Raw genomic sequence first — 56,458 nt, forward strand, 5'->3', positions numbered from 1 at the left:
CCAGCCCACCGCGCCCGCGCTGAAGCCGGCCACGTCGGTCAGGATCGGCGCGAGAAAGGTGAAGGGAATGAACGAGCCGCCGTAGCCGATGGCCGTCTTGGCATACACGAGCAGCAGGCGCGGCTCGGCCAGCACCTTGGCCTGCTGCGCCAGCGAGGCCGGCGCCGTGTGGCGGATGTCGCTGGGCACGAAGATCCAGCTGCCCACGAAGGCGATCACGCCGAGCGCCGACACCGCGAGGAAGGTTTCACGCCAGCCGAAGTGCTGCCCGATGAAGGTGCCCAGCGGCACGCCCGTGACCAGCGCCACCGTGAGGCCCGTGAACATGATCGCGATCGCGCTGGCCGCCTTTTCCTTGGGCACCAGGCCGGTGGCGATGGTCGAGCCGATCGAGAAGAACACCCCGTGCGCCAGCCCCGTGAGGATGCGCGCGGCCACCAGCGTTTCGTAGCTCGGCGCCTTCCAGGCCAGCAGGTTGCCGACCGTGAACAGCGCCATCAGGCCCAGCAGCAGCGCCTTGCGCGGCAGCTTGCCCGTGAGCGCGGTGAGCACCGGCGCGCCGATGGCCACGCCCAGTGCATAGAGGCTGACCAGCAGGCCGGCGGAGGGAAGGCCGATGCCTAGATCGGCGGCGACGGTGGGGATGAGGCCAACGATGACGAACTCTGTGGTTCCGATGGCGAAAGCGCTGAGGGTTAGCGCTAGTAGGGCGATGGGCATGGGGCACTCCTTCTGGGATGTGAAGGAGTGTCTCGCGGCTATCTTTGCGGATAAATGGGGTTTAAGGCAGAAGATAGTTGCCTGTGGGTCAATTATTTGTGCGGATATCTCTTGTGCTCATCCGAGAAAAAGGGCGCTACTGAAATTCGGTGCAGATAGATACACTGCCCGGGTCGTGCCAAGTGGCGCGGCCGGGTTTGGAAGCCTGATGAACCTCTGCGCAACTAGGAGTCCATCACATGGCTGAATCCGTTTGCGCTTCCGCGCAATCTTCCGATCCCTCGACGTTTATTCGTCTCATGTCGCTCGACCTGAGCACCCTCGCACTCCAAACCTGCGACGACGCCGATCACCTCAACGAAGTCCTGCGCGCCTACACCGCGCTGGAAAAGCTGGTAGCACCTGCCGGCCTCCAGGATTGCGAAACCCTGGCCCCCACCCGCACCGAGCTCAGCGCCTTGCTGTATCTGCTCAACCAGGCCCTGATGTGCCGCATCGACACGATCCACGCCGCGGCCCTCACGCTGCGCGAGGCGATCGAAGACGCGAGCCAGCCCCCGACCCCGGCCATCGCCGCGCCATGAAAAAAGCCGCCGGCAGAACCGGCGGCTTTCACCAATAGATCAATCGGCGCGGCGCCAACTCAAGCCGCCATCGGCTCCGGCAACACCGAAGTCAACGCGAAGTCGATCAGCCGCAGCCAGGTTTCCTCCAGCCCCATGATGTTGTGGTGGTCGGAGTTCGCCACGGTCTTCACGCTCACGGGCGTGGGCCAGGCGTCGATGAGCTTCTGCGAGCGTTCGTGCAGCACGACGTCGTCGCGCTCGGCCAGCAGCACCTGGGTCTTGGCGGCGACCTCCTTGCTGTGCTCGATCGAATTGAAGCGATGGCGCAGCAGCAGCGACAGCGGCACGAGCGGAAAGCGCTTCTTCGCGACTTCGAGCATGGAGTCGTAGGGCGTCACGAGCTGCAGGCTCTCGAAGGGCTGGCGCGCCGACAGCTGGATGGCGACGCCGGTGCCGAGGCTGCGGCCGACGACGTGCAATCGCGCCTGCGGGAAGGCGCGGCGCAGGTGCCGCGCGAACTGCTCGGCGTCGGCCACGGAGGCGACCTCCGACGGGCTGCCCTGCGAATCGGCCACGCCGCGGTAGTTGATGGCGGCCATGCCGAAGCCCTCGGGCAGCCAGTGCAGGGCCTGGGCGGTCACGCGCACGTCCTCGCCGCGGCCGGCCAGGTAGAGGAAGAGGTCCTGCACGGCGGCCTCGCCCTGCGGGTGATAGACGTAGCCGCGCACCATGCCGCCGGGCACGGGGTGCGAGTAGGTGGAGAAGTCTTCCGACAGATGCACCACGGGCCGCTTGCGGGCATTGAAGAGGATGTGGCCCTGGCGCGTGGCCAGCAGGGTCCAGTAGGCGGCGAGGCTGCCGATGACGGCGGCCGAGGTCGACAGGGCGAAGCGGGCGATTCTTGCGTTGGTGTTGTATGAGGGCAAAGGGGCTCCCGAGAAAAAGGCCGGCGTTGTGTGACGCGGGCGGGAAGGCGATAGTTTCGCCGCGTTGGGAAGACAGCGCGTAGCGCGGTGTATGACGGTGTTCGCCGATGTACGGCGAGGTTGGCTGCGCGATGTGGAACACGGCGCCGCGCGACGCCGGTTTTTGTCGGCTTGCGCTGACGCCGGGCGCCAGGGCGCTGCAGATAATCCGGCCCCATGACGACCCTTGCCCTCGACTGCTTCTACAGCCTTTCCTCGCCCTGGGCCTACCTCGGTGGCCCGCAGTTGCAGGACATCGTGCGCCGCCACCACGTGCGGCTGGCGCTCAAGCCCTACGACTTCCAGGCGGTGGTGCCGCAGACCGGCGGCATTCCGCTGAAGACGCGGCCTGAGCCGCGCCGCACGTACCACGCGCTCGAACTGGCGCGCTGGCGCGACTACCTCGGCATGCCGCTGAACCTGGAGCCGGCGCACTACCCGAAGGGCGCGCCCAGCGACCCGAACTGGAACAAGTACGCGGGCTGGATGGTGATCGCGGCGCAGCTGCAGGGGCTCGATGCGCTGCAGCTCTCGCATGCGCTGCTGCGCGCGCTGTGGGCCGAGGAGCGCGACACGTCGGAGGCGGCGGTGCGCATCGCTGTGGCCGACGAGAACGGCTACGACGGCGCGACCCTGCAGGCGATGGAGCAGTCGGCCGAGGTGCTGGCCGTGTACCGCGCCAACAGCGCGGAGGCGGTGGAGCTCGGCGTGTTCGGGGCGCCGACCTTCATCCTCGGCGACGAGCGCTTCTGGGGACAGGACCGGCTGGGCTTTCTCGACCGGGCGCTCGACAAGCTGCGCGCGGCGGGCTGAGGCCCCCGGGCAAGGCGGGCAGGGCTCAGGCCGCGAGCCGCAGCCAGATCCACGCCTCGGGCGCCTCGTCGAGCAGGCGGCTGGCCTTCCAGATGTTGCGCCCGCGCAGGTTGGAACCGCACTCGAGGCCGAGCTGGCCGCCCTCGGGCGCGAAGAACTCCAGCAGGTTCGAGCTGCACCAGTCGATGCGCAACTGCAGGGTGTGCGAGCCGGCCTCGACCTCGGTCTCGAAGCGGCCGCCGTTGCCGATGGTGCCAGCCTCCTCGCCGTCGATCAGCACCTTGTACTTGCGCGTGAAATCCATGAAGCCGCTGTCGCGGCGCAGCACGATCCGTGTCCTCATGGTGCCGATCCTCGCTTGAAACCGTTCGCGCGCGAAGGCCGCTCATGCCGCATGCATGTCGGCCATCGGCTCATTGCACCCACATCGAGCGCGGCAGCAGCGCCGGCACCAGCGCCCGGTTGAGCCGCTCACGCCACCAGCGCAGCGCCTGGCCCTTCGCGCCGGTCTTCCACGCGAGCCAGAAGGCCTCGGGCGGACGCGGCTCCTCGGTAGGCAGTTCGACCAGGGTGCCGCGCGCGAGCTCGAGCGCGATGCAGGCGCGCGGCAGGTAGCCGTGGCCCAGCCCTTCGAGCTGGCAGGCGATCTTGGCGACCATCGAGGGCACGGTGATGCGCGGCTGCCCGGCCAGCAGGCCGACGGTGCGGTCCGACAGGGTGCGCGCGCTGTCGCCCACCACGATGGCGTTGTGCTCGAGCAGGTCGCCGCGCTGCAGCGCTCGGCCGATGCGCGTGAGCGGATGGGTGGGCGCGACGCAGAAGGCGAACTCGAGGCTGCCGACCTGCGTGGCCTGGTAGCCGCCGCCGGCCGGGCCTTCGCCCGCGGCGATGACGATGTCGGCGCGGCCTTCGCGCAGCGCCTCCCAGGTGCCGGTGAGGGCCTCGCAGCCGATGCGCAGCCGGGTGCCGCAGCGCAGGTCCTCGAAGGCGCGCACGTCGCCGATCAGCGCCTGGGTGGGAATCAGCGAGTCGTGCACCAGCCGCAACTCGGACTCGAAGCCGGTGGCGATCTGGCGCATGCGTGATTCGAGGTCGCTCGCGGCGCTCAGCAGCCAGCGGCCTTCCTTGAGCATTTCCTCGCCCGCGGCGGTGAGGGTGACGCGCGGGCCGTTGCGCTCGAACAGCAGCATGCCGAGCTGCTCCTCGAGCTTGCCCACGGCGTACGAGATGGTCGAGGGCACCTTGTTCAGGCGCGTGGCGGCGGCCGCGAAGGAGCCGTGGCGCGCGATGGCGTCGACGACCTCGATGGCTTCCAGGCTGAGCTTGAGCACGGGGCGGTTTCCTGTGGATGAGTACGAAGGTTGAACGATCGAAATAGATGATCGAAAACTTCGATCATAGAAGCTGAAAAGTTTCGCCGATGACCGGGTTTCGGCCCGCGATGATTGATCCATGCCTAGGGGATGATCCCCGAAAGCGATTGTGAATCACATCGATCAAAAACGTCATCGAAAGGTCATCAACCATGTTGGAACTTCGCGCCGCCGCCGACCGTGGAACCGCCAATTTCGGCTGGCTCCAGTCGCGCCACACCTTCTCCTTCGGCCACTACCACGACGCGCAACAGCAGGGCTTCTCCGACCTGCTGGTGATCAACGACGACCGCGTGACGCCGGGCCGCGGCTTCGGCACCCATCCGCACCGCGACATGGAGATCTTTTCGTACGTGCTCGAAGGCGCGCTCGAACACAAGGACTCGATGGGCACGGGCTCGGTGATTCACCCGGGCGACGTGCAGATGATGAGCGCCGGCACCGGCGTGCGGCACAGCGAGTTCAACGCCTCGGCCGTGGACCCGGTGCATTTCCTGCAGATCTGGATCGTGCCCGGTGCGCGCGGCGTGGCGCCGCGCTACCAGCAGGTGCACTTCGACGCCGAGCAAAAGCGCGGCCGGCTGCGGCTGATCATTTCGCCCGACGGCGACCAGGGCTCGCTCGCGGTGCACCAGGACGCCCGCGTCTACGCCGGCCTGTTCGACGGCGCCGAGACCGCCTCGCTGCAACTGGCCGCCGACCGCTATGCCTATGTGCACGTGGCCCGCGGCAGCGTGGAAGTCAACGGCCAGCGCATGGCCGAGGGCGACGGCGCCCGCATCCGCCTCGCGCAGCAGCTCGACTTTGCCAACGGCGACGACGCCGAGGTGCTGGTGTTCGACCTGCGGCCGAACGAGCTGCCGGCGCTCTGATTTCGTTTCTCCCCCTCTGTCTTTTTTTCAACCTCGTTTTTCAGGAGTCTTCCCATGTCCATCAAAGCCACCCCCACCGCCGGCGCCACCCTGCTGACCCCCACCGACCACACGCTGGTGATGATCGACTTCCAGTCGCAGATGGCCTTCGCCACGCACTCGATCGACGCGGTGAACCTGCGCAACAACGCCGCGCTGGTGGCGCAGGCGGCGGCAGGCTTCGGCGTGTCGACCATCCTCACGACCGTGGCCGAGAAGAGCTTCTCGGGCCCGATGTTCGACGAGATCACGGCCGCCTTCCCCGAGCAGAAGATGCTGGACCGCACCTCGATGAACACCTGGGAGGACGCGGCCGTGATCGAGCGCGTGAATGAGATCGGCAAGCCGCGCATCGTGCTCGCGGGCCTGTGGACCAGCGTGTGCATCGTGGGCCCGGCGCTGTCGGCGCTGGACCAGGGCTTCGAGGTCTACGTGATCGCCGATGCCTGCGGCGACGTGTCGGCCGAGGCGCACGAGCGCGCGATGCAGCGCATGGTGCAGGCCGGCGCGCGGCCGATGACCTCGCTGCAGTACCTGCTCGAGCTGCAGCGCGACTGGGCGCGCAGCGACACCTACGAACTCACGACCGGCATCGCGAAGAAGGTGGGCGGCGCCTACGGCATCGGCATCAACTACGCCAAGAGCATGTTCGGCGCCCACGAAGGCTGAGCCCCGGCAACGAACGGAACAACGAACAGAGAGCGCCGGCCATGAAGCCCTATGTCGTCTCCCTTGCGCTGGGCCTGCTGGTCGGCGTGATCTACGCGCTGTTCCAGGTGCGCTCGCCGGCGCCGCCGGTGATCGCGCTGGTCGGCCTGCTCGGCATCCTGCTCGGCGAGCAGCTCCCGCCGCTGGTGCGGCAGGTGTTCGAGCGGCCCGCGGCCACCTCGTGGCTGCATCACCAGGTCAAGCCGCATGTGTTCGGCGAACTGCCGAAGTGCGTGCAGCCCGAAGCGGCGAAGACCGCCGCCCACTCGTCCGACAGGAGCGATGCATGAGCACCCCCGACCCGCAACGCCGCCAGCTCCTGGGCGCCCTCGGCGCCTTCGCCGCCACCTCCCTCGCATCCACCCCGACCATGGCCAACACCCAGACCCCCGACCTCATCCTGCGCAACGGCCGCTTCACCACGCTGGACCGCGCCAACCCCACGGCCGATGCCGTGGCCATCAAGGACGGCCGCTACACCCGCGTGGGCCGCGCCGAAGACGTGCTGCCGCTGGCCGGCCCGAGCACCCGCGTGATCGACCTGCAGGGCCAGCGCGTGCTGCCGGGGCTGATCGACAACCACCTGCACATCATCCGCGGCGGCCTCAACTACAACATGGAGCTGCGCTGGGACGGCGTGAGGAGCCTGGCCGACGCGATGGGCATGCTCAAGCGCCAGGTGGCGATCACGCCGGCGCCGCAATGGGTGCGCGTGGTGGGCGGCTTCACCGAGCACCAGTTCGTGGAGAAGCGGCTGCCGACCATCGCCGAACTCAACGCGGTGGCGCCCGACACGCCGGTGTTCATCCTGCACCTGTACGACCGCGCGCTGCTCAACGGCGCCGCGCTGCGCGCCGTCGGCTACACCAGGGACACGCCGGCGCCGCACGGCGGCGAGATCGTGCGCGATGCCGCGGGCAACCCGACCGGCCTGCTGCTGGCCAAGCCCAATGCCGCGATCCTCTACGCGACGCTGGCCAAGGGGCCGAAGCTGCCCTTCGACTACCAGCTCAATTCCACGCGCCACTTCATGCGCGAGCTCAACCGCCTGGGCGTGACCGGCGCGCTCGACGCGGGCGGCGGCTTCCAGAACTATCCCGACGACTACGCCGTGATCCAGAAGCTGGCCGACGACGGGCAGCTCACGATCCGCCTGGCCTACAACCTGTTCACGCAGAAGGCCAAGGAGGAGAAGGCCGACTTCCTGAACTGGACCCGCACCTCGAAATACAAGCAGGGCGACGACTACTTCCGCCACAACGGCGCGGGCGAGATGCTGGTGTTCTCGGCCGCCGACTTCGAGGACTTCCGCGAGCCGCGGCCCGAGATGGGCCCCGAGATGGAAGGCGAGCTCGAGGAGGTGGTGCGCATCCTGGCGCAGAACCGCTGGCCCTGGCGCATGCACGCGACCTACGACGAGACCATCAGCCGCTCGCTCGACGTGTTCGAGAAGGTGAACAAGGACACGCCGCTGGCCGGCCTGAACTGGTTCTTCGACCATGCCGAGACGATCTCCGAGGAATCGATGGACCGCATCGCCGCGCTCGGCGGTGGCGTGGCGGTGCAGCACCGCATGGCCTACCAGGGCGAGTACTTCGTCGAGCGCTACGGCGCGGGCGCGGCCGAGGCCACGCCGCCGGTCAAGAAGATGCTGGAGCGCGGGCTCAAGGTCTCGGCCGGCACCGACGCGACGCGCGTGGCCTCGTACAACCCGTGGGTGTCGCTGTCGTGGCTGGTCACGGGCAAGACGGTGGGCGGCATGCAGCTCTACCCGCAGCGCAACTGCCTCGACCGCGAGGGCGCGCTGCGCATGTGGACCGAGAACGTCACCTGGTTCTCGAACGAGGAGGGCAAGAAGGGCCGCATCCAGGCCGGCCAGCTGGCCGACCTGGTAGTGCCCGACCGCGACTACTTCGGCTGCGCCGAATCGGAGATCGCCGACATCACGGCGCTGCTGACGATGGTGGGCGGCAAGGTGGTCTATGGCGCCGGGCGCTTCGCGTCGCTCGACGAGGGCGCGCCGCCGCCCGCGATGCCCGACTGGTCGCCGGCGCGTACCTTCGGCGGTTATGCCGGCTGGGCCGACACCCAGGGCGTGCACGGTGCCGAGGGCGCGCCGATGCAGAAGGTCATGCGCAACGCGGCGGCATCCTGCGGCTGCGCGAACAATTGCAACGTGCATGGTCACAGCCACGCGACGGCCTGGAGCAGCAAGCTGCCGATCGCCGACCTCAAGAGCTTCTGGGGCGCGTTGGGCTGCGCCTGCTGGGCGGTGTGATGGCGATGCGCTGGACCACTTCTTCGGCCGTGCGCTGGATCGCCTTGCTGCTGTTGTGCGCGGCCTACCTGCAGGGCGGGCTCAACAAGGCGATGGACTTCGACGCGGCGATCGCCGAGATGAACCACTTCGGCCTGTCGCCGGCCGGCCCGCTGGCCGCGGCGGTGATCGTGCTCGAGCTCGGCGCCGCGGCGCTGATCCTCGCGGGCTTCTGGCGCTGGCTCGGCGCGCTCGCGCTGGCGGGCTTCACGCTGATGGCGACCTTCGTCGCGCTGCGTTTCTGGGAGATGCCGCTGGGGCATGAGCGCTTCATGGCCGCCAACTCCTTCTTCGAACACCTGGGACTGGTCGGCGGCTTCGTGCTCGTGGCCTGGCTCGACCTCAAGGAACGCCGCGATGACTGAAGCCCTCAAGACCGCCAAGCCCGGCGCCTTCGCCCCGCTGCGCCAGCCGGTGTTCGCGGTGCTGTGGGCCGCCACGGTGCTCGGCAACATCGGCAGCTTCATGCGCGACGTGGCGAGCTCGTGGCTGGTGACCGACCTCTCGGCTAGCCCGACCGCGGTGGCGCTGATCCAGACCGCGGCCACCTTGCCGGTGTTCCTGCTGGCGATCCCGGCCGGCGTGCTGTCGGACATCCTCGACCGGCGCCGCTTCCTGATCTTCGTGCAGCTGGTGCTGGCGGCGGTCAGCGGCACGCTGCTGGTGCTCTCGCACACCGGCGCGCTCACGGTCGAGTACCTGATCGCGCTGACCTTCGTGGGCGGCATCGGCGCGGCGCTGATGGGGCCGACCTGGCAGTCGATCGTGCCCGAGCTGGTGCCGCGTTCGGACCTCAAGGGCGCGGTGGCGCTGAACTCGCTGGGCATCAACATCGCGCGCTCGATCGGCCCGGCCGCGGGCGGGCTGATCCTCGCGAGCTTCGGCGCGGCCGTGACCTACGGCGTGGACGTGCTGAGCTACGTGTTCGTGATCGCGGCGCTCCTGTGGTGGAAGCGGCCGGCGGCCGTCGACAGCGGGCTGTCGGAGAACTTCCTCGGTGCCTTCCGCGCCGGCCTGCGCTACACGCGCTCCAGCAAGGAGCTGCACGTGGTGCTGCTGCGCGCGGCGGTGTTCTTCCTGTTCGCGAGCTCGGTGTGGGCGTTGCTGCCGCTGGTGGCGCGCCAGATGCTCGGCGGCAGCGCCGGCTTCTACGGCGTGCTGCTGGGCGCGGTGGGCGCGGGCGCCATCGGCGGCGCGCTGCTGATGCCGCGGATGCGCGAGCGGCTCGATGCCGACGGCATGCTGCTGCTGGCCTCGGTGCTGACGGCAGCGGTGATGGGCGCGCTGGTGCTGGCGCCGCCCCAGTGGCTGGCCGTGGCGCTGCTGCTGGTGCTGGGCCTGGGCTGGATCGTGGCGCTGACCACGCTCAACGGCGTGGCGCAGTCGATCCTGCCGAACTGGGTGCGCGGACGCGGCCTGGCGGTCTACCTCACGGTGTTCAACGGCGCGATGGCCGCGGGCAGCCTGGGCTGGGGCCTGGTGGCGCAGCAGATCGGCGTGCCGTTCACGCTGGTGGCGGGCGCCGTGGGGCTGGTGGTGGCGGGGTTGATCTTCCACCGCGTGAAGCTGCCCGCGGGCGAAGCCGACCTGCAGGCCTCGAACCACTGGCCCGAACCGCTGGTGGCCGAGCCCGTGGCGCACGACCGCGGGCCCGTGATGATCCAGGTCGAGTACCGCATCCGCAAGGACGACCGGCCCGCCTTCATGGCCGCGATGAAGCGCCTGTCGCTCGAACGCCGCCGCGACGGCGCCTATGCCTGGGGCCTGCACGAGCACACGGCCGACCCGGAACGGATCATGGAATGGTTCCTCGTCGAGTCGTGGGCCGAGCACCTGCGCCAGCACCACCGCGTGTCGCAGGCCGATGCGGACCTGCAGGGCGAGGCGCTGCGCTTCCATGCGGGGCCGGGCAAGCCGGAGGTGCATCACTTCCTGTCGCTCTGAGCCTTCCTTCTTTCCCCTTCCGTTTCTTTCAACCCCTCACCAAGGAAAAACCATGACCACACTGACCCTTCGCGACGGCACCGAGCTCTACTACAAGGACTGGGGCAGCGGCCAGCCGATCCTGTTCAGCCACGGCTGGCCCCTGAGCGCCGACATGTGGGACAGCCAGATGCAGTTCTTCGCCGAACGCGGCTACCGCGCCATCGCCTTCGACCGCCGCGGCTTCGGCCGCTCGAGCCAGCCCTGGACCGGCTTCGACTACGACACCTTCGCCGACGACATCGCCGAGCTGATCGAGAAGCTCGACCTGAAGAACGTGGTGCTCGCGGGCTTCTCGATGGGCGGCGGCGACGTCACGCGCTACATCGCGCGCCACGGCTCGGCGCGGGTGGCGAAGCTGGCGCTGATCAGCGCGGTCACGCCGCTGTTCATGAAGACGGCCGACCATCCGGTGGGCCCCGAGAAGTCGCTGTTCGACGGCATCCGCTCCGGACTCGCGGCCGACCGGGCGCAGTTCCTCGACGACTTCAGCACCATCTTCTACGGCACCAACCGGCCGGGCGCGGCGGTGTCGCAGGGCGTGTTCAAGCAGACGCTGCAGATTGCGCTGCAGGCCTCGCTGAAGGCGACGATCGACTGCGTGACCGCGTTCTCCGAGACCGACTTCCGCCCCGACATGGCGAAGATCGACGTGCCCACGCTGGTGATCCACGGCGACGACGACCAGGTCGTTCCCTTCGAGGCCACGGGCAAGCTGGCGCACGAGCTGATCGCGGGCAGCCGGCTCGAGGTGTACGCGGGCGCGCCGCATGCGACCTGCACCACGCACCGCGACCGTGTGAACGCGGACCTGCTGGGCTTCGTGCAGGGCTGAGCGGGGGGCGGCCGGGCGCGGCGGCGGCGCCCGGCCGTTTTTCCTTTGGGCCCGCTGGCGCCAGGGCCGGTGCCGCTGGCGATAATCCGTCGATGCGAATCCGCTTTACCAAGATGCAGGGGGCCGGCAACGATTTCGTCGTGCTCGACGAAACCCGCGGCACGCTGGGCCTCACCCCCGCGCAGTACCGCTTCCTGGCCGACCGCCACTTCGGCGTCGGCGCCGACCAGATCCTCACGGTGCGGCCCGCGCGCGCCGCGGGCACCGACTTCCAGTACGTGATCCACAACGCCGACGGCGGCGAGGTCGAGCAGTGCGGCAATGGCGCGCGCTGCTTCATGCGCTTCGTGCGCGAGCACGGCCTGACCGACAAGGACACGGTGCGCGTCGAAACCCTGGCCGGCGTGATCGAGCCGCGCATGGGCGACGACGGCCGCGTGACGGTCGACATGGGCGCGCCGATCTTCGAACCCGAGCGCGTGCCCTTCGACACCGCCGGGCTCGACCCGCAGCCCGAGGGCGGCTGGCACACCTGGCACCTGGCGCTGGGCACGCAGGCCGAGAGCGCTATCGTTTCGGTAGCGGTGCTGTCGATGGGCAACCCGCACGCGGTGCAGCTCGTCGACGACGTCGAGACCGCGCCCGTGGCCGAGCAGGGGCCGCAGATCGAGCACCATCCGCGCTTTCCGCAGCGCGTGAACGCCGGTTTCCTGCAGGTGGTCGACCGCACGCAGGTGAAGCTGCGCGTGTTCGAGCGCGGCGCGGGCGAAACCCTGGCCTGCGGCACCGGTGCCTGCGCGGCGGTGGTGGCGGGCATCCGCCTCGGGCTGCTGGACCGCCGGGTCGACGTGCGGACGCACGGCGGCATTCTCACCATCGAATGGCAGGGCGAGGGCCGGCCGGTGCTGATGACGGGCCCGGCCACCACGGTGTTCGAGGGCGACATCGAGGTGCCGGACCTGCCATGACCTCCTTCACGAACAACCAAGACGCGAACGCCATGAACCCGATCACCGAAGACGACATCGCGAACTACCTGGCGAACACGCCCGACTTCTTCGAGCGCCATGCCCAGCTGCTGGCGCAGGTGCAGCTCACCAGCCCGCACGGCAACCGCGCCGTGAGCCTGCAGGAGCGCCAGGCCGAGATGCTGCGCGAGAAGATCAAGGCGCTCGAGCACCGCGTGATGGACATGGTGCGCCACGGCACCGAGAACGTGGTGATCGCCGACCGGCTGCAGCGCTGGACCGCCGGCCTGCTGACCACGCGCGACCCGCGCAGCCTGCCCTACCGCATCGCGGTCGACCTGCAGTCGCTGTTCCTGGTGCCGCAGACGGCCATCAAGGTCTGGGACTGCGGCACCGAATACCTCAACGAGGCCTATGCGCAGTGGGTCAGCGACGACGTGAAGGCGCTCGCGACCTCGCTGACCGCGCCGTACTGCGGCCTGAACGCGGGCTTCGAGGCGGCCAACTGGCTGCCCGAGCCCAATGCCGCGGCCTCGATCTCGCTGATTCCGCTGCGCGCCGAGCCCAATGCCCCGGCCTTCGGCCTGCTGGTGCTGGCCTCGCCCGACGCGCAGCGCTTCAACGCCGAGATGGGCACCGACTTCCTCGAGCGCATCGCCGAACTGGCCTCGGGCGCGCTGTCGCGGCTGCGGCCTTGATCCATCCCGTCGCGGCGCTGGGGCGCCTGTGGCGCCGGGTGCCGCGCGTGCTGCGGATCGCGGCCTGGACGGTGTTCGGCGTCGGCGTGGTGGTCTATGCGGCCGCCTGGACCGTGGTGTGGCAGGGCGCGCGCGAGGCGCTCGCCAACCCGCCGCAGCGCGCGGCCGACGCCGCGCTGGTGCTCGGCAACCGCGCCTACCTGCGCGGCAAGCCCAATCCCTGCCTGACCGGGCGCGTCGACGAGGGCGTGGCCCTGGCGCGCGCCGGGCTGGCGCGCGAGCTGCTGTTCTCGGGCGGAGTCGACACCGAGGACGGCCGCATCGAGGCCGAGGTGATGGAGCAGCATGCGCGCGCCGTGGGCCATACCGGGCCGATGCGGCAGGAGCGCGTGTCGAGCTCGACGCGGCTGAACCTCGCGCTGTCGACGCCGATGCTGCAGGCAGCCGGCGTGCGCAGCGTGATCGTGGTGTCGGAGCCCTACCACCTGTGGCGCGTGAAGCGGCTGGCGCGCAACAGCGGTTTCGACCGCGCCTTCGACGTGCAGTACGCGGCCGCGCCCTCGAGCTGCTGGCGACGCTGGGGCATGGTCTTCAAGGGCGCATTGCGCGAGCCGCTCGCGGTCGTGAACAATGCCGCGCATGGCTACCTCTTCTAGCGCGGCCGGGGCCGAGGCCCCGCCCGCCGACTCGGGCTGGATCGAGAAATACCTGGAGTACGTGCGCGTGGAGCGCCGGCTGTCGGCGCGCACGCTCGAGCTCTACAGCTACCACCTGAAGGAACTGGCGGCGAACGCGGCCGAGGCAAAGCTGCCGCTGGATCGCGTGCAGACCGCGCACGTGCGCCGCTGGATGGCGCAGCTGCATGGCTCGGGCCGCGAGCCGCGCGGCATCGCGCTGGTGCTGTCGTGCTGGCGCAGCTTCTACCGCTGGCTCGGGCACGAGAAGCTGATCGGCTTCAACCCGGTGCAGGACGTGCACGCCCCCAAGGCCGACCGCCCGCTGCCCAAGGCGCTGGGCGTGGACGACGCGGTGCGGCTGGCCGAGCTGCACGACACCGAGGCCGACCCCTGGACCGAGACCCGCGACCGCGCGATCGTCGAGGTGCTCTACGGCTGCGGCCTGCGCGTGAGCGAGCTCACGGGGCTCGACGCGCGCGCGAGCCAGACCGCGCGCGGCTGGATCGACATGGACGCCCACGAGGCCAGCGTGCTCGGCAAGGGCAGCAAGCGGCGCATGGTGCCGGTGGGCTCGAAGGCCATCGAGGCCCTGGCGGCCTGGCTCGCGGTGCGCGGCGACTGCGCGGCGCTCACGGCCGCCACCCTGCGCGAACCGGCCGAGGCGGCGGCGCTCTTCATCAGCGCCAAGGGCGTGCGCATGTCGTCGCAGGCGGTGTGGAAGCTGCTGCGCGGGCGCAGCCTCAAGGCCGGCCTGGCGACGCCGGTGCATCCGCACATGCTGCGCCATTCCTTCGCGAGCCACATGCTGCAGTCGAGCAGCGACCTGCGCGCGGTGCAGGACCTGCTGGGGCACGCGAACATCGCGACCACGCAGGTCTACACGAGGCTCGATTTCCAGCACCTGGCGCGCGCCTACGATGCGGCGCATCCGCGCGCGCGGGCCCGCGACGACGATGGCGGCAGTGGCAGCAGCCGTGGCGCCAGGAAAACTCCCGACAAGAAAACATGAAAACCCTCCGACTCAAGCCCGGCAAGGAGCGCTCGCTGCAGCGCCGCCATCCCTGGGTGTTCGAATCCGCCATCGCGCGCGGCGGCGCCGATGCCGGCGAGACCGTGCGCATCGAATCGCACGACGGTGCCTTCCTCGCCTGGGCGGCCTTCAGCCCCGATTCCAAGATCCGCGCGCGTGCCTGGAGCTTCGTCGAGACGCAGCGCATCGACGCGGCCTTCCTCGCGTCGGTGGTGGCGCGCGCGGTCGCGGCGCGCGGCCTGTTCGAGCTTCAGAGCGACGGCGTGCGGCTGGTGCATGGCGAGGCCGACGGCCTGCCGGGCCTGATCGTGGACCGCTACGGCGACACGCTGGTGGCGCAGTTCCTGTCGGCCGGCGTGGAGCGCTGGAAGGCCGTGCTGGCCGATGCGCTGCTGAAGGCGACGGGCCTGTCGAAGCTCTACGAGCGCTCGGACGCCAGCGGGCGCGAGCGCGAGGGGCTCAAGCCCGTGACGGGCTGGCTGCGCGGACAGGACGAGGCGACCGAGATCGTGATCCGCGAGCACGACTGGAAGCTGTCGCTCGACATCGCCACCGGCCACAAGACCGGCTTCTACCTCGACCAGCGCGACAGCCGCCGGCGCTTTGCCGAGATGGCGCGGCACCGGCGCTTCCGGCGCGTGCTCAACTGCTTCTGCTACACGGGCGGCTTCACGGTGGCGGCGCTCGCGGGCCTGAAGGCGGCGGACGCGGTGAAGGGCGCCTCGCTGGTGTCGGTCGATTCCTCGCTGCCGGCGCTCGAGCGCGCGCGCGGCCACCTGGCGCTCAACGGCTTCGACGCGGCGGCCGACGGCTTCGAGGCCGAGTTCCTCGACGCCAACGTCAACACCGTGCTGCGCGAGTTCCTCGACCAGGGGCGCAGCTTCGACGCCATCGTGCTCGATCCGCCGAAGTTCGCGCCCACGGTGGCGCATGCCGAGCGCGCCGCGCGCGCCTACAAGGACATCAACCGGCTCGCGCTCAAGCTGCTCGAGCCGGGCGGGGTGCTCCTGACCTTCTCGTGCTCGGGCGGCGTGGGCGCCGACCTGTTCCACAAGATCGTGGCCTCGGCCGGGCTCGATGCCGGCGTGGACGGCTACATCGCCGAGCGCCTGGGCGCGGCGCCCGACCATCCGATGACCATCGAATTCCCCGAGGGCGAGTACCTCAAGGGGCTGGCGGTGGTACGAAAACCCGCTTGACCGTGCCGGCCGAAGGGGGCTTGGCCCCCGCGGCAACGCAACTCAGTGGCACTGGCTACACTGCCCGCCAGTTTCCCGCTTTCCGATCCATTCCATCCGTTTTCCGCTTCCGGAGCACCCCATGGCCTTGATTCCCGCCACCATCCTCACCGGCTTCCTCGGCTCGGGCAAGACGACCTTGCTCAAGCGCATCCTGACCGAGGCCCACGGCCAGAAGATCGCGGTCATCGAGAACGAGTTCGGCGAGGAGAACATCGACAGCGACATCCTCGTGACCGAATCGAAGGAGCAGATCGTGCAGATGAGCAACGGCTGCGTCTGCTGCACCATCCGCGAAGACCTGCGCGAGGCGCTGCAGCTGCTGGCCGCCAAGAAGCGCCAGGGCCTGCTGGAGTTCGACCGCGTGGTGATCGAGACCACGGGCCTGGCCGATCCCGGCCCGGTGGCGCAGACCTTCTTCATGGACGACGAGATCGCCGAGAGCTACCTGCTCGACTCGATCCTGACGCTGGTCGACGCCAAGCACGCGCCGCAGCAGCTCAACGACCGCCAGGAGGCGCGCCGCCAGGTGGGCTTCGCCGACCAGATCTTCATCAGCAAGAGCGAGCTGGTGTCGGCCGAGGAGACCGAGGCGCTGATCCATCGCCTCAAGCACATGAACCCGCGCGCGCCGCAGCAGAAGGCGCATTTCGGCGACGTGCCGCTCAAGGACATCTTCGACCTGCGCGGCTTCAACCTGAACGCCAAGCTCGACATCGACCCCGACTTCCTGAAGGAAGACGACCACGACCATCACGACCATGACCACGCGCATGGCGAGCACTGCGACCATCCTTCGCACAAGCACGAGGGCCATGGCCACCATCACCACACGGACGACGACGTCAAGAGCTTCGTCTACAAGGCCGACCGCGCCTTCGACCCGGCCAAGCTGGAAGACTTCCTGGGCGCGATCGTCAACATCTACGGCCCGCGCATGCTGCGCTACAAGGGCGTGCTGAACATGAAGGGCACCGAGCGCAAGGTGATCTTCCAGGGCGTGCACCAGCTGATGGGCAGCGACCTCGGTCCCGAATGGGGCAAGGACGAGCAGCGCCAGAGCCGCATGGTGTTCATCGGCATCGAGCTGCCGCGCGAGATTCTCGAGCAGGGGCTCGAGCAGTGCCTGGTGTGAGCTGAGTTTTCCGAATGAAGAAAAGGCGCCGGCCGCGAGGCCCGGCGCCTTTTTTACTTGGCGGGCAGCTCGACGGGCTTGCCGATCAGCTTGAGCTGGCCGCCGCTGAATTCGACCTGGCTGGTCACGTCGTCGCCCGTGCGCTTGAGGTAGCCCTGTTGCTCGAACTGTTCGATCATCAGCGCAGCCATTTCGGGGGACGCGGCCTGGTCGCCGCTCGCGGTCCCGGCGATCTTCTCGATCCATTTCACCGGCAGCCGCGCGTCGGCCTTGAGCACGCCGCGCTTGAGCATCAGCGCGCTACCGGGCAGCTGCAGGTCCTCCTCGGTCACGCCGGCCATGGCGGCCGAATAGCTGAACTCGGCGCGCTGGCCATCGATCTCGAGCCGCAGCCGGTCGAGGCCGATCTCGGGGCCGTGGCTGGCCATGGTCTTGAGGTCGGGCGCGACCCGGTCGAGCAGCGCACGCAGCGCGGCCTGCGAGGCCTTGCCGCCGCGGATGCAGCCGTTGGCGGCGGCCGAGCGGGTCCAGATCTCGGCCAGCTTGCGGTAGGCGCCGACGTCGATGCGGCGCATGCTGCTGGCCATCTCGAAGTCGTCGATGCGCGTCGCGCCGACCGAGCCCGTGCCCTTGAAGGTGGCGGTGCCGGCGTAGAGGCCGTTCTCGATGGTGGCGTCGCTGGCGGCGTCGAGGCCCTGCAGCACGATGGCGGGGAAGGGCCTGGCGGGGGCGGCGTCGGGATCGGCCTCCCTGCCGGTCGCCGTGAATTCCAGCGCCTCGAGCCGGCCCGTGCTCTTGCCGGTGGCCAGCATCCAGCCGTGGCGGATGTCGAGGTCGGCCCGGGCGCCGAGCTTGCCCATCTTGAGGTTGACGCCGTTGCGCAGGTCCGCGGCCTCGAAGCCGGGCAGGGCGAGTTCGTAGTGCGCCTCGGTGCGCGCGCCGTCGACCCGTACGCGCAACTGCGCGCCCTGCCAGGAGACGCGGGTCCTGTCCTCGTCGACGAACTGGCCGGGCGCGAGCGCGATCTCGCTGGCGTAGCCGCCGTCGAAGCCGACCCGGGTGTGGGCGCTGAACGGCCGGGCGTCGCCGAACACCTTCCTGGCCTCGGCCTGGCCCTTGATGTCGAGCCGCAGTTCGCTGTCGATGGTGGCCGCGGCCAGGCTGCCGCCGGCCAGCGGGCCGTGGCGGATGGTGTCGCGAAAGCTCAGGCGCAGCGGCTTGGCCGGGGCGGGCGCGGCGTCCTCGCCGTCGTCGTCTTCCGAGGCGTCGGGCCGCGCGGCATCGGCCGGGCAGCCCAGTTCCAGCGTCACGGTGCTGACCGCGCCGAGGAAACCGCGCTCGTAGTCGCGCTCGACCACGCGCACCAGCGCGGTCTGCTCCGGCAGCTCCGCGAAGGCGTTGTCATAGACGGATTTCACCTTGTTGCCGGCCCACCAGGTGCTGCCGGCATAGGCCAGCGCGATCGCGGCGGCCAGGACTCCCAGGACGGTCTTCTTGCTCAAGTTCGGCTTTCTTGTAGGGGTATCCGGGGCCATGAGGCCCCTGGCGCCGGCCCTCCGCCGGCGCGGCGCGATGCTACCGGAGCGCCGTGGGGGTCAAACGCATCGCCCGCGCATTCGAGTTCTCTATACAATCGCGCGCCTGTTGAAAACGCCAGGTCCCCCCGCAAGGGGGCGGCAGGGGTCGACGACAGGAGGGCGCCGCATGTTTGCGGCGGGCTTTCGGGGGTATAACCCCGGGGTTCGCCGACCGGCGGATGCCCTCGACAACGTGGAGCCCGCGCGGCCGACCAGGTCCGCAGTGGCTCCCATGGGAGGAGACACCAGTGAAAGCGCGTTCCAGTTCGTCCAAGGAGCCAGTCACCGTGAAGAAGCCCGCCGCCAAGGCCACGCCAGCATCCAGGACCGACGCCACCAAGGCGACGGCCGCGAAGCCGGCTGTACCGGCGGCCAAGAAAGCATCTTCCGCGACGGCGACCGTGGCGAAGAAGGAAGGCGCCGCAGCGAAGAGCGTCAAGACAGAGAAGACCGCAACGCCCACGGCCAAGGCCGCGAGCGCAACGGCGAAGAAAGCAGTTCATCCCGCCACCAAGCCTGCCAGCGAGCCGGCGGCAAGCGTCCCGGCCAAGAGCGCGAGCAAGACAGCCAAAGCGGGTCCATCGTCCACCAAACCCGTCGGCCCGCGTGCCGTTTCACCTGTTCCCTCGATCCCCATGAAAAAAACGGCTGCCGCCTCTTCCCCCGCCCCGGCGACACCTTCGACCCCCGAGCCCGAAGTCGCCACGGCAACGGCCGCGCCCGCTCCCGCCCGCGGCGGCCGGGTGTCCCGCCTGTCGCAACTGACGGTGCCCTCGATGCCGCAATCGGTGGCATCGACCGCCGCCAAGTCCAGCTTTATCCAGACCGCCTCGCAGGCGCTGGTGCCGCCTCCCCCCGTGAATGTGAAGAAAGATCCGAAGTTGGCCAACAACTGGAAGACCAAGTCCGTCGAAGAACTCAGCGATGCCGAAGTCATCGCGATGCCCGATTCCGAGTACATGAACGAAAAGCAGATGGCGTTCTTCCGCCTGAAGCTCGTCGAACTCAAGCGCGGCATTCTCGAGAATGCCGGCGAAACCACCGAGCACCTGCGTGAAGACACGGTGGTCGTGCCCGATCCGGCCGACCGCGCCACCATCGAGGAAGAGCATGCCCTCGAGCTGCGCACCCGCGACCGCGAACGCAAGCTGCTGAAGAAGATCGAGCAGTCGATCCAGCGCATCGACGCCGGCGACTACGGCTACTGCGACGAAACCGGCGAGCCGATCGGCGTCGGCCGCCTGCTGGCCCGCCCGACCGCCACGCTGTCGCTCGAAGCGCAGCAGCGCCGCGAGCTCAAGCAGAAGATGTTCGGGGACTGAGCGCCGGTTCTCCGGCCCGGCCCCGACCGTCGTCCATCGCCCGCGAATGCCAAAGGAAGAAACGGGCCGCCTGCTCTCCAAGGTGGCGAAGTTCGTCCGCAATCCGCTCAAGGATTGGTCGGAGCTGGACAACCCCCCCTCGAATTCGAACGCCTCCGACTCCTCGCTGCCCGACCCGGCCTACAGCCGGGAAATGCTCAAGGAGATGATCGAGCGGCGACAGCGCAACGATTTCGTGCGCCGGCGCGAGTTCGACATGCTGCGCAAGCTGCGCCAGCGCGAGGCCGCCGCCCACGCCTTCGACGCGACGGTCACGCCGTCGTCGTTCAACATCAACAGCACCTCGGAGAAATCCGAGGGCCGCGCGCTCACGCTCAAGAAGATCGACGAGATCGAGGAGCAGATGTCGCAGCAGTGGTGGAAGGGGCGCGGGCCGAACGGCGAGACGCTGGTCAAGTCGCCGCCCGACGCGGGCGCCGAGACGCTGGCGCCGGCGGACACCGACGCGCTGCTCGAGCCGCCCTCCCGGCCGGTGCCCGCACCGGTGGCGCCCGCGGCCGTGGCCACGGCCTCGCCGAGCGGCAGCCACATGGCGAGCCGGCTCGCGCAGGACGGCGCGCTCGAGGAGGCGGTGATCCGCTTCGCGCACGGCGATGACGTCGGTGCCGAGGCGATCCTGCTGCAGGCGTTGGCCTCCGAGGGTGCGAGCGGCACCGACGAGACCCATGCCGCGACAGTCGAGCGCGACGACGCCCGCTGGCGCGCGCTGTTCGATCTCTACCGCGCCACCGGCGACGCCGCCAAGTTCGCGGCCGCGCGCATGCGCTATGCCCAGCGCATGCGGCGCATGGGGCCCGACTGGGTGGCGCTCGACGAACTGGCGCGCAGCGTGAAAGCGGTGGCGGCCAGCGAGGAGGGCGACAGCGCCCCCGCCGAAGGCGCTGCCGACTGGGCCGCGCCGGCGAAGCTGGGGCGCGATGGCCTGGTGGCGCTCACGCGGGCGCTGTCGCAGGCCGGCTCGGTCTGGACGCTCGACTGGCGCGCGCTGGGCGCGATCGGCTCCGATGCCGCGGCGCCGCTGCGCGTGCTGTTCGCGCACTGGGCCGATTCGCCGGTCAAGCTGCGCTTCATCGGCGCGGCGCAGTTGCTGGCGGTGCTGGCCGAGTCCGCGCCCAACAACAAGCGCGGCATCGACGACGTCTGGTGGCAGCTGCACATGGCCGCGCTGCGCCTGATGCACCTGCCCGACGACTTCGAGCTGGTGGCGCTCAACTACTGCATCACCTACGAGGTGTCGCCGCCGTCCTGGCAGGACCCGCGCGGCGAATACAGCGCCGTGGCCGCGCCGGTGTCCACGCCGTCGCGCATGGGCTCGGTCTGGTCGCTGCTGTCGGTGGGCGGCGAGTCCGAGAGCTTTCCCTCGGCCGGCAGCGGCTTCGCGGCGCTCGCGGGTGACCTGCGCGGCGAGGCGCCCTCGAACCTGCAGCGGCTCGACGCCGACCTGCGCGGGGGCACCGCGCCCGTGATCTCCTGCGCCGCGCTGCTGCGCATGGACCTGGCCGCGGCTGGCGCGCTGCTGGGCTGGGTGCGCGAGCGCGACGCCAAGGGCGAGCGGGTGCAGTTCGTCGACGCGCACCGGCTGATCGCGACCCTGTTCGGCCTGGTGGGCATCGCCGACCACGCGACGGTCGCGGTGCGCAAGAACTAGGCTTCCAAGCCGCCCTGCGCGGACTTGCATTGCCCCGTCCAGGCCCCAGATGGCTGCGATGGAACAATTTCACGGCACCACCATCGTGAGCGTGCGCCGCAAGACCCCCCAGGGCGACCAGGTCGCCATCGGCGGGGACGGGCAGGTCACACTCGGAAACATCGTCATCAAGGGCACGGCGCGCAAGGTGCGGCGGCTCTATCACGGCAAGGTGCTGGCCGGCTTCGCCGGCGCCACGGCCGACGCCTTCACCCTGTTCGAGCGCTTCGAGGCCAAGCTCGAGAAGCACCAGGGCCACCTGTCGCGTGCCGCGGTCGAACTGACCAAGGACTGGCGCACCGACCGCGTGCTGCGCCGCCTCGAGGCCATGCTGGCGGTGGCCGATGCCACCACCTCGCTGATCATCACCGGCAACGGCGACGTGCTGGAGCCCGAGAACGGCGTCATCGCCATCGGTTCGGGCGGTGCCTACGCGCAGTCGGCGGCCAAGGCGCTGCTCGACAACACCGAGCTCACGGCCGAGCAGATCGTGAAGAAATCGCTGGAGATAGCGGGCGAACTCTGCATTTACACGAACATGAACCACACCGTCGAGACGCTCTGAGGCCCGCCACCATGTCCATGACCCCCCAGGAAATCGTCTCCGAGCTCGACAACCACATCGTCGGCCAGCCGCAGGCCAAGCGCGCCGTGGCCATCGCCCTGCGCAACCGCTGGCGCCGCCAGCAGGTCGACGACAAGCTGCGCGCCGAGATCACGCCCAAGAACATCCTCATGATCGGCCCCACGGGCGTGGGCAAGACCGAGATCGCGCGCCGCCTCGCGCGGCTGGCCGACGCGCCCTTCATCAAGGTCGAGGCCACCAAGTTCACCGAGGTGGGCTACGTCGGCAAGGACGTCGACTCGATCATCCGCGACCTGGCCGAGATCGCCGTCAAGCAGACCCGCGAGGCCGAGAGCGCCAAGGTGCGCGCGCGCGCCGAGGACGCGGCCGAGGAGCGCATCCTCGACGTGCTGCTGCCGCCCGCGCGGCTGGCCGACGGCGCCGCGCCCGACAGCGGCAACGCCACGCGCCAGGCCTTCCGCAAGAAGCTGCGCGAGCACCAGCTCGACGACAAGGAGATCGAGATCGACCTGGTCGAGACGCGCGCGCCGCTCGAGATCATGGGCCCCGCCGGCATGGAGGAGATGGCCGAGCAGCTCAAGGGCATGTTCGGCCAGATGGGCCAGGGCAAGCGCAAGACGCGCAAGCTCAAGATCGCCGAGGCGATGCGCTTCCTGATCGACGAGGAAGCGGCCAAGCTGGTGAACGAGGACGAGATCCGCACCCAGGCGATCGCCAACGCCGAGCAGAACGGCATCGTGTTCATCGACGAGATCGACAAGGTCGCCACGCGCAGCGAGGCGCAGGGTACCGACGTCTCGCGCCAGGGCGTGCAGCGCGACCTGCTGCCGCTGGTCGAGGGCACGGCCGTGAGCACCAAGTACGGCGTGGTGCGCACCGACCACATGCTGTTCATCGCGAGCGGCGCCTTCCACCTGAGCAAGCCCAGCGATCTGATTCCCGAGCTGCAGGGGCGCTTCCCGATCCGCGTCGAGCTGCAGTCGCTGTCGGTGGCGGACTTCGAGAGCATCCTCACGCAGACCCGCGCCTCGCTCGTGAAGCAGTACCAGGCGCTGCTGGCCACCGAGGGCGTCACGCTCGACTTCACGCCCGAGGGCGTGACCCGTCTCGCGAGCATCGCCTTCGAGGTCAACGAGCGCACCGAGAACATCGGCGCGCGCCGCCTGTCGACGGTGATGGAGCGTCTTCTCGATGAAGTAAGCTTCGACGCGGCCCGTCTCGAGGGCCAGACGATCCGCATCGATGCCGCCTACGTGGACCAGCGCCTGGCGGCACTAAGTCACGACGAAGACCTGTCGCGCTTCATCCTCTGAAGTCGCCGCCCTTGCCCCTGTTACAGGGGCAATGCTTCACGCATCACATTCACTGCGTGAGCTAAGTCCTTCTTCCTCAACGAAATTCGCCGATTCCAGAATCTTGGAATCGGCGCTAAGTCGTTGATTCCATTACAAAAAATACCCCGCACGCCTGGTTGCGCCGGAAGTGTTTCCTGCTACAGTGCAAAAAAGTGCAGTTAAGTGGGAAAAAGTGCGAGTAGTGTGCCCTTCGGGCGCTGCGGCCTTCCCACCACAGGGGTTTCTCGGTCGTGTTTCAAGGCGCGTCATCGCTCAGTCTGGATGCCAAGGGGCGGCTTTCGGTGCCGACCCGGCATCGCGACGTCCTGAGCGCCACGGCGGGCGGCCAGCTCACGATCACCAAGCACCCCCATGGCTGCCTGATGGTGTTCCCGCGCCCGGAATGGGAGAAGTTCCGCGAGCGGATCGCCGCGCTGCCGATGTCGGCGCAGTGGTGGAAGCGGGTGTTCCTCGGCAACGCGATGGACGTCGAGATGGACGGCACCGGCCGCATCCTCGTGTCGCCCGAGCTGCGCGCGGCCACGGGCATCACGCGCGACACCCTGCTGCTGGGCATGGGCAACCATTTCGAACTCTGGGACAAGGCCACCTACGAGGCCAAGGAGGCCGAGGCCACCCAGGGCGAAATGCCGGATGTGTTTCAGGACTTCGCGTTCTGAGGGGCATCGTGAATACCGCATGGACCCACACGACCGTTCTTCTGGACGAAGCGGTCGAAGCCCTTCTCGCAGGCCGGACGGCCGCGCCCGGCACCTTCGTGGACGCGACCTTCGGCCGGGGCGGGCATTCGCGCGCGATCCTCGCGCGGCTGGCGCCGGAAGGCAGGTTGATTGCCTTCGACAAGGATGCGGAAGCGGTGACCGAAGCAGCGCGCATCTCGGATGCGCGTTTTTCCATCCGGCACCAGGGATTCCGTTCGCTGGGCGAGCTGCCCGGCGCGAGCGTGGCGGGTGTGCTGCTGGACCTGGGCGTGAGCTCGCCGCAGATCGACAACCCGGCGCGCGGTTTCAGTTTTCGTTTCGACGGCCCGCTCGACATGCGCATGGACACCACGCGCGGCGAGAGCGTGGCCGAGTGGCTGGCAACGGCAGAACTCCAACAAATTGCAGAGGTGATCCGTGACTATGGCGAAGAACGGTTTGCTGTTCAGATTGCAAAGGCGATTGTTGCTCGCAGACAAGAACGGGGCGCAATTTCAACCACCACCGAACTGGCCGAGCTCGTGGCTGGCACGGTCAAAACCCGCGAGCCGGGCCAGAACCCTGCAACGCGCACATTTCAGGCTCTTCGGATTTTCATCAACGCCGAGCTTGAAGAGCTGCAACAGGCGCTAGAGGCGAGCCTGTCGGTGCTGCAACCCGGCGGCCGGCTCGCGGTGATCAGTTTCCATTCGCTCGAAGACCGGATCGTGAAGCAGTTCATCGCGAAGCACTCGAAGGAGGTCTACGACCGCCGCGCGCCGTTCGCGGCGCCGAAGGCGATGCGGCTGCGCGCGCTCGAGCGCATCAAGCCTTCCGAGGCCGAGGTCGACGGCAATCCGCGCTCGCGCAGCGCGATCCTGCGCGTGGCCGAACGAACGGAGACGCCATGACACGGCCCCGCGTCCACGGCCTCGGCCGCCCGATTTCCAGCCGCCGCATCCCGGGCGGCTTCGTGCCTTCTGCGCCCGCCACGCGCGGCGAACGGGGAGGCCGCTGAGATGGCACGCCTGAACCTGCTGCTGCTGCTGTCCGTGATCGCCACGGCGCTCTACCTCGTGCACACGCAATACCTCTCGCGCCAGCTCTACACCGAGCTCGACCGCACGATGCAGGAGACGCGCCGCCTCGAGCTCGACCACGACCGGCTGCAGGTCGAGAAGCGCGCGCAGGCCACGCCGCTGCGCGTGGAGAAGCTCGCGAAGGAACAGCTGCAGATGCGCACCACCTCGCCGGCCATCACGCAGTACGTGCGTCCCGACGGCAGCGTGATCCCGGCCGTGGTCGCGCCGCCGCCCGCACCACCCGTCAACAAGCCGGCCGCCAACAAGCCGGCCGCCGCCGCAGCCGCAAGGGGGCAGCGATGAGCCGCCGCAGCGTGCGCTACACCACCAGCCCCCTGCTGGCGAGCAAGACGCCGGTGTGGCGCAGCAAGTTCATCGTCGGCGGCATCGCGCTGGGCTTCGTCGTGCTCGCGGGCCGCGCGGCCTACGTGCAGGTGTTCGGCAACAGCTTCTTCCAGCGCCAGGGCGAGGTGCGCTTCGCGCGCACGCTCGAGCTGCCGGCCAACCGCGGCCGCATCCTCGACCGCAACGGCCTGATCCTCGCGTCGAGCGTGGTGGCGCCCAGCATCTGGGCCATTCCCGAGGACGTGGAGCGCGACGATCCCGAGGTGCGCGCCAAGCTCAAGCAGGTGGCCAAGCTGCTCGAGATGCCGCAGAAGGACTTCGACAAGAAGCTCGAGGACGAGGACAAGACCTTCGTCTGGATCAAGCGCCAGGTCGACGAGCCGATCGCCAAGCAGATCGCCGCGATGAACCTCAAGGGCATCTACCAGCGCAAGGAATACAAGCGCCAGTACCCCGAGGGCGAGGCCGCCGCGCACGTGGTGGGCTTCACCAACGTCGAGGACAGCGGCCAGGAAGGCATCGAGCTCGCGTTCGACAAGGACCTGGCCGGCAAGGCCGGCTCGCGCCGCGTGATCAAGGACCGCCTGGGTCGCGTGGTCGAGGGCGTGGGCGAGCAGGTGCCGCCGCTCGACGGCAAGGACATCCAGCTCAGCGTCGACAGCAAGGTGCAGTTCTTCGCCTACCAGAAGCTGCGCGACGCCGTGACCGCGCGTAAGGCCAAGGCCGGCAGCGTGGTGGTGCTCGACGCCGTCACCGGCGAGGTGCTGGCGCTGGCCAACTACCCGAGCTACGTGCCCGACAAGCGCCAGAACCTCACGGGCGAGCAGCTGCGCAACCGCGCGATGACCGACACCTTCGAGCCCGGCTCGACCATGAAGCCGATCACCGTGGCGATGGCGCTGGAGGCCGGCCGGGTCAAGCCCACGACGCCGATCGAGACCGCGCCGGGGCGCTACCAGCTCGGCGGCTTCACCATCAGCGACACCCACAACTACGGCACGCTGACGGTCGAGGGCGTGATCCAGAAGTCGAGCAACGTCGGCGCGCTCAAGATCGCGCAGAAGATGACCCCGCACGAGATGTGGGACACCTACACGGCGCTCGGCTACGGCCAGAAGCCGCAGATCCAGTTCCCCGGCGCGGTCACCGGCCGGCTGCGGCCCTGGAAGACCTGGAAGCCGGTCGAGCAGGCCACCATGGCCTACGGCTACGGCCTGTCGGCCTCGCTGTTTCAAATGGCACATTCGTACACCGCGTTCGCGCACGATGGCGCGATCATTCCGGCGACGATCCTCAAGAACACCGAGCCGCCGGCCGGCGTGCGCGTCTTCTCGCCGTCGAATGCGCTCGCGGTGCGCAAGATGCTGCAGATGGCCGCGGGCCCGGGCGGCACCGGCACGCGCGCGCAGACGGTCGGCTACTCGGTCGGCGGCAAGTCGGGCACGGCCCACAAGCAGGTCGGCAAGGGCTACGCGAGCAACAAGTACCGCGCCTGGTTCACCGGCATGGCGCCGATCGAGAAGCCGCGCATCATCGTCGCGGTGATGATCGACGAGCCGACCGACGGCCAGTACTTCGGCGGCCTGGCCGCGGCGCCCGTGTTCAGCGAGGTCGTGCAGCAGACGCTGCGCATGATGAACGTGCCGCCCGACCTGGCGGTCAAGCCCCTGGTGATGACCCAGGGCGTGGACGAGAGCTTCTGAGCATGCTGACCTTCACCTCCCCCCCACTGGCCGCGGCCTGGCTCAAGGAGCGGGTGCCGCAGGGCGCGCTGCATGCCGACAGCCGCTCGGTCGGCGCGGGCGACGTGTTCGTCGCCTGGCCCGGCGCCGCGACCGACGGCCGCAAGCACGTGGCGGCGGCGCTGGCGCGGGGCGCGGCGGCCTGCCTGGTCGAGCACGAGGGCGTCGAGGCCTTCGGCTTCGACTGCGACGAGCGCATCGTCAGCTATCCCGGCCTCAAGGCCGCCACCGGCCCGATCGCCGCGGCCTTCTACGACCATCCCTCGGCCCGGCTCGACCTGCTGGCCGTGACCGGCACCAACGGCAAGACCTCCACTGCCTGGTGGCTGGCCGAATCGCTGTCGACCCTGCGGCCGGCCGGCGGCGTGCGCCCGATGCGGCCCGACGGCACCGTGCAGCGCGATGCGCCCTCGCCGTGCGCCGTGATGGGCACGCTGGGCATCGGCGTGCCGCCCGAGCTGACCTACACCGGCCTCACCACGCCCGATCCCGTGATGATGCAGCGCGAGCTGCGCGCGCTGGTCGAGCGCGGCTTCGGCGCCTGCGCCATCGAGGCCTCGTCGATCGGCATCGCCGAGCGCCGGCTCGACGGTGCCCGGATCGCGGTGGCCGTGTTCACCAATTTCACGCAGGACCACCTCGACTACCACGGCAGCATGGATGCCTACTGGCAGGCCAAGGCCGAGCTGTTCCGCTGGCCCGGCCTGCGCGCCGCGGTGATCAACATCGACGACACCCATGGCGCCAGCCTGTGCGCGAACCTGATCGATGCCGGCGTCGGCGCGCTCGACGTCTGGACCGTGTCGGCCGACGGCAACCCGGCGCGCCTGATGGCGCGCGACATCGGCTACGACGCCCAGGGCCTGCAGTTCTCGGTCGCCGAGCACGGCACCGCGGCCGTCGAGCGCGTGGCGACCGGCCTGATCGGCCAGTACAACGTGGCCAACCTGCTCGGCGTGCTCGGCACGCTGCGCGCGCTGGGCCTGACGCTCGCGCAGGCCGTGGCGGCGTGCGCGAACCTGAGCAGCGTGCCGGGCCGCATGGAGCGCGTGGGCACCGGGGCCGGCGTGCCGCTCGCGGTGGTCGACTACGCCCACACGCCCGACGCCATCGACAAGGCGCTGGCCGGCCTGCGCCCGCTCGCGCAGCAGCGCGGCGGCAAGCTGTGGTGCGTGTTCGGCTGCGGCGGCGACCGCGATCCGATCAAGCGTCCGATGATGGCCGCCGTGGCCGAACGCCAGGCCGACCACGTCGTGGTGACCAGCGACAACCCGCGCGGCGAGAAGCCCGACGCGATCATCGCGCAGGTGCTGCGCGGCTTCGCGCGGCCCGAGCATGCGCGCGTGCAGGTCGACCGCGCCCTCGCCATCGCCGACACGATCGCGCAGGCCGCGCCCGAGGACGTGGTGCTGATCGCCGGCAAGGGCCACGAGGCCTGGCAGGAGATCGCGGGCCAGCGCCTGCCCTTCTCCGATCGCAGCCATGCGCACGACGCGCTCGAGAAGCGGAGGGGTGTATGAGCGACACCACCTCCCTCGCGCTGACGCTGGCGCAACTGCAGCAGTGGATTCCGGCCGCGCGCCTCGTCGGCGATCCCGCGACCGTGATCGCGCGCGTGCACACCGACACCCGCACCCTGGCCGCGGGCGACCTGTTCGTCGCCCTCAAGGGCGAGCGCTTCGATGCCAACGACTTCCTGCCGCAGGCGCGTGCCAGCGGCGCAATGGCCGCGGTCGCGCACGGCGGCCTCGAGGCCGCGGGCCTGGCCGGCCTCGAGGTGCCCGACACCCTGGTGGCGCTCGGCGCCATCGGCGCGCACTGGCGCGCGCAGTTCTCGCTGCCGCTGATCGCCGTGACGGGCAGCAACGGCAAGACCACCGTCACCCAGATGATCGCGGCCATCCTGATGGCCTCGAAGCCCGAGCGCGCGCTCGCGACCGCCGGCAACTTCAACAACGAGATCGGCGTGCCGCTGACCCTGCTGCGCCTGCGCGCGCAGCACCAGCGCGCGGTGGTCGAGCTCGGCATGAACCACCCGGGCGAGATCGCGCGGCTGGCCGCTATCTCGCGCCCGACCATCGCGCTGGTGAACAACGCCCAGCGCGAGCACCAGGAGTTCATGGTCAGCGTCGAGGCCGTGGCGGTCGAGAACGCCGCCGTGTTCGCGGCGCTGCCCGACGACGGCACGGCCGTGTTCCCGCACGGCGACGAGTTCACCACGCTGTGGAGCGACATGGCGCGCGACGGCGCCGCGCGCCGCTGCCTCACCTTCGGCGAGCACGACGATGCCGACATCGGGCTCGAGCACGCCGAATGGACGCAGGGCGCCTGGCAGGTGCGCGTGCGCACGCCGCTCGGCGGCTTCGCCACGCGGCTGCGCATCGCGGGCCGCCACAACGTGATCAATGCGCTCGCGGCCACCGCCTGCGCGCTGGCCGCGGGCGTGTCGCTCGACACCATCGCGGCCGGCCTCGATGCCTTCGAGCCGGTCAAGGGCCGTTCCAAGGCCAGCGCGCTCGCGCTGGCAGGCGGCCGCGCCATCACGCTGGTCGACGACAGCTACAACGCCAACCCCGACTCGGTGCGCGCCGCGATCGACGTGCTCGCCGCGCTGCCGGGCCCGCGCCTGCTGGTGCTGGGCGACATGGCCGAGGTCGGCGAGCGTTCGGACGAATTCCATGCCGAGGTCGGCGACTGGGCGCGCCAGCGCGGCATCGAGACCGTCTACACGCTCGGCAGCGCCTCCGAGCACAGCATCGCCGCCTTCCAGCGCGGCGACGCGGCCACGGTCGGCGGCGGACGCCATTTCGAGGACATCGACACCCTGAACGCCGCGGTGCTCGCGCGGCTGCCGCTGGTCGGCAGCGTGCTGGTCAAGGGCTCGCGCTCCATGAAGATGGAACGCGTGGTCCAGGCCATCGCGGCGCAGGGTGCGACCCCGCAGACACAACCACAACAAGAAGGAGGCCGTCCCTGATGCGGGGGCGGTGCGCAATTTCATGTTCATGAGCCTGGCCCAATGGCTGCAGACCCTCTCGCCGGAACTCGGGTTCCTGCGGGTGTTCCAGTACCTGACCTTCCGCGCGCTGATGGCGGCGCTGACCGCGCTCGTGGTCGGCCTCGTGGCCGGTCCGTACGTGATCCGGCGCCTGACCGCGCTGAAGATCGGCCAGCCGGTGCGCGGCTACGCGATGGAGACCCACCTGAGCAAGAGCGGCACGCCCACCATGGGCGGCGTGCTGGTGCTGTTCGCGATCGCCTTCGCCACCATCCTGTGGTTCGACCTCTCGAACCGCTTCGTCTGGATCGTGCTGTGGGTCACGCTGGGCTTCGGCGCGATCGGCTGGGTCGACGACTGGCGCAAGGTGGTGCACAAGGACCCCGAGGGCATGCGCTCGCGCGAGAAGTACTTCTGGCAATCGGTGGTGGGCCTGCTCGCGGCCTTCTACCTGCTGTTCAGCATCTCGGAGAGCTCGAACTGGCGCGTGCTGCAGCTGTTCTTCGCCTGGGTGCAGTCGGGCTTCGACCTCGACTTCCCGCCCAAGATCAACCTGCTGGTGCCCTTCTTCAAGGAAGTCAGCTATCCGCTGGGCGGCATCGGCTTCGTGATCCTGACCTACCTGGTGATCGTGGGCGCGAGCAACGCGGTGAACCTCACCGACGGCCTCGACGGCCTGGCGATCATGCCGGTGGTGATGGTGGGCTCGGCGCTGGGCGTGTTCGCCTACGTGACCGGCAGCGCGGTCTACTCGAAGTACCTGCTGTTCCCGAACATCCCGGGTTCGGGCGAGCTGCTGGTGTTCTGCTCGGCGATGGCCGGCGCGGGGCTGGCCTTCCTCTGGTTCAACACCCATCCGGCGCAGGTCTTCATGGGCGACGTGGGCGCGCTCGCGCTCGGCGGCGCGCTGGGCACCATCGCGGTCATCGTGCGCCAGGAGATCGTGTTCTTCATCATGGGCGGCATCTTCGTGGTCGAGGCGATCTCGGTGATGGCCCAGGTCACCTACTTCAAGTACACGAAGAAGCGCTTCGGCGAGGGCCGCCGCGTGCTCAAGATGGCGCCGCTGCACCACCACTTCGAGAAGAGCGGCTGGCGCGAGACGCAGGTCGTGGTGCGTTTCTGGATCATCACGATGCTGCTGTGCCTCGTGGGCCTGTCGACGCTGAAGCTGCGCTGAGAGACAACGCATGCGGCACCTGAAAGACCTCCCCGTCCTCATCCTCGGCCTCGGCGCGTCCGGGCTGGCGATGGCGCGCTGGTGCGCGCGCCATGGCGCGCAGGTGACGGTGGCCGATACGCGCGAGGCGCCGGCCCTGCTCGACACGCTGCGCGCCGAGTGGCCCGAGGCGGTGTTCGTCGGTGGCCCGTTCACGGCCGCGCTGATCGAGGGCACGCCCATCCGCGCCGTCTACCGCTCGCCGGGCCTGAGCCCCGAGACCATCGCGCCGGTGGCCGATGCGGCGCGCGCGGTCGGACTGCCGGTCGGCGGCGAGCTCGACCTGTTCGCGCGCGCGCTGGCGGATCTCGCGATCGTCGAGACACCGGCGGTGGTCGAGGTTGAAGAAGAAAGCGCGGCGCAAGGCGAGCTGGCGCTGGAGGCGGCGGTGCCGGCCGAGAGCGAGCCGGTGCCAGAGGCGCAGGCGCCTGCCGTGCTGCCCGAAGTCCAGGCGCCGGCGGCGGAAGAAGCTTCCGTTGCGGCAGAAGAGGCCGTGGTCGAGACGCCGGCAGTGGCCGAAGCCGTCGAAGCCGTGGCGCCCGCGATCGAGGCACAGCCCGCCGAACCCGAAGCCCTCGAACAGACCTCCGAAGCACCGCGCGCTCCCGCCGCCTTGCCCGAATCGATGCCGCGCGATCCCTCGCTGAGCGTCCCCGTGCTGCAGCCGCCGGAACCCGAGGCGCCGGTCGCTGATGCGCCCGTGGTTCAGGAAGGCGTCGAAGCAGGCGCCGAACCCGTCGCGGCCGAAACGCCGGATGCCGCCGAAGGCACCCAACCCGAGCCCGCCGAGCCCGCGCCCGTCGCCGCACCGGCCCCCAAGCCCGCGTCGAACCTGCCGGCCTTCACGGTCGGCAAGCCCTACGTTCCCACGGCCGCGAAGGAAGCGGCCGACTTCGTCGCGAAGATCGCCGAGTTCGCCGCCACCAATCCCGCCTCGGCCGTGGCCGAGGAGGAGCCGGCGCCGCAGGCCGAGGCCCAGCCCGAGCCGGCCCCCGCGCCCGAGCCCGCCAAGGGCTACACGCCGGTGGTGCTCGCGATCACCGGCACCAACGGCAAGACCACGGTCACGGCGCTGACCGGCCAGCTCATCGAGCGCGGCGGCAAGAGCGTGGCGGTGGCCGGCAACATCGGCCCGACGCTGCTCGATACGCTGAGCGCGCACCTCGATGCCGGCACGCTGCCCGAGGCCTGGGTGATCGAGCTCTCGAGCTTCCAGCTCGACGGCGTGCAGGGCTTCGAGCCCGCGGCCGCGACGGTGCTCAACCTCACGCAGGACCACCTCGACTGGCACGGCGACATGCCGGCCTATGCGCAGGCCAAGTCGCGCATCTTCGGCAAGACCGCGCTGATGGTGCTCAACCGCGACGACCCGGCCGTGATGGCGATGCTCGCCACCGCGGGCCAGGAACCGGTCAAGCCCGTCGAGGAGGTGGTGAACGCCCGCGGCGCGCGCCGCGCGCCGGCCAGGCCCAAGGCGCAGCGCGTGCAGGTGCGCCCGCACGTCACCTTCGGCGCGAGCATGCCGCAGCGCCCCGGCGATTACGGCATCGAGCGAGTCAACGGCATGAGCTGGCTGGTGCGCGCGCACGAGGCCGACGAGACGCAGAAGCGCAAGCGCGGCCAGGTGGTCGAGGAGGAGATCTTCGTGCAGCGCCTGATGCCGGCCGACGCGCTGCGCATCCGCGGCCGCCACAACGCGATGAACGCGCTCGCCGCGCTGGCGCTCGCGAACGCGGCCGACTGCCCGCTCGGCCCGATGCTCTACGGCCTGCGCGAGTACCGCGGCGAGCCGCACCGCGTCGAGCCGGTGGCGCTGATCGACGACGTCGAGTACTTCGACGACAGCAAGGGCACCAACGTGGGCGCCACCGTGGCGGCGCTCGGCGGCCTCGGCGAGGACCGCCGCGTGGTCGTGATCCTCGGCGGCGAGGGCAAGGGCCAGGACTTCGAGCCGCTCGCGCTGCCGGTGCGCCAGTACGCGCGCGCCGTGGTGCTGATCGGCCGCGACGCGCCGCTGATCGAGGCCGCGCTGGCTGCCACCGGCGTCACGCTGATGCATGCGGGCTCGATGCACGAGGCCGTGCAGCTGGCCGCGCGCCGCGCCCATCCGGGCGATGCCGTGCTGCTGTCACCGGCCTGTGCGAGCTTCGACATGTTCAAGAACTACCCGCACCGCGCGGCGGTGTTCCGCGAGGCCGTGCAGGCGCTCGAGGACGAGCCGCGCGACTTCGGGGAACCCGATTCGACGGAAGGACCGGCATCGTGAACTCCGCCGCCGCGGGCGCCACGCCCAACACCCGGCCCGGCCGCTTCAGCGGCTGGTTCCGGCGCGCGCGCAGCGGCATCGATGCGCTGCCGGTGCACCTGCCGGTGCGCCTCGGCGGCGCCGGCTTCACCCAGACCAAGGCCGCGCCGATCCGCGTGCTGGGCTTCGACCAGGCGCTGGTGTGGGTCACGGTCGCGCTGCTGACCTGGGGCCTGATCATGGTCTATTCGGCCTCGATCGCGCTGCCCGACAACCCGCGCTTCGCGCGCGCCGGCTACAGCGCCTCGTACTTCCTCACGCGCCATGCGGCCTCGGTGGTGTTCGCCTTCATCGCCGCGCTGCTGGCCTTCCAGATCCCGATGAAGACCTGGGAGCGCGCCGCGCCCTGGCTGTTCGTGGCCTCGCTGCTGCTGCTGGTGGCGGTGCTGATCCCGCACATCGGCATCAGCGTGAACGGCGCGCGGCGCTGGCTGCCGATGGGCTTCATGCGCTTCCAGCCCTCCGAGCTCGCGAAGGTCGCGATGGTGCTCTATGCGGCCAGCTACATGGTGCGCAAGATGGAGATCAAGGAGCGCTTCTTCCGCGCCGTGCTGCCGATGGGCATCGCGGTGGTGGTGGTCGGCATGCTGGTGATGGCCGAGCCCGACATGGGCGCCTTCATGGTGATCGCGGTGATCGCGATGGGCATCCTGTTCCTGGGTGGCGTGAACGCGCGCATGTTCTTCGTGATCGCCGCGCTGGTGGTGGTGGCCTTCGGCACCATCGTCGCCACCAGCCCGTGGCGGCGCGAGCGGATCTTCGCCTACCTCGATCCGTGGAGCGAGGAGCACGCGCTCGGCAAGGGCTACCAGCTGTCGCACTCGCTGATCGCCATCGGCCGCGGCGAGATCTTCGGCGTCGGCCTCGGCGGCAGCGTCGAGAAGCTGCACTGGCTGCCCGAGGCCCACACCGACTTCCTGCTGGCCGTGATCGGCGAGGAGTTCGGCCTGGTCGGCGTGCTGCTGATCATCGGCCTGTTCCTCTGGCTCACGCGCCGCGTGATGCACATCGGCCGCCAGGCGATCGCGCTGGACCGCGTGTTCTCGGGCCTCGTGGCCCAGGGCGTGGGCGTGTGGATCGGCTTCCAGGCCTTCATCAACATGGGCGTGAACCTCGGCGCGCTGCCGACCAAGGGCCTCACGCTGCCGCTGATGAGCTTCGGCGGCTCGGCGATCCTGATGAACATGGTGGCGCTGGCGATCGTGCTGCGTATCGACTATGAGAACCGTGTCCTCATGAGAGGGGGCCGCGTATGACGGGTCGTACCGCACTCGTGATGGCCGGCGGCACCGGCGGCCACATCTTCCCGGGCCTCGCCGTGGCCGAGGCACTGCGCGAGCGCGGCTGGCGCGTGCACTGGCTGGGCGCGCCCGGCGGCATGGAAGAGAAGCTGGTGCCGCCGCGCGGCTTCGCCTTCGAGCCGGTGCAGTTCGGCGGCGTGCGCGGCAAGGGCCCGCTCACGCTGTTCCTGCTGCCGCTGCGCCTGCTGCGCGCCTTCTGGCAGAGCCTGCGCGTGGTGCGCCGCGTGAAGCCCGACGTCCTCGTGGGCTTGGGCGGCTACATCACCTTTCCGGGCGGGATGATGGGCGTGCTGCTCAACAAGCCGCTGGTGCTGCACGAGCAGAACTCGGTCGCGGGCCTCGCCAACAAGGTGCTGGCGAGCGTGGCCGACCGCGTCTTCACGGCCTTCCCCGACGTGCTCAAGAAGGCGCAGTGGATCGGCAACCCGCTGCGCGCGGCCTTCACCTCGCAGCCTGCGCCGGCCGAGCGCTTCGCGGGCCGCAGCGGTCCGCTCAAGCTGCTGGTGGTCGGCGGCAGCCTCGGCGCCAAGGCGCTCAACGCGGTGGTGCCGCAGGCGCTCGCGCGCATCGAGCCGGGCACGCGCCCGCAGGTGCTGCACCAGAGCGGCGCCAAGCAGATCGACGAGCTGCGCGCCAACTACGCGGCCGCCGGCGTCGAGGGCGAGCTCACGCCCTTCATCGAGGACACGGCCCTGGCCTATGCCGAGGCCGACCTCATCGTCGCGCGCGCCGGTGCCAGCACCGTGACCGAAATCGCGGCCGTCGGCGCCGCGGCGCTGTTCGTGCCTTTTCCTTCCGCGGTCGACGACCACCAGACCACCAACGCGCGCTTCCTCGTCGATGCCGGCGGCGGCTGGCTGGTGCAACAGACCGATCTCACCCCTGAATTGCTGGCCGATTTGCTACAGAAGACACAACGAACCGAATTGATCGAACGCGCCGAACGCGCCAGGACGATGCAGAAAACCGAGGCCGTCGAGGCGATGGTGCGCGCTTGCGAGGAGCTGGCACGATGAAGCACGCGATCCATCACATCCACTTCGTGGGCATCGGCGGCTCCGGCATGAGCGGCATCGCCGAGGTGCTGCTGAACCTCGGCTACCGCATCACCGGCTCCGACCTCTCCGACAGCGCCACGCTGCGCCGGCTCGCGGGCCTGGGCATCGGCACCTTCGTGGGCCATGCGGCCGCGAACGTGGAGGGCGCCGACGCGGTCGTGACCTCGACCGCGGTGCAGGCCGACAACCCCGAGGTGCTGACCGCGCGCGAGAAGCGCATCCCGGTCGTGCCGCGCGCCGTCATGCTGGCCGAGCTGATGCGCCTGAAGCAGGGCATCGCCATCGCCGGCACGCACGGCAAGACCACCACCACCAGCCTGGTGGCGAGCGTGCTCGCGGCCGCGGGGCTCGATCCCACCTTCGTGATCGGCGGCCGGCTCAACAGCGCGGGCGCCAATGCGCAGCTCGGCAGCGGCGACTACATCGTGGTCGAGGCCGACGAATCCGACGCCTCGTTCCTGAACCTGCTGCCCGTGATGGCGGTGGTCACGAACATCGACGCCGACCACATGGAGACCTACGGGCACGACTTCGGCAAGCTGAAGAAGGCCTTCGTCGACTTCCTGCACCGCATGCCCTTCTACGGCACGGCGATCCTGTGCACCGACGATCCGGCGGTGCGCGAGATCGTGGCCGACGTGACCTGCCCGGTCACCAGCTACGGCTTCGGCGAGGACGCCCAGGTGCGCGCGGTCGACGTGCGCGCCGTCGGCGGCCAGATGCACTTCACCGCGCAGCGCCGCAACGGCGTGACCCTGCCCGACCTGCCGGTGGTGCTGAACCTGCCGGGCGAGCACAACGTGCGCAACGCGCTGTCGGTGATCGCGGTGGCGGTCGAGCTCGGCATCGCCGACGAGGCGGTGCAGCGCGGGCTGGCCGGCTTCAAGGGCGTGGGCCGGCGCTTCCAGAGCTATGGCGAGGTCGCGGCCAAGGCCGGCGACGGCAGCTTCACCGTGATCGACGACTACGGCCACCACCCGGTGGAAATGGCCGCCACGCTCGCGGCCGCGCGCGGCGCCTTCCCGGGCCGGCGCCTGGTGCTGGCCTTCCAGCCGCACCGCTACACCCGCACGCGCGACTGCTTCGAGGACTTCGTCAAGGTCATCGGCACCGCCGACGCGGTGCTGCTCGGCGAGGTCTACGCGGCCGGCGAGCAGCCCATCGTGGCGGCCGATGGCCGCACGCTGGCGCGCGCGCTGCGCGTGGCCGGCAAGGTCGAGCCGGTGTTCGTCGACGACATCGCCGCGATGCCGCGGGCCATCCTCGACAACGCGCGTGCCGGCGACGTGGTGCTGTGCATGGGCGCGGGCTCCATCGGCGCGGTGCCGGGCAAGGTGGTCGAGCTCGGCGCGGTGCCGGTGGTGGCCGCTTCTTCTTCATCCACGACATCGCAGCACGCTGCGCACAAGGGGGAGGCGTCGTGAGCCTTCAGGATCCCACACTCTTCGGCAAGGTCGCCGTGCTGTTCGGCGGCAGCTCGGCCGAGCGCGAGGTCTCGCTGATGTCGGGCACCGGCGTGCTCGAGGCGCTGCGTTCGCGCGGCGTCGACGCCCATGCCTTCGACCCGTCGCAGCGCGACCTGTCCGAGCTCCGGCGCGAAGGCTTCGCGCGCTGCTTCGTGGCGCTGCATGGCCGCCACGGCGAGGACGGCACGGTGCAGGGCGCGCTCGAGATGCTCGGCATTCCCTACACCGGCTCGGGCGTGATGGCCTCGAGCGTGGCGATGGACAAGGTCATGACCAAGCGAATCTGGCAGGCCGACGGCCTGCCCACGCCCAAGTACGTGCGCCTGGCCTTCGACCAGCAGAGCCGCGAACAGGTGATGGCCGTGCCCGACGTGCTGGGCCTGCCGCTGATCGTGAAGCCGCCGCGCGAGGGGTCCTCGATCGGCGTGACCAAGGTCGAGGGCTACTCGCAGATGCAGGACGCGGTGACGCTGTCGGTCAAGTACGACGCCGACGTGCTCTGCGAGGAGTTCATCGAGGGCGAGGAAGTCACCTGCGCCGTGCTCGGCAGCGGCCTCGACGCGCATGCGCTGCCGGTGGTGCGCATCGCCGCGCCCGAGGGTGCCTACGACTACCAGAACAAGTACTTCACCGACGACGTGAAATACCACTGCCCGAGCGGCCTGCCCGAGGCGGAGGAGCGCGAGATCCAGCGCATCGCGCTGGCGGCCTATCGCACGCTCGGCTGCCGCGGCTGGGGCCGCGCCGACGTGATGATCCGCGCCAGCGACCGCAAGCCCTTCCTGCTCGAGATGAACACCTCGCCGGGCATGACCAGCCATTCGCTGGTGCCGATGTCGGCGCGCGCGGCGGGCATCGCCTACGAGGAACTCTGCCTGCGCGTGCTGGCCACGGCCACGCTCGACGCCACGGGAGGCGCGCACTGAAGATGGCCGACAGCATCCCCACGCCCTTCGACGTCAAGCTCATGAACATCGTCGCGAACCTCGCATTCGTGGCGGTGGGCCTGATGCTGCTCGCCGCGGGCGCCTGGTGGGTGCTGCGCCAGCCCTTCTTCCCGATCGCGGGCATCAAGGTCGACGGCGAGGTGACGCACAACAACGCCGTCACCCTGCGCGCCAACGTGGCGCCGCAGCTCAAGGGCAACTTCTTCACCGTCGACCTCGCGCGCGCGCGCACCGCCTTCGAGTCGGTGCCGTGGGTGCGCAGCGCGGTGGTGCGGCGCGAGTTCCCGAACAAGCTGCGCGTGACGCTGACCGAGCAGGTGCCGGTGGCCAACTGGGGCGACGAGTCGAGCTCGAAGCTGATCAACGGCTTCGGCGACGTGTTCGAGGCCAACGTGGCGGAGGTCGACGACAAGCTGCCGCGGCTCGATGGACCGATCGAGCAGGCCGGGCAGGTGCTGGGCATGTACCGCGTGCTGCAGCCGATGTTCGAGCCCTACGACCTCGGCCTCGACGCGCTCACGCTGTCGAGCCGGGGCAGCTGGCGCGCGCAGCTCGACAGCGGCGCGACGATCGAACTGGGCCGGGGCCAGAGCGAGGAGGTGGCGGCGCGGCTGCAGCGCTTCCTGAAGACCGTGACGCAGGTCGCGGGGCAGTACCGCCGCACCATGGACGACGTCGAGGGCGCCGATCTGCGCCACAACGACGCCTATGCGTTGCGCTTGCGCGGCGTCACCACCGTGGTGGCCGACCCCAAGACGCCCAAGAAGAAATAGACGAATACCGAGGACATATCGATGCCCAAAGAATACAAGGACCTGGTTGTCGGCCTCGACATCGGCACCGCGAAGGTGATGGTGGTCGTGGCCGAGGTGCTGCAAGGCGGCGAGCTCAAGCTCGCGGGCCTGGGCATCGCGCCCAGCAACGGCCTCAAGCGCGGCGTGGTGGTGAACATCGACGCCACCGTGCAGAGCATCCAGCAGGCGCTCAAGGAAGCGGAGCTCATGGCCGACTGCAAGATCGGCCGCGTCTACACCGGCATCACCGGCAGCCACATCCGCGGCATCAACTCCAGCGGCATGGTGGCGGTGAAGGACAAGGAAGTGACGCCGGCCGACGTGGCGCGCGTGGTCGAGACCGCGCGTGCCATCAACATCTCGAGCGACCAGCGCCTGCTGCTGGTGGAGCCGCAGGAGTTCGTGATCGACGGCCAGGACGTGAAGGAGCCGATCGGCATGAGCGGCATGCGTCTCGAGGCCAAGGTGCACATCGTGACCGGCGCGCAGAGCGCGGCCGAGAACATCATCAAGTGCGTGCGCCGCTGCGGCCTCGAGGTCGACCAGCTGATGCTGAACCCGCTGGCCTCGAGCCAGGCGGTGCTGACCGAGGACGAGCGCGAGCTCGGCGTGGTGCTGGTGGACATCGGCGCGGGCACCACCGACGTCGCGATCTTCACCAACGGCGCGATCCGCCACACGGCGGTGATCCCGATCGCGGGCGACCTGATCACCAGCGACATCGCGATGGCGCTGCGCACGCCGACCAAGGACGCGGAAGACATCAAGGTCGAGAACGGCTTCGCCAAGCAGCTGCTGGCCGATCCCGACACGCAGGTCGAGGTGCCCGGCCTCGGCGACCGCGGTCCGCGCATGCTGAGCAAGCAGGCGCTGGCCGGCGTGATCGAGCCGCGCATCGAGGAGATCTTCTCGCTGGTGCAGCAGGTGGTGCGCGAGTCGGGCTACGAGGAGGTGCTCTCCTCGGGCGTGGTGCTCACCGGCGGCAGCGCGGTGATGCCCGGCATGGTCGAGCTCGGCGAGGACATCTTCCTCAAGCCCGTGCGCCGCGGCATTCCGAAGTATTCGAGCGCGCTCTCGGACATGGTCGCGCAGCCGCGCGCGGCCACCGTGATGGGCCTGCTCGAGGAGGCCCGCTTCGCGCGCATGCGCGGCTTCAAGGTGGCGCAGAAGAACGGGTCGGTAAAAACCGCGTTCGGACGTTTCAAGGACTTCATCGTGGGGAACTTCTGACCATGAACCATTCCCCACTCTGGCTCGCGCGCGGCAGCCCTCCCTTGCATTTCAACGAGCGATGGCGACGAACAGGTCCACCATCGCGACGATGAATTCGTTCTCGTCGGGTACCCCCAAAAAGATTCATTCATAGACAACGGCAACTGCAAGATTCAAGGAGTAGAAGATGACCATCGAAATGATCGAAGTCGAAGAGTTCAACCAGGGCACGCAGATCAAGGTGATCGGTGTCGGCGGTGGCGGCGGCAACGCGGTCGCGCACATGATGGAACGCGGCGTGCAGGGCGTGCAGTTCGTCTGCGCGAACACCGACGCGCAGGCCCTGCAGCGCAGCAGCGCGCAGCGCAACATCCAGCTCGGCCTGAGCGGCCTGGGTGCCGGCAGCAAGCCCGAGAAGGGCCGTGAAGCGGCCGAGGCCGCCGTGGACGAGATCCGCGCGGCCATCGATGGCGCCCACATGCTGTTCATCACCGCCGGCATGGGCGGCGGCACCGGCACCGGCGCCGCGCCGGTGATCGCGCGCGTGGCGAAGGAGATGGGCATCCTCACCGTGGGCGTGGTGACCAAGCCCTTCGACTGGGAAGGCGGCCGCCGCATGACCAACGCCGAAGCCGGCCTGGCCGAGCTCGAGGCCAACGTCGACTCGCTGATCGTGGTGCTCAACGAGAAGCTGCTCGACGTGCTGGGCGAGGACATCACCCAGGAAGAAGCCTTCGCGCAGGCCAACGACGTGCTGAAGAACGCCGTGGGCGGGATCTCGGAAATCATCAACGAGTACGGCGGCGTGAACGTCGACTTCGAGGACGTGCGCACCGTGATGGGCGAGCCGGGCAAGGCGATGATGGGCACGGCCGTGTCCTCGGGTCCCGACCGCGCGCGCATCGCGGCCGAGCAGGCCGTGGCCTGCCCGCTGCTCGAAGGCATCGACCTCTCGGGCGCCAAGGGCGTGCTGGTGCTGGTGACCGCATCGAAGAATTCGCTGAAGCTCAACGAGTCGAAGCTCGCGATGAACACCATCCGCGCCTACGCCTCGCCCGATGCGCACGTGATCTATGGCGCGGCCTACGACGACGCCCTCGGCGACGAGATGCGCGTGACCGTGGTCGCCACCGGCCTGTCGCGCGCCGACGCGCGCCGCCAGGCACCGACGCTCGAGGTGATCCGCACCGGCACCGACAACATCCCGTTCAACGTGCCCTCGATGGGCACCGGCCACGGCGGTGGCGGCAACCAGCCCAACTACGAAGGCATGGCCGTGCCCAGCGTGTGGCGCACCAACCGCACGATGGCCGCGGCCAAGGTCGATGCGCTGTCCTCGGGCGGCATGGACGACTTCGAGATCCCGGCCTTCCTGCGCCGCCAGGCCGACTGAGAACCGGACCAGGGCCCGTCGCGGGCATCTCGAAAGAGATGCCGCGCGGCGGCCCGACCGGACGCAGAGGGTTTGAAGAACTCGCAAGAGGCGCAGGAGGAGGCCCAGATAAAGCCTTCCCGCCTGTATCAGGCGCGTTTTCTTCATCCCTTTGCGTCCATTTCGGGGCTATGCCATACGAACGATGCCAATGGGTGTAATAGCCAGGGGATTGGCGCGCCACGCACGCCGCGCGCCTAAAATCGCAGGCGTGCTGCAACAACGAACCCTCAAGTCGATCAGCCGCGCCGTGGGCGTGGGGCTCCACAGCGGGCAGCGCGTGGAGCTCACGCTGCGTCCCGCCCCGGCCGACACGGGCATCGTGTTCCGCCGCGTCGACCTGCCCGAGCCCGCCGAGATCCGCATGACCGCCGAGGCGGTCACCGACACCCGGCTGGCCTCGACCGTCTCCACCGGCGGCGCCAAGGTCCAGACCGTCGAGCACCTGATGTCGGCCTGCGCCGGCCTGGGCATCGACAACCTCTACATCGACATCACGGCCGACGAGGTACCGATCCTCGACGGCTCGGCCTCGTCCTTCGTGTTCCTGCTGCAAAGCGCGGGCATCGAGTTCCAGAAGGCACCGCGGCGCTTCATCCGCGTGCTGCGCAAGGTCGAGGTGCGCGAGGGCGACGGCGCCAACGAGAAGTGGGCGGCGCTCGAGCCGTACCACGGCTACAAGCTCAGCTTCGAGATCGACTTCGATCACCGCGTCGTCAACTCCACGGGCCAGCGCGTCGAGTTCGATCTCGGCAGCGGCTCGTACAGCCGCGACATCGCGCGCGCGCGCACCTTCGGCTTCACGAAGGAAGTCGAGTACATGCGCAGCAAGGGCCTCGCGCTCGGCGGCGGACTCGACAACGCCATCGTGATGGACGACACCAAGGTGCTCAATGCCGGCGGCCTGCGCTACGACGACGAGTTCGTGAAGCACAAGATCCTCGATGCGATGGGCGACCTCTACATCATCGGCAAGCCGCTGCTCGCGGCCTACACCGCCTTCCGCTCGGGCCATGCGCTCAACAACAAGCTGCTGCGCGAACTGCTTTCGCACAGCGACGCCTACGAGATCGTGACCTTCGCCGACGAGAAGCGCGCGCCGCGCGGCTTCAACGAAGTCGCTCGCGCCTGGTAGGCGACGCCGCGCCGATCCACGCATGCTCCTCTTTCGCTGGGCCCTGCTGTTCCTCCTGCTGATGGCCGGCGTCTCGTTCGCGTTCTATGCGGGCACCGGCCAGCCCAAGTACCGGCGCTTCGGCTGGATCGTGCTCAAGTGGACCCTGCTCGCGGCCTGCGGCTTCTTCGCGGTGCTGATCGCCGAACGCGTGGCCTGATCCGGACCGGCACCGCCGGTCTCCCGTCGCCGGGTGAGCGGCGATCCACACTCCTCCGTCCGGAGGAGATTTCATTAAGAATTCCTTTTGTAATATCCGCCCCGAAAATTTGATCGGGGAGGGGACGGATGACTCCATCGCAACAGGGTGGCGTTGGCGGCGTGGCCGGGGCGGAGGCAGAAAAACAGGGCGGGGAACGGGTTTTCGGGCTGGATCTGCTGCGGGCACTGGCGATCGGTGGCGTGCTCGTCAGTCATCTGCAGCTGGTGTTCTGGGGCGGCGGCTCGGCACTTGCGGGCATCTCGGGCAGCCTGGGCGTGGAGCTCTTCTTCGTGCTCAGCGGCTTCCTCATCGGCGGCCTGCTGCTGGACATCCTCGAGCAGGGCGCCGGCCCGCGGGCCCTGTGGACCTTCCTGGTGCGGCGCTGGATGCGCACGATCCCGCTGTACTACCTGTGGCTCGGCGTGCTGCTGCTGTGCGGGACCTGGGCCGGTGCCACCCGATGGCCCTGGTTCTTCCTGAGCTTTACGCAGAACCTGGCCTGGCCCATGACCAGCGCCTGGTTCGACGTCTCGTGGTCGCTGATGGTCGAGGAGTGGTTCTACCTGCTGTTCGCCAGCCTGCTGATCGCGCTGGCCGGCGTCATGCGCGCCTCGCGGGCCCTCGGGATCAGCTGCGCGCTCTTCATCGCGCTGCCCTTGCTGGCGCGCTGGATCGCCGACGACGCGGTCGCCGCCGACTGGGACGCGCGGATTCGCAAGGTCGTGCTGCTGCGCCTCGACGCAATCGCCTATGGTGTGGCCATGGCCTGGCTGATGCGCAGCCGGCGCCGGGCCTGCGATGCGCTCGCGCAGCCGATGCTGGCGCTGGGCCTCGCGCTGGTCGGGGCCTCGGTGCTGAGCAGCCTGGAGCCGGCCTCCTACCAGAGCGCGTCGTGGCGCGCGGGCTTCTTCAGCCTGACCTCGACGGGCTTCGCGCTGTGCTTCCCGGCCGTCGCGCGGATGCGGCAACCGGGCCGGGGCACGGAAGCGCTGGTGCGCTGGGCCAGCCAGCGTTCGTACGGCATGTACGTCGTCCACCTGTCGGTGATGGAGTTCGCGCGCCTGCTCGTGCTCGACGGCGTGCTGCAGCCACGCGAGGGCGTGCTGCTGGCCGGCCTGGCGACCGCCGTGCTGGCCGAGTTGTCGTACCGGCTGGTGGAGGTGCCGCTGCTGGTCCGGCGTCCGCCGCAACATGCGCGCGCCGATCGCGGCCATCGAAACCGCCGCGGCATGCGGGTCATCGCTTTCTGAGCGTGCCGGCGGCTCAGCGCGAGCGGCCCTGCCGGTAGCGCCCGGTCGTCGAGTGCGACAGCGTGGCGGCTTCCGCCAGCCGCTCCAGCGTGCGCCCGACCTGCGCATGCGTGATCGCGATGCCCAGCGCGTCGGCCGCGTCGCTGCCGGGCAGGCCCGGCAGCTCGAGCAGGCGCTTCACCATCTCCTGGATTTGCGCCTTGGCCGCCTGGCCGTGGCCCGCGACGGCCTTCTTCATCTGCAGCGCGGTGTACTCGGCCACCGGCAGGTCGTTGCTGACCAGCGCGGTCACGCAGGCACCGCGCGCCTGGCCCAGCAGCAAGGTGGACTGCGGATTGACGTTGACGAACACGATCTCGACCGCCGAGGCATCGGGCCGGTAGCGCTCGGTGATCTCGGCGATGCCGTCGAACAGCACCTTGAGCCGCTGCGGCAGGCTGCCGCTGGTGACGCTGCGCGTGCTGATGGTGCCGCTGGCCACGTAGCGCAGCGCGTGGCCATCGACGTCGACGATGCCGAAGCCGGTGGTGTTGAGGCCGGGGTCGATGCCCAGGATGCGCATGTGTTCCCTAGGCCCCGAAATACCAGCGCACGGAATGGAAGAAGATCGGCGCCGCGAAGCACAGCGCATCGACGCGGTCGAGCAGGCCGTTGGCACCCGTGACGCCCACGCCCTTCTGGCCCCAGTTGGGAATGCCGCGATCGCGCTTGAGCGCCTTCATCACGAGGTGGCCCATGGAGCCCGCGATGCAGGCGATGACCGAGACCGCGAGCGCCTGGCCGAACTTGAAGGGCGTGATGAAGGAGAACAGCGCGCCCACCAGGCTGGCCACCGCGATGCCGATGCCCCAGCTGGTCCAGTTGAAGCTGCGGCTCACGTTGGGCGCGAAGGGCGTGCGCTGGCTGCGGCGCGAGATCAGGTGCTGCACCAGCACCGAGGTCTGGACCACGAAGACCAGGAAGAACACGAGAAAGGCGCTCTTGCCCTCGTAGCCCGGAAAGCTCAGCAGCAGCAGCGCGGGCACGTGGCTCATGCCGTAGACGCAGACCATGATCCCCCACTGCAGCTTGGCGTTGCGCTCGAGGAAGTGGCTGGGGTCGTCTGCCAGCGCGCTGGCCACCGGGATCGCGAGGAACACGTAGACCGGGATGAACACGGTGAACAGGTCGAAGCGCGCGGTGGCCACGAGCCAGAACTGCACCGGCAGCACCACGAAGAAGGCGAGGATCAGGCTGCGGTGGTCGCCGCGCCGCGTGGGCGAGAGGGTGATGAACTCGCGCAGCGCGAAGAAGGAGATCAGCGCGAACAGCACCGTGGCCACGGTCTCGCCGAGCGCCCAGCCGATCCAGAAGATCACGGCCATGAACCAGGTGGTGCCCAGCAGCTTGCGGAAGTGCGCGAGCTCGGCCTGCCAGGCGGCGTCGTGCACCGGGTTGCGCCGCTCCCTGAAGCTCAGGAAGAAGGCGGCGGTGCTCACGACCACGAGCACGCCGAAGACGATCAGGAACAGCGCCGCGACTTGCTGCGTGGGGCTGAGGCTGCGGAGAAATTGATTCATTCAGACGTCGCGCAAGGCGATCACTGCGGCACGCGCGCGGTCGAGGAAGGGGCGCCGCTCCTCGCCGGCCTCGACGCGGATCGGCGCGCCGAAGGTGACGGAGCAGAGGATCGGCACCGGCACGATCTCGCCCTTGGGCATCACGCGCTGCACGTTGTCGATCCATGCCGGCACCAGCACCACCTCGGGGAATTGGGTGGCGAGCGCATAGAGGCCCGACTTGAATTTCTGCGGCTCGCCGGTGTGGCCGCGCGTGCCCTCGGGGAAGATGATGATCGAGTCGCCGCTGCGCAGCGCCTCGACCAGCGGGGCGAGCGGGTCGACGGCACGGGCTTCCTCGGGCGCCGCGGCGGAGGGCTCTGGCGCGGCCGCCTGCCGTTCGACGTACACCGCGTTGAACACCTCGGTCGTGATCCAGCGCTTGACCGGCGTGTTGGCCCAGTAGTCGCGCGCCGCGATCGGGCGCGTGATGCTGCGCAGCTCCTCGGGCAGCGCGGCCCAGATCATCACCAGGTCGGCATGGCTCTGGTGGTTGGCGAAATAGATGCGCTGCTCGGCCTTCGGCGGGCAGCCGTACCAGCGCGCCTGGGCACCGGTGAGCAATCGCACCACGCCCAACAGCAACCATCCCACGAGCTTCGCCAACATGGAGGCGATGATACGGGCCATGCGATGGCGTCTTGCTCCTCTTCCCCTGGCCGGGGCACTGGCCCTGTTCGTGCTGCTGGCACTGCTCGCGACCGTGGGCGCGCGCTGGGGCTGGGTGCGCAGCTTCCTCGGCGACGTGCTGGCCGTGGTCTGGGTCTACCTGGTGTTCAAGGCCTTCATCGAGGCGCGCGTGCTGCCGCTGGCGCTCGCGGCCTTCGGCGTGGGGCTGCTGGTGGAGCTGGGCCAGTACCTGGCGGCCACCTGGCAGCTGCATATTCCCAACCGCGCGCTGCGCATCGTGCTCGGCAGCACGGCCGACTGGTGGGACGTGCTGGCCTATGCGATCGGCTTCGCGGCGGTGCTGGCGGGCGAGGCCCTGTTCAGGGCAGGTCGGCCGAAGGCATCCGCGCCACGATCGTCGACGCCCGCCCGTTGAGGTAGGGCGAGTTGGGCCGGCGCTCGTAGAACTTCGGGCTCGGCAGCATCACCGCGAGGCGCGCGGCCTCGTACGAGCTCAGGCGCGCGGCCGGCTTCCTGAAGTAGTACTGCGCGGCCGCCTCGGCGCCGAACACGCCTTCGCCCCATTCGACGCTGTTGAGGTAGATCTCGAGGATGCGCCGCTTGTCGAGCAGCGTCTCGAGCAGCACGGCGAGCACCAGTTCCTGGCCCTTGCGCAGCATGGTGCGCTCGCCCGACAGCAGCAGGTTCTTCGCGAGCTGCTGCGTGATGGTGGAGCCGCCGCGCAACGGTGCCGCCTGCGCCGTCTTGCCGCGCGCCGCGGCGCGTGCCATGCGCTTGGCGGCCAGTTCCTCGGCGCGCGCATTGCGCTGGCGCGCGCGCTCGATGGCTTCCCATTCCACGCCGTCATGGTCGATGAAGCTGGCATCCTCGCTCGCGATCACCGCGCGCTTGAGGCTGTCGTTGATCTGCGCATAGGGCACCCACTCCTGGCGCCAGGCACCCTCGCTGCCCTTGTGGGTGGCGATCTGCCAGGCCTCGGAGCGCTGGAAGGCGGTGCTCTGCGGATCGATCGCCGCCATGGCCGCGATGCGCACGACGAAGAACAGCTCGAGCGCGAGGCCGGCCAGCAGCAGGCAGGCGATCCAGCGCAGCGCGGCCTTCATGAGGTGCTTCAGGCGGCGGCGAGCCGCGCGCGCAGCTCGTCGAGCACCTGGGCCGAAGGCGGTCGCACGCCGCGCCAAATCTCGAAGGATTCGGCCGCCTGCTCGACCAGCATGCCGAGGCCGTCGCGCGCCACGGCGCCGTGGGCCTGCGCCCATTGCAGGAAGCCCGCGGCCGCGGGGCCGTACATCATGTCGACCGCCAGCGCGCCCGCGCGCAGCACCTGCGCGCCGACCGGCACCGCGTCGCCCGCGAGGCTGGAGGCGGTCGCATTGATCACGACATCGAAGTCGCCCGGCACCGCGTCGAGCGCCCAGGCCTCGAGCGAGGCGCCGTGGGCCAGCGCGAGCGCCGCATGCCGGCGCACCAGCGCCACCGCCTTGTCGACCGTGCGATTGGCCACCACCACGCGCGCCGCGCCCGCGTCGAGCAGCGGCCCGAGCACGCCGGCCGCGGCGCCGCCGGCACCGATCAGCAGCAGCGACCTGCCGGCCAGCGGCACGCGCGCATTGCGCTCGATGTCGTTGACCAGGCCGATGCCGTCGGTGTTGTCGGCATGGATGTCGCCATCGGCCGCGAAGCGCAGCGTGTTGACCGCGCCCGCGAGCGTGGCGCGCTCGCTGGTGTGCTGCGCGATGGCGGCGGCGTCGAACTTGAAGGGCACGGTGACGTTGCAGCCGCCCGCGTGGTCGCCGCGTTCGGCGGCCTCGCGCCGGAAGGCGGCGATGCCCTCGGCGAAGGCGCCGAGCGCGACCAGCCGGCGCTCGTAGGCGATCGGCTGGTTGCAGAGCTCGGCGAAGCGGGCGTGGATCCACGGCGAGCGGCTGTGCTCGACCGGGTTGCCCATCACGCAGTACAGGTCCATGGCGCGGGTCTCCTGGCTTCTTCTTCTCTTCGGGCCGTCGCCGCTACTGCGACGACAGCTCGATGGTCTCGTCGCGCGTGAAGCGGAAGCGCGACTGGATCACGATCTGGTCGGTCTGGCGGCGCATCGCGTCGGTGAACTTGCCGAAGCTGCCGATGCTGCGCACGATGGCCTGGGCACGGCGGTCGAGCGTGGTGTTGCCCGAGCTCTCGTCGATCACGGTGTCGAGCAGGCTGCCGTCGTGGTTGATGGTGATCGTCATCTTGAGTTCGCCGTAGAGCTTCTTGCCGGCCGCGGTCGGGAAATTCTCGGTGCCGCGCACCTCGATGCGCCGGCGCAGCGAATCGACGTACAGCGCATAGGCGGCCTCGCGCGTCGACGGGCTCAGGTAGCGCTTCTTGGGGCGCGCGTTCTCCTCGTTCACGCGGCGCTCGATCTCGGCCAGCAGCTCGACCATCTGGCGGCGCTTCTCCTCGCGCGCGGTGGCTTCCTTGGGGTCGCCGCTCACGCGCGGATCGGGCGGGGGCATGGCCGCGAGGTCGCGCTTGAGCTGGGTCAGCAGCTGCATCTGCTGCTGCTGCATCAGGTCGACCTGGCGCTGCGCCTCCTCGGCGGAATCGCCGACCGCGCTGAAGGAGGAGGGCGGTAGCGGACTGGTGGCGCGGCCGCGCTCGAGGTCGCCACCGCCGGCGAGCGAGGTCTGGGCCATCACACGGGTCTTGGGATCCGGCGCTTCGTGGGTCTTCGAGTTGACGAGGATCACTTCGAGCGGCGTTTCGGTGAACGCGCGGTTGAAGGCCTCGGGGTCGACGAAACGCACCGCCAGCAGCGCGGCATGCGCGATGACGGACACACCCAGCGCAATCTGCAGGGTGCTCAGATCCTTGAGGTTCATGCGGGCGCGTTCTCCGCGGCCGCTCCCGCGTCGGGGGCGGCGTCGCCATCGGCCAGGTCGACCGCGATCGCGATCGGGCCGGCGACCACCTCTTCCTCGTCCTCGGCGTCGTCCACCGCGCCGGCCGCGGGCGCATCGAGGCGCTCGAGCACGGTGCCGCTGACGTCGAGCGCGATCTCGTCGATCTCGCCGAGCTTCACGCGCAGGCGCGCGCCGCGTTCCTGCTGGCCGGCCACCGGGAACACCAGCGGCAGCGCGTCGGCGCGCACCAGCGCGCCGTTGGGCAGGTCCTTGATGACGGTGGCCTCGAGCTCGGTGATGCCCTGCTGCTCGAGGTACTTGAGCGTCCAGAAGCGTTCCATGCCGCCCTGGTAGCCGTTGTAGGCCGCATAGGCCGCGTCGAAGCCCGAGAGGATCGAGAACAGGTCGGCGTCCTTGGGCTTGAACGGCGCGGCCAGCGCGGCGGTCTTGCCGTGGCGCGCGGCCGCGATGATCTGCCACTGGTTCACCAGGTCGGTGTAGCGGCGCAGCGGCGAGGTGCTCCAGGCATAGCTCTTCACGCCCAGGCCCGCGTGCGGCAGCGCGCGCGTGCCCATGCGCACCTTGATGCCGGGCGCGAGGCTGGCCTGGCTGCGGTAGAGCCCGGGCACGCCGAGCTCGCCGAGCCAGCCGCCCCAACTGCTGTTGGCCAGGATCATGGCCTCGGACACGATCAGGTCGAGCGGCGCGCCGCGCTGGCGCGTCGTGATCTGCACCTGCTCGGTGCCCGTGGGTTCGGCGCCGTCGTTGCCGACCAGGCGGAAGTTGTAGTCGGGCCGGTTGAAGTTCTCGGGCTTGCCGCGCACGACCTCGCGCTGGGCCTTCAGCTGGCGCGCGAGGCGGTGCAGGAACGAGAGCTGGGGACGGAAGCGCGCGGCGGCGGCCGGCGTGTCCTCGTGCGTGATCGAGCCGTCCTCGAGCCAGGGCTGCGTCACCACGCTATCGAGCTGGTCATGCCGCAGGTTGGCGGCGATCGGCACGCGCTCGAGCTTCGTCTCGGTCGACTGCAGTTCGAGCGTGACTTCGTCGAAGCGCGCATAGAGCGACACGGCCGGGCGGTCGGCGCCCTCGAGCAGCGTGTAGGTGTCGACCACCTCGTCGGGCAGCATCGTGATCTTGTAGCCCGGCATGTAGACCGTGGACATGCGCGCGCGCGCCACCTGGTCGATGGCGCCGCCGGGCGCGAGCGCGAGGCCCGGCGCGGCGATGTGGATGCCGACCGTGACCGTGCCGCTGCCCAGGCCCTGCACCGAGAGCGCGTCGTCGATCTCGGTGGTCTGCGAGTCGTCGATCGAGAAGGCCTCGACGCCCTCGGCCAGCGGCAGTTCGTCGGCGATGGCGGGCGCCACGAGCGCGGGGAAGCCCGTGCCCTTGGGGAAGTTCTCGAACAGGAAGCGGCGCCAGTGGAACTGGTAGGGCGAGTCGATCGCGCCCGCGCGCTCGAGCAGTTCGAGCGGCGCGCGCTGCGAGGCGCGCGAGGCTTCCACCACCGCCTTGTATTCGGGCGCGTTCTTGTCGGGCTTGAACAGGATGCGGTAGAGCTGCTCGCGCACCGGCGCGGGGCACACGCCCTCGGCGAGCTGGCCGGCCCATTCCACGATCTGCGCCTGGATCGCCTTCTTCTTCTCGATCGCGGCCAGCGCCTGCTGCACGATCTCGGCCGGCGCCTTCTTGAAGCGCCCCTTGCCCGCGCGGCGGAAGTAGTGCGGCGCCTCGAACAGGGCGAACAGCGCCGCGGCCTGCTGCGCCAGCGAGGGCTTGTCGCTGAAATAGTCGGCCGCCAGGTCGGCGAAGCCGAACTCGCCCTCGGCCGCGAATTCCCAGGCCAGGTCGAGGTCCATGGAGGCCGCGAGCGCGCGTCCCTCGGCGATCAATTCGGCGGGCGAGGGCTTCTCGAACCGCAGCACGATGTTGGCGCCCTTGACCTTGACGCGCTTGCCGGTCTCGAGCTCGACCTGCGCCGAGGCTTCCGCCTCCGACAGCACGCGCCCGCCGAGGTATTTGCCGGCTTCTTCAAACAATACAAACATGGGCCGGATTCTCCCATGCAGGCGGGGCGGGCCTGTGGCGCCGCCGCCGCAGGCGCCGATCGGCGCGTCAGGGCACTGGGTTGATGAAGGCCATCACGTCGTCGAGGTGGCTCTTCTTGAAATCCGAGAGGGCGTGGTCGCCGCCCTCGATCAGCTTGACGCGGCTGTCGGCGTAGCGCGCCGACATCTCGTGCCAGTCGAGCACCTCGTCGCCCTTGGCGATGACCGCGAACACACGCTCGGGGCGGGTCAGCGAGCCGACCTCCATGGCGCGCAGCTCGTGGATGTACTCGGGGCGGAAATAGAAATGCTCGGCCGGATCGTGCCAGGCGCTCTGGTCGCCGATGTAGAGCGTGAGGTCGCGCGCGGGATGGACGGCCGGGTTCAGCAGCACGGCGCGGCAGCGCGTCATGCCCGCGACGTAGGTGGCGTAGAAGCCGCCGAGTGAGGAGCCCACCACCGCCATCGACTTGCGCGGCCAGTCGGCGATGCCCTTCATCACCATGTCGATCGCATCCTTGGGCGAGGGCGGCAATTGCGGGCACCACCAGTGCAGGTTCGGATGCCGCTGGGCCACCCGATCCGCCACCGCGCGCGCCTTGGTGGAGCGGGGCGAGGAACGAAAGCCGTGCAGGTACAGCAGATGGGTGGTTTGTGGTTCCATGCGGGGGGGCGACGGAAAGCGCGTCGATGGCGCGCTGCTTGCGAAGTCCAGGTAATTTTGCATGAGGTCCGTGCCCATCAGATGGCGTCGAGGCGACAAAAACCCCGCGGTGCGGGCTTCCCGGAACGGGAGAGGGTCCTCGATGCCAGCGTGGCGCGGCAGGGGCGCAACGCGAAAGTATTCATCGCGTGTTCCTCCCATCGTGCAAAGTTCGAAGACGATTCGAGTGTGTGTGCAAGCCTCCCGATGCACATCCCATGAAAGGGTGAGGATTCGCGGACCTGCGAAAGCGTGCGCCGGCTTATGCTTCGGCCCCATGACTACCGAGGACCCCCATGACGCTACGCCCCGCCGCTGGGGCGTGCTCGTGGTCGAGGACGACAGCCGCGCCCGTGCCTTCTTCGAGACCAGCGTGCAGCGCAGCCCGCAGCTGTTCTGGCTCGGCAGCGCCGGCACGGTGAGCGAGGCGCTGGGCTGGCTCGCGCGCACCGCCACCATTCCCGACGTGCTGCTGGTCGACCTCGGCATGCCCGACGGCACCGGCCTGGACGTGATCCGCGATGCCGTCGCGCGTTTCCCGGGCTGCGAGCCGCTGGTGGTGTCGGTGTTCGGCGACGAGGAGAACGTGCTCGCGAGCATCGAGGCCGGCGCCGTCGGCTACATCCACAAGGACGCGGCGCCCGAGGACATCGCCCAGACCATCGTCGAGATGAAGGCCGGCGCCTCGCCGATCTCGCCCATGATCGCGCGCCGCGTGCTGGCCAAGTACCGCAGCCTGCAGTCGGCCAGCGTGCCGGGCACGGCCGAACCCGAAGCCGCGCCCGACGCGGGCGAGCGCGCGCTGCTGTCGGCGCGCGAGCACGAGGTGCTGACGCTGATCGCGCGCGGCTTCTCGTACGCCGAGATCGCGCGCCTCAAGGGCCTGAGCGTGCACACGGTGCAGACCCACATCAAGAACCTCTACGGCAAGCTCGCGGTGCATTCCAAGAGCGAAGCCGTGTTCGAAGCCACGCGACTGGGGCTGCTGTCGCGTTCCGGCTGAGACGGGACATCCGTGCTCCGGACCCTGCGCGGGCGGCTGCCCGCGATGCCGATCGCGCCGTGGCTGCTGCTGCTCGTGCTGGCCCTGTGGACCGGGTGGGCCATGGGAGCCGGCGCCGCCGACCGTCCGCTCGAACTGCGCCGCGGCACGGTCACCGCCGAGGTCGACGGCGCGGTGCGCAGCGAGCCGGTCGAGCTGTCCTACCACTGGGACCGGCTGCACCGCGGCCGGCCCGGGCTCGCGAGCTTCGACCTGCCCTTCGTGCTGCCCACCGCCCCCGACAGCCCCTGGGGCATCTTCATTCCACGCACCGGCAACGTGTTCGAGGTGCAGCTCAACGGCGCGCTGCTGCAGGTCTACGGCGACCTCTCGCGGGGCAACGGCGCCGATTACGCCAAGGCGCCGATCTACGTGCCGGTGCCCGGCGAGCTGCTGCGGGCCGGCGAGAACCACCTGCAGATCCGCATCCGCGCCGACAGCGCGCGCCGCGCCGGGCTGTCGCGCGTGTTCATCGGCCCGGCCGACGCGGTGCGCAACGGGCTGTTCGAGCCGGCCTATGCCTGGCGCTTCACCGCCTCGGTGCTGCTGACCGCCTTCAGCCTGATCGTCGGCGCCATCGCGCTGGCGCTGTGGCTCACGCAGGTCGATGCGACCGCGACCGGGCAGCCGCGCCGCGACGGCATCTACCTGTGGGCGGCGCTGGCCGAGTTCTGCTGGGCGATCCGGGTGGCCGACGGCGTGATCGCCGAACCGCCGCTGCCGTGGGTACCCTGGGGCGTGCTGATGGCGACCTGCTATGCCGGCTGGGCCGCCTCGGCCATGATGTTCTGCTACCACCTCGCCGACTGGGGCCGCACGGCCCACACGCGCTGGCTGCGCTGGCCGCTGCTGGCCGTGGTGCTGGGCACCGTGGTCTCGACCGCGCTCGCGCTGCAGCGCGAGCAGCCTATCTGGCTCACCGGCTGGCTCGCGATCGAGATCGTGGTGATCGCGGTCTTCGTCGGTGCCTTCGTCGGCTCCACCGCGCGGCGTCCCAGCGCCGAGCGGCTGCTGGTGGCCGCCGCGGCCCTGCTCACGCTGGCCTTCGGCGTGCGCGACTGGCTGGTGATCCGCCTGAGCGACGCCTACGGCGAGACCACCTGGGTGCGCTACTCGTCGGTGTTCTTCGGCATCGCGCTGCTCCTGATCGTGCTGCGGCGTTTCCGCGCGGCCAGTGTCGCGGCGCGCGGCGCGGTCCGCACTCTGGCCGAGCGGGTGGCGCAGCGCGAGCGCGAGCTGGCTTCGACCTATGCCGAGCTCGAGCGGGCGGCGCGCGACCAGGCGCGCACCCACGAGCGCGAGCGCATCCTGCGCGACATGCACGACGGCGTGGGCTCGCACATCAGCTCGGCGATCCGCCAGCTGCAGTCGGGCCAGACCAGCTCCGAGGAGCTGCTGCGCACGCTGCGCGACTCGATGGACCAGCTCAAGCTGTCGATCGACTCGATCCACCTGCCGCCGGGCGACGTCGGCGCGCTGCTGGCGGCGTTCCGCTACCGGCTCGAGCCGCGCCTGGCCACGGCCGAGGTCGCGCTCGACTGGGCCGTGGACGAGGTCGCGCCGGTGGCGCACCTCGACGCGCACGGCATGCGGCAGCTGCAGTTCCTGTTGTTCGAGGCGATCTCGAACGTGCTGCAGCACGCGCAGGCGCGGGTGCTGCGGCTGGAGGCGCGCATGGAAGGCACGGCGCTGGCGCTGCGCGTGATCGACGACGGGCGCGGCTTCGACGCCACCCGGGCGCCGCGCTCGCTGGCCGAGCGGGCGGGCGCCATCGGCGCGCGGCTGGCGCTCGAAAGCCGACCGGGCCGCACGGTCGTTCAGCTGGTTTTCGACTGAGCGGGCCCGGCGGGCGCGGATAATCCGCGCCCATGTCCGCCGTGTTCAATCAGCCCTCCCTGGCGCGCCGGGTCGCGCCCATCTTCCAGGGCTTCGACGGCTTTCTGGCCTTCGCCGTGCTGCTGCTGGCCTTCGCGGGCCTGCTGACGATGTATTCCTCGGGCTACGACCACGGCACCCGTTTCGTCGACCATGGCCGCAACATGCTGCTGGCCGGCTTCATCATGTTCGTGGTGGCGCAGGTGCCGCCGCAGAAGCTCATGCTCGCCGCCGTGCCGCTCTATGCGGCGGGGGTGGCGCTGCTGGTGGCGGTGGCGCTGTTCGGCATCACCAAGAAGGGCGCCACGCGCTGGATCAACGTGGGCATGGTGATCCAGCCCAGCGAGATCCTGAAGATCGCCATGCCGCTGATGCTGGCCTGGTGGTTCCAGCGCCGCGAGGGGCAGCTGCGGCCGCTCGACTTCGTGGTGGCGACCGTCCTGCTGGCGGTGCCGGTCGGCCTGATCATGAAGCAGCCCGACCTCGGTACCTCGCTGCTGGTGCTGGCGGCCGGCCTGGCGGTGATCTTCTTCGCGGGGCTGCCCTGGAAGCTGATCGTGCCGCCGGTGCTGCTGGGCGCCGTGGCGATCACGCTGATCGTGAGCTTCGAATCGCAGCTGTGCACCGACGGCGTCGACTGGCGCGTGCTGCACGACTACCAGAAGCAGCGCGTGTGCACGCTGCTCGACCCGAGCAAGGACCCGCTGGGCAAGGGCTTCCACATCATCCAGGGGATGATCGCCATCGGCTCGGGCGGCGTCGGAGGCAAGGGCTTCATGCAGGGCACCCAGACGCACCTGGAGTTCATTCCCGAGCGCACCACCGACTTCATCTTCGCCGCCTACTCCGAGGAATTCGGCCTGGTGGGCAACCTGGCGCTGATCTCGGCCTTCATCCTGCTGATCTTCCGCGGGCTGGCGATCGCGCTCAACGCCACCACGCTGTTCTC

At 69.7% G+C, this 56,458-nt stretch carries 54 protein-coding genes (2 of these 54 only partly in view); 41 read left to right on the forward strand and 13 right to left on the reverse strand.

Annotated elements, in window-relative coordinates; all coding sequences use genetic code 11:
* A protein-coding gene (locus tag AC1HIL_RS09180) for an MFS transporter (RefSeq protein WP_203204371.1) crosses the window boundary here: on the reverse strand, positions 1-720 show its 5' portion. The gene continues 483 nt to the left of window position 1, outside the view; only the first 720 of its 1,203 coding nucleotides appear in the window; its start codon is at positions 718-720; its stop codon lies beyond the left edge, outside the window.
* Positions 721-959: 239 nt separating this feature from the next.
* On the opposite strand from AC1HIL_RS09180, the gene AC1HIL_RS09185 reads away from it, so the two are divergent.
* Positions 960-1,304, forward strand: a complete 345-nt coding sequence (locus AC1HIL_RS09185) for a hypothetical protein (RefSeq protein WP_479671658.1) — start codon at positions 960-962, stop codon at positions 1,302-1,304.
* 59 nt (positions 1,305-1,363) lie between these two features.
* Here the strand turns inward: AC1HIL_RS09185 and AC1HIL_RS09190 are convergent, their stop codons facing one another.
* Positions 1,364-2,212 carry an alpha/beta hydrolase gene (locus AC1HIL_RS09190; protein WP_412179317.1) on the reverse strand — a complete coding sequence of 283 codons (849 nt, stop codon included), beginning with the start codon at positions 2,210-2,212 and terminating at the stop codon, positions 1,364-1,366.
* Positions 2,213-2,428: 216 nt separating this feature from the next.
* Here AC1HIL_RS09190 and AC1HIL_RS09195 point away from each other — a divergent pair, with 216 nt between their 5' ends.
* Positions 2,429-3,064 (forward strand): 2-hydroxychromene-2-carboxylate isomerase, encoded by a 636-nt coding sequence (locus tag AC1HIL_RS09195; protein ID WP_261211351.1) that lies wholly within the window; start codon positions 2,429-2,431, stop codon positions 3,062-3,064.
* A 25-nt stretch (positions 3,065-3,089) separates the two neighbouring features.
* Here the strand turns inward: AC1HIL_RS09195 and AC1HIL_RS09200 are convergent, their stop codons facing one another.
* Positions 3,090-3,407, reverse strand: coding sequence for a hypothetical protein (locus AC1HIL_RS09200; protein ID WP_261211350.1), 318 nt, complete (start codon positions 3,405-3,407; stop codon positions 3,090-3,092).
* 70 nt (positions 3,408-3,477) lie between these two features.
* The gene (locus tag AC1HIL_RS09205; RefSeq protein ID WP_422098031.1) at positions 3,478-4,395 is read right to left on the reverse strand and encodes a LysR family transcriptional regulator; all 918 of its coding nucleotides are present in this window, start codon (positions 4,393-4,395) and stop codon (positions 3,478-3,480) included.
* 194 nt (positions 4,396-4,589) lie between these two features.
* Here AC1HIL_RS09205 and AC1HIL_RS09210 point away from each other — a divergent pair, with 194 nt between their 5' ends.
* The 13 genes from AC1HIL_RS09210 to AC1HIL_RS09270 all read left to right on the forward strand — a co-directional run bounded on the left by AC1HIL_RS09210 (position 4,590) and on the right by AC1HIL_RS09270 (position 16,937).
* On the forward strand, positions 4,590-5,309 hold the full coding sequence (locus tag AC1HIL_RS09210) for a pirin family protein (protein ID WP_479671659.1): 720 nt from the start codon (positions 4,590-4,592) through the stop codon (positions 5,307-5,309).
* Between the two features lie 54 nt (positions 5,310-5,363).
* Positions 5,364-6,017: a hydrolase gene (locus AC1HIL_RS09215; protein WP_479671660.1), complete on the forward strand. Its 654-nt coding sequence runs from the start codon at positions 5,364-5,366 to the stop codon at positions 6,015-6,017.
* Positions 6,018-6,058: 41 nt separating this feature from the next.
* Positions 6,059-6,346, forward strand: a complete 288-nt coding sequence (locus AC1HIL_RS09220; protein ID WP_057597235.1) for a DUF1427 family protein — start codon at positions 6,059-6,061, stop codon at positions 6,344-6,346.
* 80 nt (positions 6,347-6,426) lie between these two features.
* The gene (locus AC1HIL_RS09225; protein WP_422098238.1) at positions 6,427-8,334 is read left to right on the forward strand and encodes an amidohydrolase; all 1,908 of its coding nucleotides are present in this window, start codon (positions 6,427-6,429) and stop codon (positions 8,332-8,334) included.
* A 5-nt stretch (positions 8,335-8,339) separates the two neighbouring features.
* Positions 8,340-8,738: a DoxX family protein gene (locus AC1HIL_RS09230; RefSeq protein ID WP_203204380.1), complete on the forward strand. Its 399-nt coding sequence runs from the start codon at positions 8,340-8,342 to the stop codon at positions 8,736-8,738.
* Positions 8,731-10,317: an MFS transporter gene (locus tag AC1HIL_RS09235; RefSeq protein WP_479671661.1), complete on the forward strand. Its 1,587-nt coding sequence runs from the start codon at positions 8,731-8,733 to the stop codon at positions 10,315-10,317. Before AC1HIL_RS09230 ends, AC1HIL_RS09235 begins: the two co-directional genes overlap by 8 nt.
* A gap of 52 nt (positions 10,318-10,369) precedes the next feature.
* Positions 10,370-11,191: an alpha/beta fold hydrolase gene (locus AC1HIL_RS09240; RefSeq protein WP_479671662.1), complete on the forward strand. Its 822-nt coding sequence runs from the start codon at positions 10,370-10,372 to the stop codon at positions 11,189-11,191.
* A gap of 92 nt (positions 11,192-11,283) precedes the next feature.
* Positions 11,284-12,159: a diaminopimelate epimerase gene (dapF, locus tag AC1HIL_RS09245; RefSeq protein WP_479671663.1), complete on the forward strand. Its 876-nt coding sequence runs from the start codon at positions 11,284-11,286 to the stop codon at positions 12,157-12,159.
* Positions 12,156-12,857, forward strand: a complete 702-nt coding sequence (locus AC1HIL_RS09250; protein ID WP_261211342.1) for a DUF484 family protein — start codon at positions 12,156-12,158, stop codon at positions 12,855-12,857. Before dapF ends, AC1HIL_RS09250 begins: the two co-directional genes overlap by 4 nt.
* Positions 12,854-13,513, forward strand: a complete 660-nt coding sequence (locus AC1HIL_RS09255; RefSeq protein ID WP_479671664.1) for a YdcF family protein — start codon at positions 12,854-12,856, stop codon at positions 13,511-13,513. The genes AC1HIL_RS09250 and AC1HIL_RS09255 overlap by 4 nt, the downstream gene beginning before the upstream one ends.
* Positions 13,497-14,543: a tyrosine recombinase XerC gene (locus tag AC1HIL_RS09260; RefSeq protein WP_479671665.1), complete on the forward strand. Its 1,047-nt coding sequence runs from the start codon at positions 13,497-13,499 to the stop codon at positions 14,541-14,543. Before AC1HIL_RS09255 ends, AC1HIL_RS09260 begins: the two co-directional genes overlap by 17 nt.
* A complete protein-coding gene (locus AC1HIL_RS09265) occupies positions 14,540-15,763 on the forward strand; it encodes a class I SAM-dependent rRNA methyltransferase (RefSeq protein WP_057597014.1) in 1,224 nt (407 codons plus the stop codon). Before AC1HIL_RS09260 ends, AC1HIL_RS09265 begins: the two co-directional genes overlap by 4 nt.
* A 121-nt stretch (positions 15,764-15,884) precedes the next feature.
* On the forward strand, positions 15,885-16,937 hold the full coding sequence (locus tag AC1HIL_RS09270) for a CobW family GTP-binding protein (RefSeq protein WP_093353350.1): 1,053 nt from the start codon (positions 15,885-15,887) through the stop codon (positions 16,935-16,937).
* 53 nt (positions 16,938-16,990) lie between these two features.
* Here AC1HIL_RS09270 and AC1HIL_RS09275 read toward each other — a convergent pair whose 3' ends face one another.
* The gene (locus AC1HIL_RS09275; RefSeq protein WP_479671666.1) at positions 16,991-18,439 is read right to left on the reverse strand and encodes a YdgA family protein; all 1,449 of its coding nucleotides are present in this window, start codon (positions 18,437-18,439) and stop codon (positions 16,991-16,993) included.
* A gap of 362 nt (positions 18,440-18,801) precedes the next feature.
* Here AC1HIL_RS09275 and dksA point away from each other — a divergent pair, with 362 nt between their 5' ends.
* From dksA to AC1HIL_RS09385, 22 genes are all read left to right on the forward strand, one after another.
* Positions 18,802-19,836: an RNA polymerase-binding protein DksA gene (gene dksA, locus AC1HIL_RS09280; protein ID WP_261211337.1), complete on the forward strand. Its 1,035-nt coding sequence runs from the start codon at positions 18,802-18,804 to the stop codon at positions 19,834-19,836.
* 46 nt (positions 19,837-19,882) lie between these two features.
* Positions 19,883-21,544 (forward strand): STAS domain-containing protein, encoded by a 1,662-nt coding sequence (locus AC1HIL_RS09285; protein ID WP_479671667.1) that lies wholly within the window; start codon positions 19,883-19,885, stop codon positions 21,542-21,544.
* Between the two features lie 58 nt (positions 21,545-21,602).
* Positions 21,603-22,148, forward strand: coding sequence for an ATP-dependent protease subunit HslV (gene hslV / locus AC1HIL_RS09290; protein ID WP_057597019.1), 546 nt, complete (start codon positions 21,603-21,605; stop codon positions 22,146-22,148).
* Between the two features lie 11 nt (positions 22,149-22,159).
* Positions 22,160-23,482 carry an ATP-dependent protease ATPase subunit HslU gene (gene hslU, locus AC1HIL_RS09295; RefSeq protein ID WP_261211335.1) on the forward strand — a complete coding sequence of 441 codons (1,323 nt, stop codon included), beginning with the start codon at positions 22,160-22,162 and terminating at the stop codon, positions 23,480-23,482.
* A gap of 272 nt (positions 23,483-23,754) precedes the next feature.
* Entirely contained in the window at positions 23,755-24,183 is a 429-nt protein-coding gene (gene mraZ, locus AC1HIL_RS09300) for a division/cell wall cluster transcriptional repressor MraZ (RefSeq protein WP_057597021.1), read from the forward strand.
* Between the two features lie 8 nt (positions 24,184-24,191).
* Entirely contained in the window at positions 24,192-25,115 is a 924-nt protein-coding gene (rsmH, locus tag AC1HIL_RS09305; RefSeq protein WP_057597022.1) for a 16S rRNA (cytosine(1402)-N(4))-methyltransferase RsmH, read from the forward strand.
* A 108-nt stretch (positions 25,116-25,223) separates the two neighbouring features.
* On the forward strand, positions 25,224-25,589 hold the full coding sequence (gene ftsL / locus AC1HIL_RS09310) for a cell division protein FtsL (RefSeq protein WP_057597023.1): 366 nt from the start codon (positions 25,224-25,226) through the stop codon (positions 25,587-25,589).
* Positions 25,586-27,334: a peptidoglycan D,D-transpeptidase FtsI family protein gene (locus AC1HIL_RS09315; RefSeq protein WP_261211331.1), complete on the forward strand. Its 1,749-nt coding sequence runs from the start codon at positions 25,586-25,588 to the stop codon at positions 27,332-27,334. The genes ftsL and AC1HIL_RS09315 overlap by 4 nt, the downstream gene beginning before the upstream one ends.
* A gap of 2 nt (positions 27,335-27,336) precedes the next feature.
* Complete coding sequence (locus AC1HIL_RS09320; protein ID WP_479671668.1) at positions 27,337-28,893, forward strand: Mur ligase family protein; 1,557 nt, start codon at positions 27,337-27,339, stop codon at positions 28,891-28,893.
* A complete protein-coding gene (locus AC1HIL_RS09325; RefSeq protein ID WP_413764497.1) occupies positions 28,890-30,350 on the forward strand; it encodes a UDP-N-acetylmuramoyl-tripeptide--D-alanyl-D-alanine ligase in 1,461 nt (486 codons plus the stop codon). The genes AC1HIL_RS09320 and AC1HIL_RS09325 overlap by 4 nt, the downstream gene beginning before the upstream one ends.
* Positions 30,351-30,372: 22 nt before the next feature.
* Positions 30,373-31,551: a phospho-N-acetylmuramoyl-pentapeptide-transferase gene (mraY, locus tag AC1HIL_RS09330; protein WP_057597027.1), complete on the forward strand. Its 1,179-nt coding sequence runs from the start codon at positions 30,373-30,375 to the stop codon at positions 31,549-31,551.
* 10 nt (positions 31,552-31,561) lie between these two features.
* The gene (locus tag AC1HIL_RS09335) at positions 31,562-33,856 is read left to right on the forward strand and encodes a Mur ligase family protein (protein WP_479671669.1); all 2,295 of its coding nucleotides are present in this window, start codon (positions 31,562-31,564) and stop codon (positions 33,854-33,856) included.
* A complete protein-coding gene (gene ftsW / locus AC1HIL_RS09340) occupies positions 33,853-35,151 on the forward strand; it encodes a putative lipid II flippase FtsW (RefSeq protein WP_057591186.1) in 1,299 nt (432 codons plus the stop codon). Before AC1HIL_RS09335 ends, ftsW begins: the two co-directional genes overlap by 4 nt.
* Positions 35,148-36,212, forward strand: coding sequence for an undecaprenyldiphospho-muramoylpentapeptide beta-N-acetylglucosaminyltransferase (gene murG, locus AC1HIL_RS09345; RefSeq protein ID WP_479671670.1), 1,065 nt, complete (start codon positions 35,148-35,150; stop codon positions 36,210-36,212). Before ftsW ends, murG begins: the two co-directional genes overlap by 4 nt.
* Entirely contained in the window at positions 36,209-37,678 is a 1,470-nt protein-coding gene (murC, locus tag AC1HIL_RS09350) for a UDP-N-acetylmuramate--L-alanine ligase (protein ID WP_413764495.1), read from the forward strand. The genes murG and murC overlap by 4 nt, the downstream gene beginning before the upstream one ends.
* Positions 37,675-38,646: a D-alanine--D-alanine ligase gene (locus tag AC1HIL_RS09355; protein ID WP_057591183.1), complete on the forward strand. Its 972-nt coding sequence runs from the start codon at positions 37,675-37,677 to the stop codon at positions 38,644-38,646. Before murC ends, AC1HIL_RS09355 begins: the two co-directional genes overlap by 4 nt.
* A gap of 2 nt (positions 38,647-38,648) precedes the next feature.
* Positions 38,649-39,440, forward strand: a complete 792-nt coding sequence (locus AC1HIL_RS09360) for a cell division protein FtsQ/DivIB (RefSeq protein WP_057591182.1) — start codon at positions 38,649-38,651, stop codon at positions 39,438-39,440.
* 21 nt (positions 39,441-39,461) lie between these two features.
* Positions 39,462-40,691: a cell division protein FtsA gene (ftsA, locus tag AC1HIL_RS09365; RefSeq protein WP_057591181.1), complete on the forward strand. Its 1,230-nt coding sequence runs from the start codon at positions 39,462-39,464 to the stop codon at positions 40,689-40,691.
* 169 nt (positions 40,692-40,860) lie between these two features.
* On the forward strand, positions 40,861-42,066 hold the full coding sequence (gene ftsZ / locus AC1HIL_RS09370; RefSeq protein WP_057591180.1) for a cell division protein FtsZ: 1,206 nt from the start codon (positions 40,861-40,863) through the stop codon (positions 42,064-42,066).
* A 250-nt stretch (positions 42,067-42,316) separates the two neighbouring features.
* The gene (gene lpxC, locus AC1HIL_RS09375) at positions 42,317-43,240 is read left to right on the forward strand and encodes a UDP-3-O-acyl-N-acetylglucosamine deacetylase (RefSeq protein ID WP_057591179.1); all 924 of its coding nucleotides are present in this window, start codon (positions 42,317-42,319) and stop codon (positions 43,238-43,240) included.
* A gap of 22 nt (positions 43,241-43,262) precedes the next feature.
* Complete coding sequence (locus tag AC1HIL_RS09380) at positions 43,263-43,439, forward strand: hypothetical protein (RefSeq protein ID WP_172705536.1); 177 nt, start codon at positions 43,263-43,265, stop codon at positions 43,437-43,439.
* Between the two features lie 128 nt (positions 43,440-43,567).
* Positions 43,568-44,731, forward strand: coding sequence for an acyltransferase family protein (locus AC1HIL_RS09385; protein WP_479671671.1), 1,164 nt, complete (start codon positions 43,568-43,570; stop codon positions 44,729-44,731).
* Positions 44,732-44,744: 13 nt separating this feature from the next.
* Here AC1HIL_RS09385 and ruvC read toward each other — a convergent pair whose 3' ends face one another.
* Genes ruvC through AC1HIL_RS09400 form a run of 3 tightly spaced genes read right to left on the reverse strand, consistent with a single transcriptional unit; the run spans position 44,745 to position 46,938 of the window.
* Positions 44,745-45,293: a crossover junction endodeoxyribonuclease RuvC gene (ruvC, locus tag AC1HIL_RS09390; RefSeq protein WP_261211322.1), complete on the reverse strand. Its 549-nt coding sequence runs from the start codon at positions 45,291-45,293 to the stop codon at positions 44,745-44,747.
* Positions 45,294-45,300: 7 nt separating this feature from the next.
* A complete protein-coding gene (locus AC1HIL_RS09395) occupies positions 45,301-46,290 on the reverse strand; it encodes a phosphatidate cytidylyltransferase (RefSeq protein WP_479671672.1) in 990 nt (329 codons plus the stop codon).
* Positions 46,291-46,938 carry a lysophospholipid acyltransferase family protein gene (locus AC1HIL_RS09400; protein ID WP_057591172.1) on the reverse strand — a complete coding sequence of 216 codons (648 nt, stop codon included), beginning with the start codon at positions 46,936-46,938 and terminating at the stop codon, positions 46,291-46,293.
* Between the two features lie 7 nt (positions 46,939-46,945).
* On the opposite strand from AC1HIL_RS09400, the gene AC1HIL_RS09405 reads away from it, so the two are divergent.
* The gene (locus AC1HIL_RS09405; RefSeq protein ID WP_057591192.1) at positions 46,946-47,374 is read left to right on the forward strand and encodes a ribosomal maturation YjgA family protein; all 429 of its coding nucleotides are present in this window, start codon (positions 46,946-46,948) and stop codon (positions 47,372-47,374) included.
* Here the strand turns inward: AC1HIL_RS09405 and AC1HIL_RS09410 are convergent.
* The 5 genes from AC1HIL_RS09410 to AC1HIL_RS09430 form a co-directional block, all read right to left on the reverse strand.
* Complete coding sequence (locus AC1HIL_RS09410; RefSeq protein WP_057591171.1) at positions 47,319-48,062, reverse strand: transglycosylase domain-containing protein; 744 nt, start codon at positions 48,060-48,062, stop codon at positions 47,319-47,321. The two genes, AC1HIL_RS09405 and AC1HIL_RS09410, sit on opposite strands and share 56 nt — an antisense overlap.
* A gap of 8 nt (positions 48,063-48,070) precedes the next feature.
* Positions 48,071-48,925, reverse strand: a complete 855-nt coding sequence (gene aroE / locus AC1HIL_RS09415) for a shikimate dehydrogenase (protein WP_057591169.1) — start codon at positions 48,923-48,925, stop codon at positions 48,071-48,073.
* Positions 48,926-48,968: 43 nt separating this feature from the next.
* On the reverse strand, positions 48,969-49,820 hold the full coding sequence (locus AC1HIL_RS09420; protein ID WP_057591168.1) for an energy transducer TonB: 852 nt from the start codon (positions 49,818-49,820) through the stop codon (positions 48,969-48,971).
* Complete coding sequence (locus AC1HIL_RS09425; protein ID WP_479671673.1) at positions 49,817-51,889, reverse strand: ribonuclease catalytic domain-containing protein; 2,073 nt, start codon at positions 51,887-51,889, stop codon at positions 49,817-49,819. The genes AC1HIL_RS09420 and AC1HIL_RS09425 overlap by 4 nt, the downstream gene beginning before the upstream one ends.
* Before the next feature lie 67 nt (positions 51,890-51,956).
* On the reverse strand, positions 51,957-52,553 hold the full coding sequence (locus tag AC1HIL_RS09430; protein ID WP_057591165.1) for a YqiA/YcfP family alpha/beta fold hydrolase: 597 nt from the start codon (positions 52,551-52,553) through the stop codon (positions 51,957-51,959).
* Positions 52,554-52,869: 316 nt separating this feature from the next.
* Between AC1HIL_RS09430 and AC1HIL_RS09435 the strand changes: the two genes are divergently transcribed.
* The 3 genes in view from AC1HIL_RS09435 to rodA are tightly spaced (at most 32 nt apart) and all read left to right on the forward strand, a layout consistent with a single transcriptional unit that may run on beyond the window.
* Entirely contained in the window at positions 52,870-53,595 is a 726-nt protein-coding gene (locus AC1HIL_RS09435; protein WP_057591164.1) for a response regulator, read from the forward strand.
* 12 nt (positions 53,596-53,607) lie between these two features.
* A complete protein-coding gene (locus AC1HIL_RS09440; protein WP_412179508.1) occupies positions 53,608-55,470 on the forward strand; it encodes a sensor histidine kinase in 1,863 nt (620 codons plus the stop codon).
* A gap of 32 nt (positions 55,471-55,502) precedes the next feature.
* Positions 55,503-56,458 carry the 5' portion of a rod shape-determining protein RodA gene (gene rodA / locus AC1HIL_RS09445; RefSeq protein WP_261211311.1) on the forward strand. Its footprint extends 199 nt past the window's final position, so the window shows 956 of its 1,155 coding nt (coding positions 1-956); the start codon lies at positions 55,503-55,505; its stop codon lies off the right edge, out of view.

The sequence above is a fragment of the Variovorax sp. ISS6 genome, assembly GCF_056523145.1.

Coding starts and splice junctions, on each gene's coding strand:
- AC1HIL_RS09185 (WP_479671658.1), top strand. CDS start 960: ATGGCTGAATCCGTTTGCGCTTCCGCGCAATCTTCCGATCCCTCGACG.
- AC1HIL_RS09195 (WP_261211351.1), top strand. CDS start 2,429: ATGACGACCCTTGCCCTCGACTGCTTCTACAGCCTTTCCTCGCCCTGG.
- AC1HIL_RS09200 (WP_261211350.1), bottom strand. CDS start 3,407: ATGAGGACACGGATCGTGCTGCGCCGCGACAGCGGCTTCATGGATTTC.
- AC1HIL_RS09210 (WP_479671659.1), top strand. CDS start 4,590: ATGTTGGAACTTCGCGCCGCCGCCGACCGTGGAACCGCCAATTTCGGC.
- AC1HIL_RS09215 (WP_479671660.1), top strand. CDS start 5,364: ATGTCCATCAAAGCCACCCCCACCGCCGGCGCCACCCTGCTGACCCCC.
- AC1HIL_RS09220 (WP_057597235.1), top strand. CDS start 6,059: ATGAAGCCCTATGTCGTCTCCCTTGCGCTGGGCCTGCTGGTCGGCGTG.
- AC1HIL_RS09225 (WP_422098238.1), top strand. CDS start 6,427: ATGGCCAACACCCAGACCCCCGACCTCATCCTGCGCAACGGCCGCTTC.
- AC1HIL_RS09230 (WP_203204380.1), top strand. CDS start 8,340: ATGCGCTGGACCACTTCTTCGGCCGTGCGCTGGATCGCCTTGCTGCTG.
- AC1HIL_RS09235 (WP_479671661.1), top strand. CDS start 8,731: ATGACTGAAGCCCTCAAGACCGCCAAGCCCGGCGCCTTCGCCCCGCTG.
- AC1HIL_RS09240 (WP_479671662.1), top strand. CDS start 10,370: ATGACCACACTGACCCTTCGCGACGGCACCGAGCTCTACTACAAGGAC.
- dapF (WP_479671663.1), top strand. CDS start 11,284: ATGCGAATCCGCTTTACCAAGATGCAGGGGGCCGGCAACGATTTCGTC.
- AC1HIL_RS09250 (WP_261211342.1), top strand. CDS start 12,156: ATGACCTCCTTCACGAACAACCAAGACGCGAACGCCATGAACCCGATC.
- AC1HIL_RS09260 (WP_479671665.1), top strand. CDS start 13,497: ATGGCTACCTCTTCTAGCGCGGCCGGGGCCGAGGCCCCGCCCGCCGAC.
- AC1HIL_RS09265 (WP_057597014.1), top strand. CDS start 14,540: ATGAAAACCCTCCGACTCAAGCCCGGCAAGGAGCGCTCGCTGCAGCGC.
- AC1HIL_RS09270 (WP_093353350.1), top strand. CDS start 15,885: ATGGCCTTGATTCCCGCCACCATCCTCACCGGCTTCCTCGGCTCGGGC.
- AC1HIL_RS09285 (WP_479671667.1), top strand. CDS start 19,883: ATGCCAAAGGAAGAAACGGGCCGCCTGCTCTCCAAGGTGGCGAAGTTC.
- hslV (WP_057597019.1), top strand. CDS start 21,603: ATGGAACAATTTCACGGCACCACCATCGTGAGCGTGCGCCGCAAGACC.
- hslU (WP_261211335.1), top strand. CDS start 22,160: ATGTCCATGACCCCCCAGGAAATCGTCTCCGAGCTCGACAACCACATC.
- ftsL (WP_057597023.1), top strand. CDS start 25,224: ATGGCACGCCTGAACCTGCTGCTGCTGCTGTCCGTGATCGCCACGGCG.
- AC1HIL_RS09315 (WP_261211331.1), top strand. CDS start 25,586: ATGAGCCGCCGCAGCGTGCGCTACACCACCAGCCCCCTGCTGGCGAGC.
- AC1HIL_RS09320 (WP_479671668.1), top strand. CDS start 27,337: ATGCTGACCTTCACCTCCCCCCCACTGGCCGCGGCCTGGCTCAAGGAG.
- AC1HIL_RS09325 (WP_413764497.1), top strand. CDS start 28,890: ATGAGCGACACCACCTCCCTCGCGCTGACGCTGGCGCAACTGCAGCAG.
- mraY (WP_057597027.1), top strand. CDS start 30,373: ATGTTCATGAGCCTGGCCCAATGGCTGCAGACCCTCTCGCCGGAACTC.
- AC1HIL_RS09335 (WP_479671669.1), top strand. CDS start 31,562: ATGCGGCACCTGAAAGACCTCCCCGTCCTCATCCTCGGCCTCGGCGCG.
- murG (WP_479671670.1), top strand. CDS start 35,148: ATGACGGGTCGTACCGCACTCGTGATGGCCGGCGGCACCGGCGGCCAC.
- murC (WP_413764495.1), top strand. CDS start 36,209: ATGAAGCACGCGATCCATCACATCCACTTCGTGGGCATCGGCGGCTCC.
- AC1HIL_RS09360 (WP_057591182.1), top strand. CDS start 38,649: ATGGCCGACAGCATCCCCACGCCCTTCGACGTCAAGCTCATGAACATC.
- ftsA (WP_057591181.1), top strand. CDS start 39,462: ATGCCCAAAGAATACAAGGACCTGGTTGTCGGCCTCGACATCGGCACC.
- ftsZ (WP_057591180.1), top strand. CDS start 40,861: ATGACCATCGAAATGATCGAAGTCGAAGAGTTCAACCAGGGCACGCAG.
- AC1HIL_RS09380 (WP_172705536.1), top strand. CDS start 43,263: ATGCTCCTCTTTCGCTGGGCCCTGCTGTTCCTCCTGCTGATGGCCGGC.
- AC1HIL_RS09385 (WP_479671671.1), top strand. CDS start 43,568: ATGACTCCATCGCAACAGGGTGGCGTTGGCGGCGTGGCCGGGGCGGAG.
- ruvC (WP_261211322.1), bottom strand. CDS start 45,293: ATGCGCATCCTGGGCATCGACCCCGGCCTCAACACCACCGGCTTCGGC.
- AC1HIL_RS09395 (WP_479671672.1), bottom strand. CDS start 46,290: ATGAATCAATTTCTCCGCAGCCTCAGCCCCACGCAGCAAGTCGCGGCG.
- AC1HIL_RS09400 (WP_057591172.1), bottom strand. CDS start 46,938: ATGTTGGCGAAGCTCGTGGGATGGTTGCTGTTGGGCGTGGTGCGATTG.
- AC1HIL_RS09405 (WP_057591192.1), top strand. CDS start 46,946: ATGATACGGGCCATGCGATGGCGTCTTGCTCCTCTTCCCCTGGCCGGG.
- AC1HIL_RS09410 (WP_057591171.1), bottom strand. CDS start 48,062: ATGAAGGCCGCGCTGCGCTGGATCGCCTGCCTGCTGCTGGCCGGCCTC.
- aroE (WP_057591169.1), bottom strand. CDS start 48,925: ATGGACCTGTACTGCGTGATGGGCAACCCGGTCGAGCACAGCCGCTCG.
- AC1HIL_RS09420 (WP_057591168.1), bottom strand. CDS start 49,820: ATGAACCTCAAGGATCTGAGCACCCTGCAGATTGCGCTGGGTGTGTCC.
- AC1HIL_RS09425 (WP_479671673.1), bottom strand. CDS start 51,889: ATGTTTGTATTGTTTGAAGAAGCCGGCAAATACCTCGGCGGGCGCGTG.
- AC1HIL_RS09430 (WP_057591165.1), bottom strand. CDS start 52,553: ATGGAACCACAAACCACCCATCTGCTGTACCTGCACGGCTTTCGTTCC.
- AC1HIL_RS09435 (WP_057591164.1), top strand. CDS start 52,870: ATGACTACCGAGGACCCCCATGACGCTACGCCCCGCCGCTGGGGCGTG.